General features: G+C 54.6%; 51 protein-coding genes, 1 tRNA gene and 3 rRNA genes (2 of these 55 running past the window's edge). 20 read left to right on the top strand and 35 right to left on the bottom strand.

The genetic code is table 11. The features are described from left to right. The 3 genes from iscS to trmJ form a co-directional block, all read right to left on the bottom strand. On the bottom strand, nucleotides 1-891 hold the 5' portion of the coding sequence (gene iscS / locus ACOXYR_RS04465) for a cysteine desulfurase (protein ID WP_015963424.1). 324 nt of this gene lie to the left of the window's left edge; only the first 891 of its 1,215 coding nucleotides appear in the window; its start codon is at nucleotides 889-891; its stop codon lies off the left edge, out of view. Between the two features lie 135 nt (nucleotides 892-1,026). Continuing rightward, nucleotides 1,027-1,518: a Fe-S cluster assembly transcriptional regulator IscR gene (gene iscR / locus ACOXYR_RS04460; protein ID WP_015963423.1), complete on the bottom strand. Its 492-nt coding sequence runs from the start codon at nucleotides 1,516-1,518 to the stop codon at nucleotides 1,027-1,029. 250 nt (nucleotides 1,519-1,768) lie between these two features. Beyond that, nucleotides 1,769-2,503, bottom strand: coding sequence for a tRNA (cytosine(32)/uridine(32)-2'-O)-methyltransferase TrmJ (trmJ, locus tag ACOXYR_RS04455; protein ID WP_108473386.1), 735 nt, complete (start codon nucleotides 2,501-2,503; stop codon nucleotides 1,769-1,771). A 121-nt stretch (nucleotides 2,504-2,624) separates the two neighbouring features. Here trmJ and suhB point away from each other — a divergent pair, with 121 nt between their 5' ends. Next, the gene (gene suhB / locus ACOXYR_RS04450) at nucleotides 2,625-3,428 is read left to right on the top strand and encodes an inositol-1-monophosphatase (RefSeq protein WP_421355726.1); all 804 of its coding nucleotides are present in this window, start codon (nucleotides 2,625-2,627) and stop codon (nucleotides 3,426-3,428) included. A 72-nt stretch (nucleotides 3,429-3,500) separates the two neighbouring features. On the opposite strand, the gene ACOXYR_RS04445 is transcribed toward suhB, so the two are convergent. Both ACOXYR_RS04445 and ACOXYR_RS04440 read right to left on the bottom strand, forming a co-directional pair. After that, nucleotides 3,501-4,481: a nickel/cobalt transporter gene (locus ACOXYR_RS04445; protein WP_421355725.1), complete on the bottom strand. Its 981-nt coding sequence runs from the start codon at nucleotides 4,479-4,481 to the stop codon at nucleotides 3,501-3,503. Continuing rightward, on the bottom strand, nucleotides 4,472-5,110 hold the full coding sequence (locus ACOXYR_RS04440; protein ID WP_421355724.1) for a DUF1007 family protein: 639 nt from the start codon (nucleotides 5,108-5,110) through the stop codon (nucleotides 4,472-4,474). The genes ACOXYR_RS04445 and ACOXYR_RS04440 overlap by 10 nt, the downstream gene beginning before the upstream one ends. Before the next feature lie 122 nt (nucleotides 5,111-5,232). Between ACOXYR_RS04440 and csiE the strand changes: the two genes are divergently transcribed. Continuing rightward, nucleotides 5,233-6,510: a stationary phase inducible protein CsiE gene (gene csiE, locus ACOXYR_RS04435; RefSeq protein WP_421355723.1), complete on the top strand. Its 1,278-nt coding sequence runs from the start codon at nucleotides 5,233-5,235 to the stop codon at nucleotides 6,508-6,510. Here csiE and ACOXYR_RS04430 read toward each other — a convergent pair. Together ACOXYR_RS04430 and hcaR are read right to left on the bottom strand one after the other, a co-directional pair. Then, nucleotides 6,507-7,643, bottom strand: coding sequence for a 3-phenylpropionate MFS transporter (locus tag ACOXYR_RS04430; RefSeq protein WP_421355722.1), 1,137 nt, complete (start codon nucleotides 7,641-7,643; stop codon nucleotides 6,507-6,509). The genes csiE and ACOXYR_RS04430 overlap by 4 nt on opposite strands. A gap of 128 nt (nucleotides 7,644-7,771) precedes the next feature. Continuing rightward, entirely contained in the window at nucleotides 7,772-8,656 is an 885-nt protein-coding gene (gene hcaR / locus ACOXYR_RS04425; RefSeq protein ID WP_113857842.1) for a DNA-binding transcriptional regulator HcaR, read from the bottom strand. Between the two features lie 133 nt (nucleotides 8,657-8,789). Between hcaR and hcaE the strand changes: the two genes are divergently transcribed. From hcaE to ACOXYR_RS04395, 6 genes are all read left to right on the top strand, one after another. Then, a complete protein-coding gene (gene hcaE / locus ACOXYR_RS04420) occupies nucleotides 8,790-10,151 on the top strand; it encodes a 3-phenylpropionate/cinnamic acid dioxygenase subunit alpha (protein ID WP_421355721.1) in 1,362 nt (453 codons plus the stop codon). Continuing rightward, nucleotides 10,148-10,666, top strand: coding sequence for a 3-phenylpropionate/cinnamic acid dioxygenase subunit beta (hcaF, locus tag ACOXYR_RS04415; RefSeq protein ID WP_189622671.1), 519 nt, complete (start codon nucleotides 10,148-10,150; stop codon nucleotides 10,664-10,666). Before hcaE ends, hcaF begins: the two co-directional genes overlap by 4 nt. Beyond that, complete coding sequence (hcaC, locus tag ACOXYR_RS04410) at nucleotides 10,666-10,986, top strand: 3-phenylpropionate/cinnamic acid dioxygenase ferredoxin subunit (protein ID WP_350436417.1); 321 nt, start codon at nucleotides 10,666-10,668, stop codon at nucleotides 10,984-10,986. The genes hcaF and hcaC overlap by 1 nt, the downstream gene beginning before the upstream one ends. After that, nucleotides 10,983-11,795 (top strand): 3-phenylpropionate-dihydrodiol/cinnamic acid-dihydrodiol dehydrogenase, encoded by an 813-nt coding sequence (hcaB, locus tag ACOXYR_RS04405; protein WP_113857839.1) that lies wholly within the window; start codon nucleotides 10,983-10,985, stop codon nucleotides 11,793-11,795. Before hcaC ends, hcaB begins: the two co-directional genes overlap by 4 nt. A 9-nt stretch (nucleotides 11,796-11,804) precedes the next feature. Beyond that, nucleotides 11,805-13,007 carry a phenylpropionate dioxygenase ferredoxin reductase subunit gene (gene hcaD, locus ACOXYR_RS04400; protein WP_421355720.1) on the top strand — a complete coding sequence of 401 codons (1,203 nt, stop codon included), beginning with the start codon at nucleotides 11,805-11,807 and terminating at the stop codon, nucleotides 13,005-13,007. Between the two features lie 122 nt (nucleotides 13,008-13,129). After that, on the top strand, nucleotides 13,130-13,552 hold the full coding sequence (locus ACOXYR_RS04395; protein WP_108473374.1) for a DoxX family protein: 423 nt from the start codon (nucleotides 13,130-13,132) through the stop codon (nucleotides 13,550-13,552). 60 nt (nucleotides 13,553-13,612) lie between these two features. Here the strand turns inward: ACOXYR_RS04395 and glyA are convergent, their stop codons facing one another. Continuing rightward, entirely contained in the window at nucleotides 13,613-14,866 is a 1,254-nt protein-coding gene (glyA, locus tag ACOXYR_RS04390; RefSeq protein ID WP_108473373.1) for a serine hydroxymethyltransferase, read from the bottom strand. A gap of 315 nt (nucleotides 14,867-15,181) precedes the next feature. On the opposite strand from glyA, the gene hmpA reads away from it, so the two are divergent. Next, nucleotides 15,182-16,372 (top strand): NO-inducible flavohemoprotein, encoded by a 1,191-nt coding sequence (hmpA, locus tag ACOXYR_RS04385; RefSeq protein WP_421355719.1) that lies wholly within the window; start codon nucleotides 15,182-15,184, stop codon nucleotides 16,370-16,372. Nucleotides 16,373-16,491: 119 nt separating this feature from the next. On the opposite strand, the gene glnB is transcribed toward hmpA, so the two are convergent. The 5 genes from glnB to purL form a co-directional block, all read right to left on the bottom strand. Continuing rightward, entirely contained in the window at nucleotides 16,492-16,830 is a 339-nt protein-coding gene (gene glnB / locus ACOXYR_RS04380) for a nitrogen regulatory protein P-II (RefSeq protein WP_003860685.1), read from the bottom strand. Between the two features lie 67 nt (nucleotides 16,831-16,897). Next, nucleotides 16,898-18,235 (bottom strand): two-component system response regulator GlrR, encoded by a 1,338-nt coding sequence (glrR, locus tag ACOXYR_RS04375; RefSeq protein ID WP_421355718.1) that lies wholly within the window; start codon nucleotides 18,233-18,235, stop codon nucleotides 16,898-16,900. Further along, nucleotides 18,232-18,957 carry a two-component system QseEF-associated lipoprotein QseG gene (gene qseG / locus ACOXYR_RS04370; RefSeq protein ID WP_421355717.1) on the bottom strand — a complete coding sequence of 242 codons (726 nt, stop codon included), beginning with the start codon at nucleotides 18,955-18,957 and terminating at the stop codon, nucleotides 18,232-18,234. The genes glrR and qseG overlap by 4 nt, the downstream gene beginning before the upstream one ends. Next, entirely contained in the window at nucleotides 18,954-20,345 is a 1,392-nt protein-coding gene (qseE, locus tag ACOXYR_RS04365; protein WP_421355770.1) for a two component system sensor histidine kinase QseE/GlrK, read from the bottom strand. The genes qseG and qseE overlap by 4 nt, the downstream gene beginning before the upstream one ends. A 741-nt stretch (nucleotides 20,346-21,086) precedes the next feature. Then, complete coding sequence (purL, locus tag ACOXYR_RS04360; protein WP_421355716.1) at nucleotides 21,087-24,974, bottom strand: phosphoribosylformylglycinamidine synthase; 3,888 nt, start codon at nucleotides 24,972-24,974, stop codon at nucleotides 21,087-21,089. 256 nt (nucleotides 24,975-25,230) lie between these two features. On the opposite strand from purL, the gene mltF reads away from it, so the two are divergent. Beyond that, nucleotides 25,231-26,787, top strand: a complete 1,557-nt coding sequence (mltF, locus tag ACOXYR_RS04355) for a membrane-bound lytic murein transglycosylase MltF (protein WP_421355715.1) — start codon at nucleotides 25,231-25,233, stop codon at nucleotides 26,785-26,787. On the opposite strand, the gene tadA is transcribed toward mltF, so the two are convergent. Both tadA and yfhb read right to left on the bottom strand, forming a co-directional pair. Beyond that, nucleotides 26,781-27,320, bottom strand: coding sequence for a tRNA adenosine(34) deaminase TadA (gene tadA / locus ACOXYR_RS04350; RefSeq protein WP_350436424.1), 540 nt, complete (start codon nucleotides 27,318-27,320; stop codon nucleotides 26,781-26,783). The two genes, mltF and tadA, sit on opposite strands and share 7 nt — an antisense overlap. A 27-nt stretch (nucleotides 27,321-27,347) precedes the next feature. After that, nucleotides 27,348-27,983 (bottom strand): phosphatidylglycerophosphatase C, encoded by a 636-nt coding sequence (gene yfhb / locus ACOXYR_RS04345; protein ID WP_189622660.1) that lies wholly within the window; start codon nucleotides 27,981-27,983, stop codon nucleotides 27,348-27,350. Between the two features lie 229 nt (nucleotides 27,984-28,212). Here yfhb and ACOXYR_RS04340 point away from each other — a divergent pair, with 229 nt between their 5' ends. After that, nucleotides 28,213-29,061, top strand: a complete 849-nt coding sequence (locus ACOXYR_RS04340; protein WP_015963399.1) for a MurR/RpiR family transcriptional regulator — start codon at nucleotides 28,213-28,215, stop codon at nucleotides 29,059-29,061. A gap of 85 nt (nucleotides 29,062-29,146) precedes the next feature. Then, nucleotides 29,147-29,407, top strand: coding sequence for a YfhL family 4Fe-4S dicluster ferredoxin (locus ACOXYR_RS04335; protein ID WP_015963398.1), 261 nt, complete (start codon nucleotides 29,147-29,149; stop codon nucleotides 29,405-29,407). Here ACOXYR_RS04335 and acpS read toward each other — a convergent pair. From acpS to rseD, 12 genes are all read right to left on the bottom strand, one after another. After that, the gene (gene acpS, locus ACOXYR_RS04330; RefSeq protein ID WP_113857832.1) at nucleotides 29,404-29,784 is read right to left on the bottom strand and encodes a holo-ACP synthase; all 381 of its coding nucleotides are present in this window, start codon (nucleotides 29,782-29,784) and stop codon (nucleotides 29,404-29,406) included. The genes ACOXYR_RS04335 and acpS overlap by 4 nt on opposite strands. Continuing rightward, a complete protein-coding gene (pdxJ, locus tag ACOXYR_RS04325) occupies nucleotides 29,784-30,515 on the bottom strand; it encodes a pyridoxine 5'-phosphate synthase (RefSeq protein ID WP_113857831.1) in 732 nt (243 codons plus the stop codon). The genes acpS and pdxJ overlap by 1 nt, the downstream gene beginning before the upstream one ends. 115 nt (nucleotides 30,516-30,630) lie before the next feature. Then, nucleotides 30,631-31,338 (bottom strand): DNA repair protein RecO, encoded by a 708-nt coding sequence (gene recO, locus ACOXYR_RS04320; protein ID WP_421355714.1) that lies wholly within the window; start codon nucleotides 31,336-31,338, stop codon nucleotides 30,631-30,633. A gap of 11 nt (nucleotides 31,339-31,349) precedes the next feature. Further along, nucleotides 31,350-32,255, bottom strand: coding sequence for a GTPase Era (gene era / locus ACOXYR_RS04315; RefSeq protein WP_421355713.1), 906 nt, complete (start codon nucleotides 32,253-32,255; stop codon nucleotides 31,350-31,352). Beyond that, nucleotides 32,252-32,932, bottom strand: coding sequence for a ribonuclease III (rnc, locus tag ACOXYR_RS04310; protein ID WP_015963393.1), 681 nt, complete (start codon nucleotides 32,930-32,932; stop codon nucleotides 32,252-32,254). The genes era and rnc overlap by 4 nt, the downstream gene beginning before the upstream one ends. 216 nt (nucleotides 32,933-33,148) lie before the next feature. Then, entirely contained in the window at nucleotides 33,149-34,123 is a 975-nt protein-coding gene (gene lepB, locus ACOXYR_RS04305) for a signal peptidase I (RefSeq protein ID WP_421355712.1), read from the bottom strand. Between the two features lie 16 nt (nucleotides 34,124-34,139). Next, entirely contained in the window at nucleotides 34,140-35,939 is a 1,800-nt protein-coding gene (gene lepA, locus ACOXYR_RS04300) for a translation elongation factor 4 (RefSeq protein WP_421355711.1), read from the bottom strand. A 357-nt stretch (nucleotides 35,940-36,296) separates the two neighbouring features. Then, on the bottom strand, nucleotides 36,297-36,773 hold the full coding sequence (gene rseC / locus ACOXYR_RS04295) for a SoxR-reducing system protein RseC (protein ID WP_421355710.1): 477 nt from the start codon (nucleotides 36,771-36,773) through the stop codon (nucleotides 36,297-36,299). Next, nucleotides 36,770-37,723 (bottom strand): sigma-E factor regulatory protein RseB, encoded by a 954-nt coding sequence (gene rseB / locus ACOXYR_RS04290; protein WP_113857829.1) that lies wholly within the window; start codon nucleotides 37,721-37,723, stop codon nucleotides 36,770-36,772. The genes rseC and rseB overlap by 4 nt, the downstream gene beginning before the upstream one ends. Further along, complete coding sequence (gene rseA / locus ACOXYR_RS04285) at nucleotides 37,723-38,373, bottom strand: anti-sigma-E factor RseA (RefSeq protein ID WP_113857828.1); 651 nt, start codon at nucleotides 38,371-38,373, stop codon at nucleotides 37,723-37,725. The genes rseB and rseA overlap by 1 nt, the downstream gene beginning before the upstream one ends. A gap of 31 nt (nucleotides 38,374-38,404) precedes the next feature. After that, nucleotides 38,405-38,980, bottom strand: a complete 576-nt coding sequence (rpoE, locus tag ACOXYR_RS04280; RefSeq protein WP_015963387.1) for an RNA polymerase sigma factor RpoE — start codon at nucleotides 38,978-38,980, stop codon at nucleotides 38,405-38,407. A gap of 56 nt (nucleotides 38,981-39,036) precedes the next feature. After that, complete coding sequence (gene rseD / locus ACOXYR_RS04275) at nucleotides 39,037-39,132, bottom strand: rpoE leader peptide RseD (protein WP_144052231.1); 96 nt, start codon at nucleotides 39,130-39,132, stop codon at nucleotides 39,037-39,039. Nucleotides 39,133-39,402: 270 nt separating this feature from the next. Between rseD and nadB the strand changes: the two genes are divergently transcribed. Continuing rightward, nucleotides 39,403-41,022, top strand: coding sequence for an L-aspartate oxidase (nadB, locus tag ACOXYR_RS04270; RefSeq protein WP_421355769.1), 1,620 nt, complete (start codon nucleotides 39,403-39,405; stop codon nucleotides 41,020-41,022). Here the strand turns inward: nadB and trmN are convergent. Then, entirely contained in the window at nucleotides 41,007-41,744 is a 738-nt protein-coding gene (gene trmN, locus ACOXYR_RS04265) for a tRNA(1)(Val) (adenine(37)-N(6))-methyltransferase TrmN (protein WP_108473357.1), read from the bottom strand. The two genes, nadB and trmN, sit on opposite strands and share 16 nt — an antisense overlap. A 118-nt stretch (nucleotides 41,745-41,862) precedes the next feature. Here trmN and srmB point away from each other — a divergent pair, with 118 nt between their 5' ends. Further along, nucleotides 41,863-43,185 (top strand): ATP-dependent RNA helicase SrmB, encoded by a 1,323-nt coding sequence (srmB, locus tag ACOXYR_RS04260; protein WP_113857825.1) that lies wholly within the window; start codon nucleotides 41,863-41,865, stop codon nucleotides 43,183-43,185. Between the two features lie 48 nt (nucleotides 43,186-43,233). Here srmB and grcA read toward each other — a convergent pair whose 3' ends face one another. Then, nucleotides 43,234-43,617: an autonomous glycyl radical cofactor GrcA gene (gene grcA, locus ACOXYR_RS04255; RefSeq protein WP_015963383.1), complete on the bottom strand. Its 384-nt coding sequence runs from the start codon at nucleotides 43,615-43,617 to the stop codon at nucleotides 43,234-43,236. A 318-nt stretch (nucleotides 43,618-43,935) separates the two neighbouring features. Between grcA and ung the strand changes: the two genes are divergently transcribed. Continuing rightward, complete coding sequence (ung, locus tag ACOXYR_RS04250; RefSeq protein WP_407731458.1) at nucleotides 43,936-44,625, top strand: uracil-DNA glycosylase; 690 nt, start codon at nucleotides 43,936-43,938, stop codon at nucleotides 44,623-44,625. Nucleotides 44,626-44,666: 41 nt separating this feature from the next. Here ung and ACOXYR_RS04245 read toward each other — a convergent pair whose 3' ends face one another. After that, complete coding sequence (locus ACOXYR_RS04245) at nucleotides 44,667-45,725, bottom strand: tRNA/rRNA methyltransferase (protein ID WP_113857824.1); 1,059 nt, start codon at nucleotides 45,723-45,725, stop codon at nucleotides 44,667-44,669. Between the two features lie 204 nt (nucleotides 45,726-45,929). On the opposite strand from ACOXYR_RS04245, the gene trxC reads away from it, so the two are divergent. From trxC to ACOXYR_RS04220, 5 genes are all read left to right on the top strand, one after another. Further along, the gene (gene trxC / locus ACOXYR_RS04240; protein ID WP_108477201.1) at nucleotides 45,930-46,355 is read left to right on the top strand and encodes a thioredoxin TrxC; all 426 of its coding nucleotides are present in this window, start codon (nucleotides 45,930-45,932) and stop codon (nucleotides 46,353-46,355) included. A gap of 69 nt (nucleotides 46,356-46,424) precedes the next feature. Next, on the top strand, nucleotides 46,425-47,123 hold the full coding sequence (tapT, locus tag ACOXYR_RS04235; protein WP_421355709.1) for a tRNA-uridine aminocarboxypropyltransferase: 699 nt from the start codon (nucleotides 46,425-46,427) through the stop codon (nucleotides 47,121-47,123). Between the two features lie 35 nt (nucleotides 47,124-47,158). Next, a complete protein-coding gene (locus ACOXYR_RS04230; protein WP_421355708.1) occupies nucleotides 47,159-49,810 on the top strand; it encodes a bifunctional acetate--CoA ligase family protein/GNAT family N-acetyltransferase in 2,652 nt (883 codons plus the stop codon). 108 nt (nucleotides 49,811-49,918) lie between these two features. Then, complete coding sequence (pssA, locus tag ACOXYR_RS04225) at nucleotides 49,919-51,274, top strand: CDP-diacylglycerol--serine O-phosphatidyltransferase (RefSeq protein ID WP_108477198.1); 1,356 nt, start codon at nucleotides 49,919-49,921, stop codon at nucleotides 51,272-51,274. 46 nt (nucleotides 51,275-51,320) lie between these two features. After that, nucleotides 51,321-51,647: a YfiM family lipoprotein gene (locus ACOXYR_RS04220; protein ID WP_108477197.1), complete on the top strand. Its 327-nt coding sequence runs from the start codon at nucleotides 51,321-51,323 to the stop codon at nucleotides 51,645-51,647. A 2-nt stretch (nucleotides 51,648-51,649) separates the two neighbouring features. Here the strand turns inward: ACOXYR_RS04220 and ACOXYR_RS04215 are convergent, their stop codons facing one another. The 5 genes from ACOXYR_RS04215 to ACOXYR_RS04195 all read right to left on the bottom strand — a co-directional run. Continuing rightward, entirely contained in the window at nucleotides 51,650-52,948 is a 1,299-nt protein-coding gene (locus ACOXYR_RS04215) for an MFS transporter (protein WP_108477196.1), read from the bottom strand. Between the two features lie 353 nt (nucleotides 52,949-53,301). Then, nucleotides 53,302-53,417 (bottom strand): 5S ribosomal RNA (gene rrf, locus ACOXYR_RS04210). Nucleotides 53,418-53,514: 97 nt separating this feature from the next. Continuing rightward, nucleotides 53,515-56,418 (bottom strand): 23S ribosomal RNA (locus ACOXYR_RS04205). Between the two features lie 190 nt (nucleotides 56,419-56,608). After that, nucleotides 56,609-56,684, bottom strand: a tRNA-Glu gene (locus tag ACOXYR_RS04200). A gap of 85 nt (nucleotides 56,685-56,769) precedes the next feature. Continuing rightward, nucleotides 56,770-56,907 (bottom strand): 16S ribosomal RNA (locus tag ACOXYR_RS04195) (it continues 1,404 nt past the right edge of the window). Together the 16S, 23S and 5S rRNA genes with 1 tRNA gene alongside form the textbook arrangement of a ribosomal RNA operon.

The following is a 56,907-nucleotide window of genomic DNA, read 5'->3' as shown; positions in this document are numbered from 1 at the left end:
TGCGCCCTGCTCAAGGTCACCGTTCAGGTAAACTTCTTCCATATCCTTCACGCCGTTCCACAGACGGTTACGCAGACCGCGCAGACGGGCCATTTCGGTTTCCATCTCTTCTTTCGCGATACGGTAAGCTTCGCCCATACCGACGATCTGGTGAACAGGCAGAGTACCGGAACGCATGCCGCGCTCGTGACCGCCGCCGTGCATCTGTGCTTCGATGCGGATACGCGGTTTACGACGCACATACAGCGCGCCAATGCCTTTCGGGCCATAGATTTTGTGGCCGGAGAAGGACATCAGGTCAACTTTAAGCTGGCTCAGGTCGATAGGCAGTTTGCCCACGCTCTGGGTCGCATCAACATGGTAAACAATACCGCGCGCACGGCACATTTCGCCGATGGTCGCGATGTCCTGTACCACACCGATTTCGTTGTTCACGTGCATGATAGAAACGAGGATGGTGTCATCACGCATCGCCGCTTCGAGTTCTTTCAGGTCAATGATACCGTTGCGCTGAGGGGCAAGGTAGGTGACTTCAAAACCTTCACGCTCAAGCTGACGGCAGGTGTCCAGCACAGCTTTATGCTCGGTTTTGCTGGTAATAATGTGCTTGCCTTTTTTCTGATAAAAGTTGGCTGCACCTTTAATTGCCAGGTTGTCCGATTCGGTTGCACCGGAGGTGAATACGATTTCGCGCGGATCCGCACCGACCAGATCGGCAATCTGATTACGGGCGATATCTACCGCTTCTTCAGCCTGCCAGCCAAAACGGTGAGAACGGGAGGCCGGGTTACCAAAGGTTCCGTCCAGGGTCAAAAACTGCATCATTTTCTCGGCAACACGCGGGTCCACCGGCGTGGTTGCGGAGTAATCGAGATAAATCGGTAATTTCATTGCTCTTAAACTCCGTACATCGCTTCAATGCAAGGAATCAGGCTATCGGCTGGATGTACGACCGAGGAGACGGAGCGCGGTACGCTCCGGCCTGATTCTGAAATCTCTTTATTATCCGTCGCGCGGATAGTTATTTTACGCGCGCAGTTTGACGTCGATTGCGTCTTGCGCACGGGTGCTGCGCGTGGTTTCATGGGTGTGCTGACGACCAGACACATCCAGCACTTCCTGGTTATTGACCAGTTCGCCCAGCGTGATGTTGTTCAGAAAACCGGTCAGGCGATCGCTCAGGTCGCGCCACAGTGCGTGAGTCAGGCATTTATCGCCACCCTGGCAGCCGCCTTTACCCTGACAACGGGTCGCGTCGACGGATTCGTCAACTGCGCTGATAACTTCGCCAACCGCGATGTGGTTAGCTTCTTTACCCAGCAGATAGCCGCCGCCAGGGCCGCGAACGCTGGATACCAGACCATTTTTACGCAGACGGGAGAAAAGCTGCTCCAGGTAGGAAAGTGAAATTCCCTGTCGTTCTGAAATATCGGCCAACGGCACCGGGCCCGCTTCGGAGTTGAGTGCAACGTCCAGCATCGCGGTCACGGCGTAACGCCCTTTAGATGTCAGTCTCATGTCTTACTTAACCTCAAACTCGCCCCTGCCCGGGGTTTTTAATAATTTATGTGGGGGTATTGCATAGCAGGTCCAAGTCTGACATTCCCGAGTAAAATGGTCAACTATTTACTTGAGTAATTTAGTCAGGTATTTAACATTCAGTGCGGTCTGTTGCCCTCACCCCGGCCCTCTCCCACAGGGAGAGGGGGAACACCGCGCACAATCTGTCCCCTCTCCCTCAGGGAGAGGGTTAAGGTGTGGGTGGCCCTTATGACTTCTTATTCTGCTGCTCAATCGACGCCAGAATCCCGCGCAGGATGTTCAGCTCCTGGCTTTCCGGACGCGCTCGCGTAAACAAACGACGCAGTTTGTTCATGACCTGCCCCGGATGGTTTTCGCGGATAAAACCGGTACTCAGCAGCGTTTGTTCCAGATGACCATAGAAACGTTCCAGATCATCGACCAGCGGATACGGCGTTTCGTCGTGCTCGGCTTTTGCTTCACCGCTTTCCTGCGCCGCCAGCCACGCCATGCGCACCTCATAAGAGATAACCTGCACCGCCATCGCCAGGTTCAGCGAGCTGTATTCCGGGTTAGCGGCAATCGCGACGTGATAATGGCATTTTTGCAATTCTTCGTTGGTCAGGCCAACGCGCTCACGGCCAAACACCAGCGCCACCGGCGCGTGTTCCGCTTCAGCAACGCTTTTCAGCCCACATTCGCGCGGGTCGAGCATCGGCCACGGCAGCGTGCGCGAACGCGCGCTGGTACCGACCACCAGGCTGCACCCCGCCAGCGCTTCATCGAGCGTATCGACAATATTGGCGCTACCAATGACATCGCTGGCTCCGGCGGCCAGAGCGATAGCCTGGGAGTCAGGTTTTACCAGCGGATTTACCAGCCAAAGATTGGTTAAACCCATAGTTTTCATGGCGCGGGCCACTGAGCCCATATTGCCGGTGTGAGAGGTTTCAACCAGCACAATTCGAATATTTTGCAGCATTGTCTTTCTTCGTCTAAAGATTATTCGGCCATATTATCATAAAGCGAAGACAGAGTCCGAATTCGCTGTTATGATATGCGCCGTTTTTCCCCGTTCTTTAACATCCAGTGAGAGTAACCTGATGCATCCGATGCTGAACATCGCCGTGCGCGCCGCGCGCAAGGCGGGTAACCTGATTGCCAAACATTACGAAACGCCTGATTCTGTTGAAACCAGCCAGAAAGGCAGCAACGATTTCGTGACCAACGTTGATAAAGCGGCTGAAGCCATTATCATCGAAACCATTCGCAAATCTTACCCGCAACACACCATTATCACCGAAGAAAGCGGTGAACATGTTGGCGACGATCTGGATGTTCAATGGGTTATCGATCCACTGGATGGCACCACTAACTTCGTTAAACGTCTGCCGCACTTTGCGGTCTCCATCGCCGTACGCATCAAAGGTCGTACTGAAGTTGCGGTGGTTTACGATCCCATGCGTAACGAACTCTTCACCGCGACTCGTGGTCAGGGCGCACAGTTGAACGGCTACCGTCTGCGTTGCAGCACCGCGCGTGACCTCGACGGCACGATTCTGGCGACCGGTTTCCCGTTCAAAGCCAAACAGCACGCTCCTGCATACATGAATATTCTGGTTAACCTGTTCACCGAATGTGCCGACTTCCGTCGCACCGGTTCCGCAGCGCTGGATCTGGCTTACGTTGCCGCAGGCCGCGTAGATGGTTTCTTTGAAATTGGTCTGAAGCCGTGGGATTTCGCCGCAGGTGAACTGCTGGCGCGCGAAGCGGGTGCTCTGGTGTGTGATTTCACCGGTGGTCATAACTACATGATGACCGGCAACGTGGTTGCGGGTAACGCACGCGTTGTCAAAGCGATGCTGGCGAACATGCGTGACCAGTTGAGCGAAGCGCTGAAGCGCTAAACAATTGTTGTGCCCGGTGGCGCTCACGCTTACCGGGCCGACAAAAATGTCAGTGTATCCCTCATCCGACTTTTAAAACGGCCGCATCCCCCGCCCAACCGGCACCGCACTCACCCACATCACCACCGCCGCCGTCATCAATAGCGCGCCACCGGCTAATGCCAGCGTTGTCCAGCCCACCTGTCGCCATAATACCGGCGCTCGATTTCCACTCAGCCGCACCGCCAGCTGGCGAAAACTGTGCACCAGTAGCGCAAGCGATGAGATGGTCAGAGACGTACCCGCCGCCATTGCCAGCGCCGACGCCATTCCCCAGGCAAATACGCCAATCACTTTACTGAATAACAGCACCATAATTGCGCCAGAGCACGGACGCATGCCCATCGAGAGCACCACCATCAGGCGCGCGCGCCAGTCGTCGCCGCTGCGAATTTGCTCCGGGTCGGGCAGATGTTTATGCCCGCATCCGCAGTGTTCATCATGGATGTGAACCGGTTTAAACGCGGTAAAAGTCGGTTTACGCAGCAGTCGTCGTAGCGTTTTCAACGCGCGCCAGCACAGCATCAGCCCCAGCACGCCCACCAGCGCATAGCTGGCTTTCTCCAGCCAGAAACCACTCACATGAAGCTGACGTGCGGGTAATCGCAGCAGCGTTAATACCACCACCACCAGCGCGATCGCCACCAGCCCCTGTAACAGCGACGATGCCAACGTCAGGCCAATACTTGATTTAAGCTTTGAGGGATGCGTAGCCAGCCAGGTGGCAATCACCACTTTGCCGTGCCCCGGCCCTAACGCATGCAGCACGCCGTAGATAAAGCTAAACAGCAGCAGCGAGCCGCCCGCCTGGGTTGGATTCTCCGCCACCGCCTTCAGCAATCCGCTCATCTGCTGATTCACTTCACGCTGCCAGATGATGCTTTTTATCATGATTTGCGGCCATGCCTGCCACAGCCAGAAACCCGCCAGCACGCTCAGCAGCAGAAAAACGGCCAACGGCCAGAGCGCCAGCACGCGGTGTGACGGGCGTTTAACGAGCGCATTCACTGACATGTTAGCGTCACCTTCTGGGCAAATTGTTTGCCAAGTTCCATGTCTTCATCCGGCGCGTCTTCTTTATCGAGCGACAACGCATAAGACATCATCTCTTCACTGGGCTGCGGCGTATGCACCGCCAGTTTGCAGGCCGATTGCAAACTCGCGGGCAGCGAGACATCCCCGTCCTTTTCATAGTGCATATCGACGTAATAGGTTGGATCAAACGTCGAGAAGGAATAGGTCTGCCCGGCTAACGTCTGGGGATTCGCCAGCGGCAGCGTAAACGTCAGCACCGCCTGATGCCCCTCCCGCGCCAGACCGTAGTCAGTGGGCAGATTTTCAAATTTTACCTTTTTGCCGTTGTGCCAGAACTCGGTGAAATAGTGCTGACCCAGCACGTTAGCCATCACCTCCGCCGCCAGTTTTTTCCACACTTCATCGCCCGGTTTAGCCTTTCCGGCGTCATACAACAGGTCTGCTGATGTTAATTCATCCATTACCCAGCGCATTTTCAGACCGCTCATCTGCCCATCCTGCGCCACGACCTGCGTCGTCAGGGTGATAAAGCTATGCGGGTGCGCCTGGGCGCTAAGCGATAAAACCGCGAAAAAGAGCAGACTTACGCTTTGTTTCACTCTCTTCATCCGTTCCTCAGTGAAAAATTCTGTGACCGACGCCGATATTCCTTACGTAAAGAGGCTGAGCACTCCGACGAAAGACTATCCTTTAGCTATTCTTATCAAAAACGCAAACTGGAATCTTTCAGATGATGACGCTTATGGAACCTCCATCTGTGCTTTCCAGTCCACAGCGCCGCTGCCAGGTGCTGCTGATGTTCTACCTTCCCGACCATACCATTACGCCCGAATTCATTGGCGAAGTGAATGGTGTCGATGCAACAACGGCCCGGCAAGATATAGCCGAGACGGGAGAGGAGATCCAGCGTTACCATCGTCTGGCGATTGCCAGCGGAGCGGACGGCAGCTATCGGATTGAAGGCACCACGCTCGATTTACGCCTGTGCTTACTGCACTGGCTGCGGCGCGCCTTCCGTTTATGCCCGCATTTTGTCAGCCACCATTTTACCCCGGCGCTTAAAACGCAGCTTAAACAGCAGGGCATCGCCCGCACGCTGTATGACGATACTAATTTGCAGGCGCTGGTTAACCGCTGCGGGCGTAGCTTACAACGCCAGTTCGAGTGCCGCGACACACAGTTCTTGCGCCTCTACCTGCAATACTGCCTGCTTCAGCATCATCAGGGAGAGAGCCCTACTTTTAACTCGCTGCAAAGTACCTGGACCCGTACCACTCAGGAGTTTCAGGTGGCCGCCGAGATTATCCGCCACTGGCAACGACGCATTCACCGGCAGCCTCACTGTAGCGAACAACAGTTTCTGGCGCTGCTGTTTATGCTGATGCGCTCGCCCAACCCGGTTTACGATGGTCATGCGCAGGATCGTCAGTTACATCTGGCGATTGACCAGCTTATTGACCGTTTTCAGCAACTGGCCGGGCGGCAGCTGGGTGATGAACAAAGCCTGCGCGATCAGCTCTATATTCACCTTGCACAGGCGCTGAATCGCTGTATTTTCGGCATCGGCATTGATACGCATCTCACCGAAGAGATTCACCGGCTGTATCCGCGATTAATGCGCACCACGCGCGAGGCGTTGGCTGATTTCGAGACACGCTATACCCTGCAATTCAGTCATGAAGAGGCGGCGCTGATTGCCATTATTTTTGGTGCGGGGCTCATGCAGGAGAGCGAGTTACATGAGAAAGAAGTGGTGCTCCTGACGGGTGATAACCCGGCGCTGGAGCAAGAAATTGAGCAGCAGCTTCGGGAACTCACCCTGCTGCCGCTCAATGTTAAATATCTGGCGGCGCGAACCTTCCAGAAAGAAGGCGCGCCGAAAAGTGCCAGCCTGGTGGTGTCGCCCTACGCAATCGCCCTGCCGTTGTTTTCACCGCCGCTGATCCATGCCGATCGGCCATTAAGCGATCATCAGCGGCAGCATATCTGCAAGATCCTCGACGCTTAAGCCGTTACCGCTTTCGGGCGCAGGATCAATGCCGGTAACGCAACCAGCGCCATCACCCAGAACACGCCCTGGTGCAGATGCTGGTACAGGAAACCGGCGAATATCGTCATCACCGCGATACTGCCGCCCATCGCCACCGCAGAATACACGGCCTGCAGGCGAATCACTTCACTTCCCTGACGCGCGGCGATATAACGCATGGCCGCCAGATGGCAGACGGTAAAGGTTCCGCAGTGCAGGATCTGCGCGACAATCAGCCACGGTAGTTCTGTAGTCCAGCCCATGATTCCCCAGCGAATCACGCCGCACACTGCCGACAGTAGCAGCAGGTCACGCGCGCTAAAGCGGCGGAAAACTTTTTTGCTCAGAGCAAAAATCACAACTTCAGCCACCACGCCGAGCGACCAGAGGTACCCTACCGCCGAAGCAGAATAACCCGCCCCCTGCCAGTAAATAGCGCTGAAACCATAGTAGGCCGCATGCGCGCCTTGCAATAAGCACACGCAGGCGAGGAAACGCCAGCTCTGCGCCACCAGCGTTCGCCAGGCGCGCCACCCCGCCGCCTCCTGATGACGAGATGCCCCTTGTGGCATGACAGAAGGCCGCAACAGCATGCCGAGCAGCATTGAAGCGATCCCCAGGCTTAGCAGCACCAGAATCGCATGATAATCAAACAAGCTAACCAGTTTGCCCGTCAACGCCGAGCCAATCACAAAGGCAATCGAGCCCCACAGGCGCACCCGGCCATAATCCATGGTGATTTGCTTCTGCCAGGTATTGGCAAGCGCATCGGTCAACGGCACCAGCGGCGAGAAAAAGAGGTTAAAGCCAATCATCACCACCATCAGCCAGGCAACGTGACTACCGGCCCAGAAGGCCATCGCAAACAGCAGCGTTAGCAGCGCCAGAACACGCAACACGCTGATTAATCGGGAGGGATCGCTCACACGCGGCGCAATCAGCAGGCTACCAAGAAAACGCGCCACCAGGCCCGCGCCAAGCAGAACGCCGATCGTTTCCGGCGTAAGCCCTGCGCCCTTGAGCCAGACGCTCCAGAAAGGCAGAAAAATACCGTAGCTGAAAAAATAGGTGAAGTAACTGAGCGCCAGCCAGCGCGTTGAGTGCAAGACCATGATTTCCTCCAGAATGGAGGCGACAGTCTGGCGGTAAAACGTTTGCCTGGCGCGAGTATGGATTAAAAATCGTGATCTTCGTCACTTATTTTCGATGACCGCACACCGGATTCACAGAAATATGAGAGTTACAGCAACTCACACCGCGTCTTCACAATATCAATAAAATCGCGCAGCGCCGGTTTCAGCTCGCCCTTCTTCCACGCCATTAGCAGGGCAATCGTCGGCGCATCACCCGCCAGCGGACGAAACACCACCTGCCCGGTGTTGAAACTCTGCATGTAACCGGGGATGAGCGACACACCGAGCCCCATGCCCACCAGGTTCATGGTGACCAGAATATTGGTCGCCATCTGCACAATCTTCGGCTGACACTGCTGATCGGTAAGCCACTTATCGACGATCGACGCCAGCGCGCCGGAATAAGCGGGATCGGTACTGATAAATTCGACGCCGTTTAACTGTTCCGCGCTGATTTTACGCTCACGCGCCAGCGGATGCGTGGCGGGCATCACCACCGCCAGCGGTTCATGGAACAGCTCCAGATAATCAATTTCCGGGTTGTAGATGGGATGGCGCATCAGGCCGACATCCAGCTCGCCGCTACGCAGTTTTTCTTCCTGCTGAGTGGTTATCAGGCTCACCAGTTCAATGTGCGTTTCGGGTTGACGCAAGCGCAGCAGCGGCATCACTTTCGGCAACAAATTGACTTCCGCCGAAGGTACAAAACCAATCACCAGATGATTTCCCTGCATGGCAGCACTACGTGCGCGAACCTTCGCCTGCTCTGCCTGATCAAGGATCGCGAGCGCATCGGTAAGAAAACATTCACCCGCCGTGGTCAGCGTCACTTTGCGTTTATCTCTCTCCAGCAGCGAGACGCCCACGCACTGCTCCAGGTCGCGGATCTGACTACTGAGCGACGGCTGCGAGGTATGCAGTTTTTCCGCCGCGCGCGTGAAGTTTAGCTCCTGCGCGACGGCCACAAAGTAGCGAAGGTGTCTCAGTTCCATGCCCTTCTCCCTGTCATAGATAAAACGTCTCAGCTGGTAGAAATTAAGTATTTCACATAACAACAACCAATTAGCAACATAGTAAAGACACAAAAACCAGAAGGTCAATACCTCTTACCCACGAGATAACGATATGACCACGAAAACACCTGTAGACATCTACTCTCTGATCGATACCCACAACGGTAGCGTGACCCCGCGCATTTACACCGATCCTGACATCTATCAACTGGAGCTTGAACGCATTTTTGGTCGTTGCTGGCTGTTCCTGGCGCACGAAAGCCAGATCCCAAAAGCTGGCGACTTTTTTAACACCTACATGGGCGAAGACGCGGTTGTGGTCGTGCGCCAGAAAGACGGCAGTATCAAAGCCTTTTTGAACCAGTGTCGCCACCGCGCCATGCGCGTAAGCTACGCCGATTGCGGCAATACCAAAGCGTTCACCTGCCCCTATCACGGCTGGTCTTACGGCATTAACGGCGAGCTGATCGATGTGCCGCTGGAGCCACGCGCCTATCCGCAGGGCTTGTGTAAATCCCATTGGGGATTGAACGAAGTGCCCTGCGTAGAAAGCTACAAGGGGCTGATTTTTGCCAACTGGGATACCTCCGCCCCGCCGCTGCTGAATTATCTGGGCGACATGAAGTGGTATCTCGACGGTATGCTGGATCGCCGGGAAGGCGGTACCGAAATCGTCGGCGGCGTGCAGAAATGGGTGATCAACTGCAACTGGAAATTCCCGGCAGAACAATTCGCCAGCGACCAGTATCACGCCCTCTTCAGCCATGCCTCCGCCGTGCAGGTGCTTGGCGCTAAAGATGACGGCAGTGATAAACATCTTGGCGACGGCCAGACCGCGCGTCCGGTGTGGGAAACGGCGAAAGATGCCTTACAGTTCGGCCAGGACGGGCACGGAAGCGGCTTCTTCTTCACTGAAAAACCGGACGCCAACGTTTGGGTAGACGGCGCTGTCTCCAGCTATTACCGCGAAACCTACGACGAAGCCGAACAACGGCTGGGCAAAGTGCGCGCCCTGCGTCTGGCCGGTCATAACAATATTTTTCCGACGCTCTCGTGGCTGAACGGCACCGCCACACTACGCGTCTGGCACCCCCGCGGCCCGGATCAGGTGGAAGTGTGGGCCTTCTGTATCACCGATAAAGCCGCCTCTGATGAGGTTAAGGCGGCCTTTGAAAACAGCGCCACCCGCGCCTTCGGCCCGGCGGGTTTCCTCGAGCAGGATGACTCGGAAAACTGGTGTGAAATCCAGAAGCTGCTGAAAGGCAACAAAGCCCGTAACAGCCAGCTCTGCCTGCAAATGGGGCTGGGCCAGGAGAAACGTCGCGAAGACGGCATTCCGGGCATTACTAACTACATCTTCTCGGAAACCGCCGCGCGCGGGATGTATCAGCGTTGGGCCGATCTCCTCTCCAGCGATACCTGGCAGGAAGTGGATGAGAAAACCGCCGCCTATCAGCAGGAGGTGATGAAATGAGTAATCCGGTCTCTTTAGAACTGCATCATCGCATCGCCCAGTTTCTCTATCTGGAAGCGTCACTGCTCGACGACTGGCGTTTTCGCGACTGGCTGGATCAGCTTGATGACGACATCATCTACACCATGCGCACCACGGTAAACGCACAAACCCGCGATCGTCGTAAAGGGAAACAGCCGCCGACGACCTGGATCTTTAACGACAACAAAGATCAGCTCGAGCGCCGAATCGCCCGCCTGGAAACCGGGATGGCGTGGGCCGAGGAGCCGCCGTCACGCACGCGCCATATGGTCAGTAATATCCAGGTGAGCGAAACAGCGCAGCCGGATGTGTTTGCCGTTCGCGTGAATTATTTGCTTTATCGCGCGCAAAAAGAGCGTGATGAAACCTTTTACATCGGAACGCGCTTTGACAAAGTGCGCCGCCTGGATGGCGAACAGTGGCGTCTGCTGGCACGTGAAATCGTGCTCGACCAGGCGGTGATCACCTCCCACAACCTGAGTGTATTGTTCTGATGAGCCGTGTATTTGCCTGCTCCACTGCGGAGCTGCCGGAGGGCGAAGCGCTCCGGCTGGAAACGACTCCCGTTATCGCCCTGTTCCACATAGGCGGAGAGTTTTATGCCATCAACGACCGTTGCAGTCACGGCAACGCGTCAATGTCTGAAGGGTATCTGGAAGATGATGCCACCGTTGAGTGCCCGTTACACGCCGCCAGTTTCTGCCTGAAAACCGGTAAAGCGCTGTGCCTGCCCGCGACCGATGCAATAGCGACCTACCCGGTGTATGTGGAAGGTGGCGAAGTGTTTGTTGATATTCCGGAGGAGGCGTCATGAGTGATTTAAAAGATGAAGTGGTTTTCATCACCGGTGGCGGCTCCGGCCTGGGGCTCGCGCTGGTCGAGCGCTTTATTGAAGAGGGGGCGAAGGTTGCCACGCTCGAACTGTCGGGCGCGAAGGTCGCCAGCCTGCGCCAGCGTTTTGGCGAACATGTGCTGGCGGTCGAGGGGAACGTCACCTGTTACGCCGATTATCAGCGTGCGGTTGACCAGACGCTGACGCAGTTTGGCAAGCTGGACTGTTTTATCGGTAATGCGGGCATCTGGGATCATAACGCCTCGCTGGTGAACACACCTGCCGACGCGCTGGAGAGCGGCTTCCACGAGCTGTTTAACGTCAACGTGCTCGGGTATTTACTGGGTGCGAAAGCCTGCGCCCCGGCGCTGATCGCCAGCGAAGGCAGCATCATTTTCACGCTCTCTAACGCCGCCTGGTATCCGGGGGGCGGCGGCCCGCTGTATACCGCCAGCAAACACGCGGCGACGGGTTTAATTCGCCAGCTTGCCTATGAACTGGCGCCAAAAGTGCGCGTCAACGGCGTCGGCCCTTGTGGCATGGCAAGCGATCTGCGTGGCCCGCAGGCGCTGGGGCAGAGCAATACCTCGATTATGCAATCGCTGACGCCGGAAAAAATCGCCGCCATTCTGCCGCTGCAATTCTTCCCCGACCCGGCAGACTTCACCGGGCCCTATGTGATGCTGGCGTCACGGCGCAATAATCGGGCGCTGAGTGGCGTCATGATTAACGCCGACGCGGGCCTGGGCATTCGCGGCATTCGCCACGTTGCCGCCGGACGCGATCTCTAAGGAGCCACCATGAATAATGAAATTATTGCCATTATCGGTGGTGGTCAGGCCGCAGCGATGGCGGCGGCATCACTGCGTCAGTTGGGTTTTGGCGGCGAAATACATCTTTTCTCCGATGAACAGCAACTGCCCTATGAACGCCCACCGCTGTCGAAAGCGATGCTGCTTGACGATAATCCGCAACTGCAACCAGTCCTCGCCGCCGACTGGTGGCTGGCGAATAACGTGCAGTTGCATCTGGGCGTGACCCTCCGCCATCTTGACCGCCAGGCCCAAACGGTGGTGCTGACGGACGGTCAACGCTACCGCTGGACGAAATTGCTGATAGCCACCGGGGCAGCGGCGCGTCCTCTGCCGATGCTGGATGCGCTGGGCGAACGCTGCTTTACGCTGCGTCATGCCGCTGATGCTGAACGGCTACGCCCGGTGCTGGACGCCGGAAAATCGCTGGTGATTGTCGGCGCGGGAACCATTGGCCTTGAGCTGGCAGCCAGCGCAACACAGCGTGGATGCCAGGTGACGGTTGTAGAACTTGCGCCAACCGTGATGGGCCGAAACGCTCCGCCGCCGGTGCGTGACTATTTGATTCGCCGCCACCAGCAAGCAGGCGTGCGTTTGCTGCTCAACAGCGCCATTGAACACGTTGAGGCCGGCAAAAAGGTCATGCTGACATTACAAAGCGGCGAACAGCTGCAGGCGGATGCGGTAATTTACGGCATCGGCATTGTGGCGAACGATACCCTTGCCCGCGATGCCGGGCTGGAAACGGCCAACGGTATCGTGGTGGATGCACGCGGTATGACGTCCGACCCGGCCATTTTCGCCGCCGGTGATGTGGCGATAACGCGTCAACCTGACGGCTCTCTGCATCGCATTGAAAGCTGGGAAAATGCCAATTTTCAGGCGCAAACCGCTGCAGCCGCGATGCTGAATCAGCCACTTCCCGTCGCCACGCCGGGCTGGTTCTGGAGCGATCAATTCAACGATAACCTTCAGTTCGTGGGCGAGATGCAGGGTGAAAACTGGATCTGTCGCGGAAACCCGGATGAGCGAAAAGCTATCTGGTTTCACGTGCGCGATGGAGCGCTGGTTGGGGCTGTGGCGCTTAATCAGGGCCGCGAAGTGCGCGTGCTACGCAAGCTGATTCAGTCGGGCAAACCGCTTGCGCGCGATGCACTCACCGATGAACGCGTGGCGCTTAAGTCGCTGTAAGTCAGTAAAAAGGTCGCGCTGGCGACCTTTTCAACAATCAGTAAACATAACGGCGCATCGCGTGGCAGAGTGTCACATTGTGTATTACGTTTTAAGAACACGTCTTAACACAATGGAAGACTATGAACACACTACGTTATTTCGACTTTGGCGCATCACGTTCGCTGATGCTGCTTATCGCGCGCATCGCTCTCGTTTTGCTGTTTATCCTTTTCGGTTATCCGAAAATGCTGGGCTTTGATGGCACGGTTCAGTATATGGCGTCCTCGGGCGCACCAATGCCAACCCTGTCGGCGATTATCGCCATCATCATGGAAGTACCGGTCGCCATTCTGATTGTGCTGGGCTTCTTCACGCGCCCGCTGGCGGTTATCTTTATTTTCTATACGCTGGGTACGGCGGTGATTGGCCACCATTACTGGGATATGACCGGTGATGCAGTGGTACCGAATATGATTAACTTCTGGAAAAACGTCAGTATCGCGGGCGGCTTCCTGCTGCTGGCGATGACCGGGCCGGGCACAATTTCTCTGGATCGCCGGTAAATAAATACCGGACACAAAAAAGGCCGCTTGCGCGGCCTTTTCTTATTCTGCAAAACAGAATTATGCATAAACCGGGAAGCGTGCGCAGATATCCAGAACTTTACCTTTGATGCGCTCGATAACCGCTTCATCATTGATGTTGTCCAGAACGTCACACATCCAGCCAGCCAGTTCCTTCGCTTCCGCTTCTTTGAAGCCACGGCGAGTGATTGCCGGAGAACCGATACGGATACCGGAGGTCACAAACGGGCTCTTCGGATCGTTCGGCACGCTGTTTTTGTTGACGGTAATGTTAGCGCGGCCCAGGGCTGCGTCAGCTTCTTTACCGGTCAGGTTTTTGTCGACCAGATCCAGCAGGAACAGGTGGTTTTCAGTACCGCCGGAAACCACTTTGTAGCCACGGTTCAGGAACACTTCCACCATCGCTTTGGCGTTTTTCGCAACCTGCTGCTGGTAAACTTTGAACTCAGGCTCCATCGCTTCTTTCAGTGCTACCGCTTTACCGGCAATCACGTGCATCAGCGGGCCGCCCTGTGCGCTTGGGAAGACAGCGGAGTTCAGTTTTTTATACAGCTCTTCATCACCACCTTTCGCCAGGATCAGGCCGCCACGCGGGCCCGCCAGAGTTTTGTGGGTGGTGGTGGTCACGACATGCGCGTGAGGAACCGGGTTCGGGTAAACGCCTGCGGCAATCAGACCCGCAACGTGGGCCATATCGACGAACAGATATGCGCCGATGCTGTCAGCGATTTCGCGCATTTTAGCCCAGTCAACGATGCCGGAGTAGGCAGAGAAACCACCGATAATCATCTTCGGTTTATGTTCCTGAGCCAGCTTCGCCATTTCGTCATAATCGATTTTACCGGACTCATCAATACCGTAAGGCACAATGTTGTACAGTTTACCGGAGAAGTTTACCGGGGAGCCGTGAGTCAGGTGACCGCCCTGCGCCAGGTTCATACCCAGAACGGTATCGCCCGGCTGCAGCAGCGCGGTGTAGACGGCGAAGTTAGCCTGAGAACCGGAGTGCGGCTGAACGTTAGCGTAGTCTGCGCCAAACAGCGCTTTCGCGCGGTCGATAGCCAGTTGCTCAACGATATCCACATACTCGCAACCGCCGTAGTAGCGTTTGCCCGGATAACCTTCAGCATATTTGTTGGTCAGCTGAGAACCCTGTGCCTGCATAACGCGCGGGCTGGTGTAGTTTTCGGAGGCGATCAGTTCGATGTGCTCTTCCTGACGTACTTTTTCCTGCTCCATAGCCTGCCACAGTTCGGCATCATAATCGGCAATGTTCATTTCACGCTTTAACATCCGCATCTCCTGACTCAGCTAACAGTAAATTTTTTAAGCCCTGATGGACAACGGCCAACAGTATAACTGATTAGTTCTGCGATAACAGGTCTTGACAAACGATTTTACGCAAACGTTTTCCTTCGCGTCACACAAGGGCTTGAGGAATAAAGGCTCGCCAAATTTCAACGGATAACTTTTCAGGTTTGTGATGCAAATTCTTCACGTTGTAACCAGCATGATGCATTGTTACAAAGAACCATTTACAAAGCAGGGGTATTTTTATAAGATGCATTTAATATGCAACAATAGATAATCGTAAAAAGGAAGCCTGCCATGCTTGATGCTCAAACCATTGCTACCGTCAAAGCCACTATTCCCCTGCTGGTTGAAACCGGCCCCAAACTCACCGCCCACTTTTATGACCGGATGTTTACCCACAACCCGGAACTGAAAGAGATTTTCAATATGAGCAACCAGCGCAACGGCGACCAGCGTGAAGCGCTGTTCAACGCCATTGCCGCCTACGCCAGCAATATTGAAAACCTGCCTGCCCTGCTGCCTGCGGTTGAGAAAATCGCCCAGAAACATACCAGCTTCCAGATTAAACCTGAGCAGTACAATATTGTTGGCGAACATCTGCTGGCGACGCTCGACGAAATGTTCAGCCCGGGTCAGGACGTGCTGGATGCATGGGGTAAAGCCTACGGCGTGCTGGCGGGGGTATTTATCAACCGTGAAGCAGAAATCTACGAGCAAAACGCCAATAAAACCGGCGGCTGGGAAGGCACGCGTCCGTTCCGCATTGTGGCAAAAACGCCGCGTAGCGCGCTCATCACCAGCTTTGAATTTGAACCGGTGGACGGCGGCGCGGTAGCAGATTATCAACCGGGCCAGTATCTGGCAGTCTGGCTGAAACCGGAAGGCTTCCCGCATCAGGAGATTCGTCAGTACTCCCTTACTCGTAAGGCGGATGGCAAAGGCTACCGCATTGCGGTGAAACGTGAAGACGGCGGCCAGGTATCAAGCTGGCTGCACAACTCCGCGAATGTCGGCGATGTGGTGCATCTGGCGGCACCTGCGGGCGATTTCTTTATGGCAGTAGAAAACAACACGCCGGTGACGCTGATCTCCGCCGGTGTCGGTCAGACACCGATGCTGGCGATGCTCGATACGCTGGCGAAATCTAACCATACCGCGCAGGTAAACTGGTTCCACGCGGCAGAAAATGGCGATGTGCATGCCTTTGCTGACGAAGTGAAAAATCTGGGAGCAACCTTGCCGCGCTTTACCGCGCATACCTGGTATCGTCAACCGACCGACGCAGACCGTCAGGCAGCAGCGTTTGACAGCGAAGGATTGATGGATTTAAGCGCGATGGAAGGAGCCTTTAGCGACCCGGCGATGCAGTTTTATCTCTGTGGCCCGGTCGGCTTTATGCAGTTCGCCGCAAAGCAGTTGGTTGAGCTGGGCGTGAAGCAGGAAAGTATTCATTACGAGTGCTTTGGGCCGCATAAGGTGCTGTGATTTTTGCCCTCACCCCGCCCTCTCCCACAGGGAGAGGGAGAAAACCAGCGCAAGAATTGACGCCTGCACAAACCATTCCCTCTCCCTGCGGGAGAGGGTTAGGGTGAGGGGCCGCGGTGTTAAATCGCCGCGTCGTCCTCTTCACCTGTACGAATACGGATCACGCGCGCCACGTCAAAGACAAAGATTTTGCCGTCGCCGATTTTGCCGGTCTGAGCTGTGCGAATAATGGTATCCACACAGGTATCAACGATATCGTCGCTGACCACAATTTCAATTTTGACTTTCGGCAGGAAGTCCACCATGTATTCCGCACCGCGATAGAGCTCGGTGTGGCCTTTCTGACGACCAAAGCCTTTCACTTCCGTTACCGTCATGCCGGTAATACCTACTTCCGCCAGCGCTTCACGTACATCATCCAGTTTGAAGGGTTTAATAATCGCATCAATTTTTTTCATGGTGTTCCTGTTTTTCAGTCGCGTAACCGGTTGCTCACCGTATCATAAATCACGCAAAAGTACGGTGCTACTCTTTAAAATCATTTGCGTCCAGTTCGTGGCGTGAGAGCAGCTTGTAAAACTCCGTGCGGTTACGCCCCGCCATTCTCGCCGCATGCGTCACATTCCCTTTGGTGATTTGCAGCAGCTTGCGCAGGTAGTTGAGTTCAAACTGGTTTCGCGCTTCCACAAAAGTTGGCAGTGCGGTGTTCTCGCCCTCTAAAGCCTGATCGACCAGCGCGTCGCTGATCACCGGCGACGACGTCAGCGCCACGCACTGTTCAATTACGTTCACCAGTTGACGCACGTTGCCCGGCCAGTTGGCTGCCATCAGCCGCTTCATGGCATCGGTGGAAAACGCGCGCACGAACGGTTTGTGGCGGTCGGCGGACTGGCGCAATAGATGGTTTGCCAGCAGCGGAATATCTTCCGTGCGCTCGGCAAGCGTCGGAATTTTGAGGTTGACCACATTAAGGCGATAAAAGAGATCTTCACGGAACTCGCCGCGCGCCATCGCTTTTGGCAGGTCGCGGTGAGTCGCGGAGATAATCCGCACGTTAATGTCGAGGTCGCGGTTGCTGCCCAGCGGGCGGACTTTGCGCTCCTGCAACACACGCAGCAGTTTGACCTGCAGCGGCGCAGGCATGTCGCCAATCTCATCGAGGAACAGCGTGCCGCCTTCCGCCGCCTGAAACAGCCCTTCCCGATTACTCACCGCGCCGGTAAACGCCCCGCGCGCGTGGCCGAAAAGTTCCGATTCCAGCAACTGTTCCGGTAATGCACCACAGTTAATCGCGACGAACGGTTTATTGCTACGCGGGCTGGCGTTGTGAATCGCCTGCGCCAGAATCTCTTTCCCGGTACCGCTCTGGCCGTTAATCAGCACGCTAACATCCGACTGCGCCACCATTTGTGCCTGCTCCAGCAGCCGTAACATAATCGGGCTGCGGGTGACGATGGACTCCCGCCAGCGCTCGTCCACCGCCGGCGCGGTTCGCGCAAGCGCTTCATCGATGGCTTTATACAGCGCGTCTTTGTCGACCGGTTTGGTCAGGAAACTGAATACGCCCTGCTGGGTGGCTGCCACGGCATCCGGAATCGAGCCGTGAGCGGTGAGGATAATCACCGGCATACCCGGCTGCACTTTCTGGATTTCACTGAACAGCTGCAAGCCGTCCATTTCATCCATTCGCAGATCGCTGATAACAAGGTCGATACGCTCTTTTGCCAGCACGCGCAGCCCCTGCTGCCCGCTCTCTGCGGTATCCACCTGATAACCTTCACTGGTCAAGCGCATCCCCAGCAGCTTCAGCAGCCCGGGGTCGTCATCCACCAGCAGCAGGCGAGCTGTTTTCCGTGGTGTCATTGTTTCTCCTCCGAATCAGCGGGCGTATCCGTACCGTGTGTGCTGTCCGGGTTAAAACCGGACGAGGGTTTTCGGCTGGAGAGCTGGCGCTCTATGTCGGTCAGGTTTTGCAGCTTGCGGGTCGTCAGATCAAGTTCGCCCTTCAGCGCCTGCTGCTGCTGGCGCAGTTCATCCAGCGCGGCATCGCTCGTTTCCTGAAGCTTACTGTAGCGCGTGCGCTGGTCAGACAGCTTCAGTTGCAGCATCTGATTATCGCGCCACACCTGGTAAAGTGGACGGATGCGCGTTGGAATTTGTGCACTTTTGGCATCAAGGCGTGAAACGATCAGCTGGCGTTCGGACGGCGTGATTTTGGCATTGGCCAGCAGCACACCACGCTTGAAAGCATCTGACCAGCTTTCATCGCCTAATTGGTTAGCCTGCGCCCGCGCCTGCGTGGGCGTGAGACGTTCGGCGCAATCCATGCCGCGTAGCCAGTACAGCGGATTGTTTTCCGCGACGGTTCCATCAAGCGTCCAGAGCTCGTCACAGGTGGTCGACAGGTAATCCGCCACCTGTTCATGAGGAACTTTCTCTGCGCTGACGCCGCCAATATGCGGCGTCAGGCCAGAGCTACAGCCGACGAGCGCCAGACAGGATAAGCCCGACAACCAGAAGCGGCGGACACCCTGTACAACGCTCGTACTTAAAAAGTGGGACATATGCACCCGATATGTAGTCATGAGTTTGTTTTATCCGGCCCGGGGACAGGGAGTTCAATGCGAAAACAGATATCGCCCGCACTATCGTCAATCAGATGAAGCTCGCCGTGCATCTTACGCACGCAATCTCGGGCAATACTCAACCCCAGGCCACTGCCCTTCACGGCCCCTTTCCGCTGGCGACTGCCCTGGAAAAAGGGCTCAAAAATCATTGTCTTTTCGGCATCCGGGATCGGCGTCCCGGTATTGGCCACATCAATAGCGATTCGCCCGCTGGAGACGTGGCTACGGATATAAATGTTACCGGATTCAGTACCATAGTGCATCGCATTGGAGTAGAGATTGTCCAGTGCACTCATCAATAGCGTCGATTCTGCCAGGCATGCCGGGGCTTCCAGCGCGACCTGGGTATGCATCATTTTAGCTCGCGCCGGCAAACTGTGCGCAGAAACAACGGCTTCCACCAGCGGGGTCAGTTCCACGCGGCTCATGGGCACCGCGCCATCGCTCAGTTTGCGGTTGTAATCGAGCAGTTGTTCAATCAGCTTTTGCAGATTACGGCTGCTATCGTCAAGGATATCCACCACCTCTTTTTGCTCCGGCGTGAGCGGGCCGACAACCTGATCTGCCAGTAATTCGGTTCCTTCACGCATGCTGGCGAGCGGCGTTTTAAGTTCGTGAGAGAGATGGCGTAAAAACTGGTGGCGCTGTGACTCCAGCCAGGAGAGCCGATCGCTTAACCAGACGATACGCTGGCCGACCGACCGCAGTTCGCGCGGGCCTCGGAAGGACACGCCCTCTTTGAGGGTCTCCCCCTCGCCGAGACGATTAATCATACTCTCAATGCCTTTGACCGGGCCGATGATCATGCGGGTAAACAGTAACACCATCGCGAGGCTCACCAGGAACAGCACCAGTGCTTGCCATCCGAAGAACTGACCCCGCTCGGCTATTTCCTGCTGCAACTGCTGGCCGCGCGAGAAGACCACCGTACGCGTCGCCTGCACCATTTCGGTATTAGCATTGGCAAACGCTTCCAGTTTGCTGGCCGCCTGCTTTTCCGGGCCGCTATTGTGGCATTGAAGCTGAGCCAGATCGTTCAGATCCTGTCTTAACGCCTGATACAGTTTTTCATCGGGCAGCACGCCCGCATGCGCGTCGAGCATATCGCTGTAGCGCTTACGCTGACTCTGGTAAACCCGCGCCAGCGTCGGGTCATCGAGCACACAGTACTGGCGATAACTGCGCTCCATTTCCAGCGCAATATTGGTCATTGCTTCGCTGCGACGTGCGTCAATCAGGGTGGTACGGTTGGTTTTTTCCGCCTGCGCGCTGAGCGCATTCAGGCTCTGCCATGCCTGCCAGGCCAGCACCAACAATGGCAGCAGGATCAACAGAAACGCCAGCATAACCAGCTGTCGCAGCGAACGGGGAGAAAGAGAGACGCGTTTCACAAGGAGTTCCCAAAAAATCAACCTGTAAGGATGCTAACTGAGGAAGTGACGCGGGGAAAGGCAGAAATAACAAAGCCGGGTCGAAACCCGGCTTTGTTATGGAATAAGGCGGTGCCTAACTCAACGTTTCGCCCGATGGTTGATATGCAAAGATATCAGAAGCTGGACGGCAGGCACCTTGTTGTGCGTCATTCGAAGTTTATGTAGCACGTCCCGAAGGGGCTGACATAAGAGGGTGAATGAGCCACTGAGCAAATAAATGCAGGATGCGTGCCAACATGGAAAATAAAATGTTAACTTTATGATAATTAAAGATAATGTTAATTATATCACTTATTGTAGAAATGATTACTTTTTGCGCTTTGCGTCGCTAATTAGCAACACTTTATGCACCATTAATTAAAATAGATTTAAATCAATAAGTTAAATGTCGCCTTTTAGAGACACCCTTAATAAGGATTGTCTGTCATTCACGACACCTGAAAACGCCATCCAACAAAAAAGCCGCTTTCGCGGCCCCAGATTGCTGACAAAGTGCGCTTTATTCTTGCCGGATGCGGAGTAAACGCCTTATCCGGCCTACAAAATCGTGCTAATTCAATATATTGCAGAATCCTTGTAGGCCTGATAAGCGTAGCGCATCAGGCAATTTTGCGTTTGTCATCAGTCTCAGGCCGCTTTCGCGGCCCTTTTCACTTAACCTAACTGCTTGCGCGCATTGCGGAAGATGCGCATCCACGGCCCGTCCTCGCCCCAGTTTTCCGGGTGCCAGGAGTTCGCCACGGTACGGAACACACGCTCCGGGTGCGGCATCATGATGGTGACGCGACCGCTTTCGTTGGTCACTGCGGTGATCCCGTTCGGAGAACCATTCGGGTTCGCCGGATAGGTTTCCGTCACCTTGCCGAAGTTATCAACGTAGCGCAGCGCCACCAGCCCTTTGCTTTCCAGCGCGGCCAGATGCGCCGCATCACGAACTTCCACGCGCCCTTCACCGTGAGAAACAGCAATCGGCATCTGCGAACCGACCATTCCCTGCAACAGCAGCGACGGGCTTTGCGTCACTTCGACCAGGCTGAAACGCGCTTCAAAACGGTCAGAGTTGTTACGCACAAAGCGCGGCCACAGGTCGCTGCCTGGGATCAGTTCGCGCAGATTAGACATCATCTGGCAACCGTTGCACACGCCCAGCGCCAGCGTTTGCGGACGATGGAAGAAGGTTTCGAACTCATCACGCACTCGGTCGTTGAACAGGATGGACTTCGCCCAGCCTTCGCCCGCGCCCAGCACATCACCGTACGAGAAGCCGCCGCAGGCGACCAGCGCATCAAAACGCGCCAGCCCGGTGCGCCCGGCCAGCAGGTCACTCATGTGCACGTCGATGGCATCAAAGCCCGCACGCTGGAACGCTGCGGCCATTTCAACGTGGGAGTTGACGCCCTGCTCACGCAATACCGCCACCTGAGGACGCGCGCCCTTCGCAATATACGGCGCAGCGATATCCTCGCTGATATCAAAGGTCAGTTTAACGTTCAGGCCTGGATCGTTATCGTTGGCTTTCGCGTTATGCTCCTGATCGGCGCTTTCCGGGTTATCACGCAGACGCTGCATCTGCCAGGTGGTTTCCGCCCACCACATACGCAAGGTGGTGCGGCTTTCGCTAAAGACCGGCTGACCGTTAGCGGTCAGCACAAAGCGGTCACCCGCGACGGCGTTACCCAGATAGTGCACACAATCACCGAGGCCGTGTTTTGCCAGCAGCGCTTCAACCGCCTCTCGGTCAGCCGCGCGAACCTGAATAACCGCCCCCAGTTCTTCTGTGAACAGCGCAGCCAGACGGTCGTCGCCCAGCGCGGCGATATCCGCCTCAACGCCACAGTGACCGGCAAAGGCCATCTCTGCCAGCGTCACCAGCAGGCCGCCGTCGGAACGGTCGTGGTATGCCAGCAGTTTACGTTCTGCCACCAGAGCCTGCATCGCGTCGTAGAAGCCTTTCAGCTGCGCGACGTCACGCACATCAGCCGGTTTATCGCCCAGTTGACGATAAACCTGCGCCAGTGCGGTGGCACCCAGTGCGTTATGGCCCTTGCCGAGGTCAATCAGCAGCAGGGCGTTATCTTCCGTGGAAAGCTGCGGGGTGATGGTATGACGCACATCTTCTACACGGGCAAACGCAGAAATCACCAGCGACAGCGGCGAGGTCATCTCACGCTGTTCGTTACCTTCCTGCCAGCGGGTTTTCATCGACATAGAGTCTTTACCCACCGGAATGGTCAGGCCCAGCGCCGGGCAAAGTTCTTCGCCTACCGCTTTCACCGCTTCGTACAGACCCGCGTCTTCGCCAGGGTGACCGGCGGCAGACATCCAGTTCGCCGACAGTTTGATGTGTTTGATATTGCCAATTTGCGTCGCCGCAATGTTAGTCAGCGCTTCCCCTACCGCCAGACGAGCGGAGGCCGCGAAGTCGAGCAACGCAACCGGGGAACGTTCACCAATCGCCATCGCTTCACCGTAGTAGCTGTCGAGGCTGGCGGTAGTGACCGCGCAGTTCGCCACCGGGATCTGCCACGGGCCAACCATCTGATCGCGTGCCACCATGCCGGTAACGGTACGGTCACCGATGGTCACGAGGAAGGTTTTTTCAGCAACAGATGGCAGGTGCAGAACACGGTTAACCGCATCGGCAATGGTAATGCCTTCACGAACCAGCGCGTCGCCTTTGGCTTTCAGCGTGGTGACATCGCGGGTCATCTTCGGCGTTTTGCCCAGCAGCACGTCCAGCGGCAGGTCGATAGGCTGATTGTCGAAGTGTTTGTCATTCAGAGTGAGGTGCTGTGCTTCGGTCGCTTCGCCAATCACCGCGTACGGCGCGCGTTCACGCTTACAGAGTTCATCAAACAACGGCATCTGGTCAGGCGCAACCGCCAGCACGTAGCGCTCCTGCGATTCGTTACACCAGATTTCCAGCGGGCTCATCCCTGGTTCGTCGCTCAGAATGTCTCGCAGTTCGAATTTACCGCCGCGTCCACCGTCGCTCACCAGCTCCGGCATCGCGTTTGAAAGGCCGCCCGCGCCAACGTCGTGGATAAACAGAATCGGGTTCGCGTCGCCGAGCTGCCAGCAGCGATCGATCACTTCCTGACAACGGCGCTCCATTTCTGGGTTGTCGCGCTGGACGGATGCAAAATCGAGATCCGCATCAGATTGACCGGAGGCCATAGAGGAGGCTGCACCGCCGCCAAGCCCAATATTCATCGCCGGGCCGCCGAGAACCACCAGTTTTGCCCCCACGGTGATCTCGCCTTTCTGCACGTGATCGGCACGGATGTTGCCGATCCCGCCTGCCAGCATGATCGGTTTGTGATAGCCGCGCAGCTCTTCGCCGTTGTGACTGTTCACTCTCTCTTCGTAAGTACGGAAGTAGCCGTTCAGTGCCGGGCGACCAAATTCGTTGTTAAACGCCGCGCCGCCCAGCGGCCCCTCGGTCATGATGTCCAGGGCGGTAACAATGCGTTCCGGCTTGCCGAAATCTTCTTCCCACGGCTGTTCAAAGCCTGGAATGCGCAGGTTGGAAACAGAGAAACCGACCAGACCGGCCTTCGGTTTTGCACCACGCCCGGTAGCACCTTCATCACGAATTTCACCGCCGGAACCGGTTGCCGCGCCCGGCCACGGAGAAATCGCCGTCGGGTGGTTATGGGTCTCGACCTTCATCAGGATGTGCGCAGGTTCCTGGTGGAAATCGTAGCGACCCGTTTCGTGGTCGGCAAAATAGCGCCCCACTTCAGACCCTTCCATGACGGCTGCGTTATCTTTATAGGCAGACAGGACGTGATCCGGCGTGGTCTCAAAGGTATTTTTGATCATCTTGAACAGCGATTTAGGCTGCTGTTGACCGTCGATAATCCAGTCGGCGTTGAAAATTTTGTGTCGGCAGTGCTCAGAGTTAGCCTGCGCAAACATATAAAGTTCGATATCGTTCGGGTTACGCCCAAGCTTAGTAAAGGCATCCTGCAGATAGTCAATTTCATCATCTGCCAGCGCCAGCCCCAGACGCAGGTTAGCGTCAATGAGCGCCTGACGCCCTTCTCCCAGCAAATCCACGCTGGATACGGGTGCAGGTTGATGATGAGCAAACAGTTTTTCCGCATCCTGCAAGGAGTCGAAGACGCTTTCCATCATGCGATCGTGCAGCGCTGCCGCCACTTCGCGCCACTGCTCCGCCGTCAGCGTTGACGCTTCCACATACCACGCGACACCACGCTCCAGGCGCAGAACCTGATTCAGGCCGCAGTTGTGGGCGATGTCGGTTGCTTTTGAAGACCAGGGGGAGATGGTGCCAGGGCGGGGAGTCACGAGCAGTAATTTACCGGATGGCGTATGACTGCTAAGGCTGGGGCCATACTTTAACAGACGTTCAAGCCTGACTCGGTCTTCGTCGTGAAGCGGAGCATCCAGGTCGGCAAAATGGACATACTCAGCGTAAATATTGCTTACCGGGAGGTTGGCTGCCTGAAAACGTGCCAGCAGTTTATTAATACGAAATGCAGACAGTGCAGGCGAACCACGCAGAATTTCCATCATAAGTCTCTCGTCTTCTAAGCTTTCAGTGTGCGCAAGGGGGGAAAACGGGCGCTATTATAGATAATCCTGCGCCCTGACGAAACCGTTTGCGTAGAAATAAAATCACTTCCTGCTTTTACCAATAGATGTGACGTATCTCTCGAATTAGTTGCCAACTGGCGCAATCTTAAGCAAAATGCCGCTCATTCTGTTCCAAACCATAGTCTTCTTATGGTCACTGCACACAGTGATTTTGTTAGCGCAGAGAATTAACTATTTGAAAAAATTAAAGATTAATTATCTGCTGATCGGCATCGTTGCACTGCTGTTAGCAGCAGCCCTTTGGCCCTCCATCACCTGGATCAACCAACCGGCCAATCGCATTGCTGCCATTCAGGCGCGGGGAGAACTTCGCGTCAGTACCATCGTGTCACCCTTAACCTACTCCCGCGTTGACGATAAAGCGTACGGGCTCGACTACGCCCTGGCTGAACAGTTTGCTAATTACCTTGGCGTGAAGCTGAAAGTCACCGTGCGGCAAAACATCAGCGAACTGTTTGATGACCTTGATAATGACAAAGCAGACCTGCTGGCAGCGGGCCTGGTCTATAACAGCGAGCGCGTCAAAAACTACCATGCGGGGCCGGCCTACTATTCCGTTTCTCAGCAGGTGGTGTATCGCGTTGGCAGCTATCGCCCGCGATCGCTGGGCGAACTGAATGCTGATAATCTCTCCATCGCGCCGGGGCATGCGGTCATCAACGACCTTCAGGCACTGAAAGAGACGAAATATCCCGATATCAGCTGGCAGGTGGATGAAAAGCGCAGCAGCGAAACCTTAATGGAAGAGGTGCTGGCGGGCCGTTTGAATTACACCATCGCAGACTCGGTGGCGATCAGTCTTTTCCAGCGCGTGCATCCAGAACTGGCCGTGGCGCTCGATATCACCGACGAACAGCCGGTGACCTGGTTTAGCGTCAATGATGAAGACGATACGCTTTCTGCGGCGATGCTCGACTATTTCAACAGCATAAATGAAGACGGTACCCTCGCCCGACTGGAAGAGAAATACCTGGGGCATGGTGGCGATTTTGATTATGTCGATACGCGATCGTTCCTGCGTGCCGTCGATAGCGTGTTGCCAGATCTTCAGCCGCTGTTTGAGAAATACGCGAAAGAGATCGACTGGCGACTGCTGGCGGCTATCTCGTATCAGGAGTCGCACTGGGACGCTCAGGCAACCTCCCCCACCGGCGTGCGCGGCCTGATGATGCTCACCAAAAATACGGCCCAAAGCCTCGGCCTGACCGACCGTACCGATGCGGAACAAAGCATCGGCGGCGGCATGCGTTATCTGCTGGATATGATGGATAAAGTGCCGGATACGGTGCCGCAGGATGAGAAAATCTGGTTTGCTCTCGCGGCCTATAATATGGGCTACGCGCACATGCTTGACGCTCGCGCCTTAACGGTTAAACAGAAAGGAAACCCGGACAGCTGGACGGATGTGAAACAGCGTCTGCCGCTGTTGAGCCAAAAACCTTATTACAGCAAGCTCACCTATGGTTATGCGCGTGGACATGAAGCTTACGCCTATGTTGAAAACATCCGTAAGTATCAAATTAGCCTGGTGGGGTATCTGGCAGAAAAAGAGAAGAAAGTGGCCCAGGAGATGGCGATTGCCGCCGATTATCCGGCGGTAACGATGGACGAACTGAACCGTAACAATGCTGACTTCTTACCGTTTTTTTCCCTGTCGCCGCGTGATTACCTGCACAGCGTTCAAGGGTCGACGTCGAGCGAACTGGTCGACGCTGCGCATCCCCATCATTGATTCCCGGCTTTCTGCGCTTTGCGTAAGGCTTTAATCTGCTCGCGGCGTTCGCGGAAAAAATCACTCAACATACTGGCGCATTGATCGCGTAGTACGCCTTCAGTGACCTCGACCCGGTGATTCATCCCCGGATGATGCAGAACATCCATTAACGACCCTGCAGCGCCGGTTTTAGCGTCGCGCGCGCCAAACACCACGCGTCCAATGCGGCTATGCACCATTGCGCCTGCACACATCACACAGGGTTCCAGCGTAACGTACAGCGTGGCGTTAATCAGGCGGTAGTTTTGCAGCACCATGCCGCCCTGACGCAGCGCCATAATTTCAGCGTGAGCCGTTGGATCGTGGCGACCTATCGGGCGATTCCAGCCTTCGCCAATCACCTGATTATCGAGCACCAGTACCGCGCCAACCGGCACTTCCCCTTCATCCCAGGCGCGCTGCGCAAGCGTAAGCGCATGGCGCATCCAGTATTCATGGTTGAATTCATTGTCGGACAAAGCGGGCACTCCAGATGATAAATCGGGGCGCATTATACATAGAGAGAATGAGATTACCCACTATTCCAGCCGCTGTAGTTCACCGCGCGGCGTTACCCGCCAGCGGTGCTGGCAGAAATAGAGCAGCGGGTTATCCTGTTTACTGTCGCTGTACCCGCTAAACAGGCGCAGCGGCGTACCGATTTTGCGCTCCAGTTGCACCACTTTTTCATGGCCCAGACAGCGCAGCGAGAGCACCCAACCGCCATGAGCCCGTGTTATCTGACTGGCGATAAGATTTACGCGCGGTAGCCAGGGCGTATCAAAATAGACTTTCTCCACCAGCGACTGTGGTGAACCAGTGATCAGCCACACGTCGGCATCGGTACTGATGAGGTATTCGGTCAGGCGCTTATGAACCACCGGGAAAGTCACCACATTAGCGCGAAACCACGTGGCGAAATCGGCTTCCAGCGCGCGCAGTTTGGCTTCGCTGTGCCCAAAGGTACATCCCCACAGCAGCAAACTCATTGGCCAGCGCGCAGCGCGCCCTTTTACCAGCAGCGCGATGCCGATTATCGGCAGCAGCGGCAGCACCAGCAATGCATTAAGCGGCTGTCGCCGCAGCAGATAGCGCAGAAACGTGCCGAACATATCCTGCTGATGCAGCGTGCCATCCAGGTCGAAAAAAATAACTCGACGGGGGTCGTTTGCCAAACCAGACTCCTTTAAGCGATGAATTTCCGTTAACTCCTTACAAGCGTAACAGATAGCGCGGGTGATTTCTGGAAACATCACCTCAACGGCAAGATGCAAAAAGTGTTCAATATTTTGCGCCAGGTGGAATATTTAATTCAGGTTATTCCGTTATAATCGAATAATAATTCTTTCAGGCGAGCAGAATTGTTGTCGGGAGAGGTAGCGTAATTTTGCCCTTGAGGAGCGTATGAATTGTTTAATCCGTATTCGCCAGCGATATCCACATCTGGCGCAAAGTGATAAAAAACTGGCCGATTTTATCCTGGCGCAGCCTGACCTGGCGCGTCATCTCAGCTCACAGCAGCTGGCGAGCCAGTCGGGTGTCAGCCAGTCCAGCGTGGTAAAGTTCGCGCAAAAGCTGGGCTTTAAAGGTTTTCCGGCCCTGAAACTGGCGCTAAGCGAAGCGCTGGCCAGCAATCCGAATCCGCACTCTATTCCGGTACACAACCAGATCCGTGGTGACGATCCGCTGCGTCTGGTGGGTGAAAAGCTCATCAAAGATAATGTTGCCGCGATGCATGCCTCACTCGACGTCAACGACGAAGAGAAGCTGCTGGAGGCGGTGAACATGCTCCGCGGTGCAAGGCGCATCGTGCTGACCGGGATTGGCGCTTCGGGCCTGGTAGCGCGCAACTTTAGCTGGAAACTGATGAAGATTGGCCTTAACGCCGTCGCCGAGCTGGATATGCACGCCCTTCTCGCCAGCGTTCAGGCGCTGAGCGAAGGCGACCTGCTGTTAGCGATCTCCTACTCCGGCGAGCGCCGCGAGATAAACCTGGCGGCAGATGAAACCCTGCGCGCGGGCGGCAAAATTCTCGCCATCACCGGATTTTCGCCCAACGCGCTCCAGCAGCGTGCCACGCACTGCCTTTATACCATCGCGGAAGAGCAGGCGACGCGCAGCGCGGCCATTTCCTCTACCAGCGCGCAGATGATGCTGGCGGATGTGCTGTTTATGGGGCTGGTGCAACAGGATCTGGAAAACGCGCCGGATCGCATTCGCCATAGTGAAGCGCTGGTGAAGAAGCTGGTATAGCGGATTACCCCGGAAAAAGTATGGTCTGCGCAGAAAATGCGCGTATAATGCGCGGCCCGAATAGGTTGTTTCTGAGAGTTTCCTGATGGCGTTGTTAATCACCAAAAAATGCATCAACTGCGATATGTGCGAACCGGAGTGTCCGAACGAAGCCATTTCGATGGGTGATAGCATCTATGAGATCAATAGCGATCGCTGCACCGAGTGCATCGGCCATTATGAGACGCCTACCTGTCAGAAAGTGTGCCCGATCCCCAATACGATTTTAAAGGATCCGGCACACGTTGAGAGCGAAGAACAGCTGTGGGATAAATTCGTGGCGATGCATCACGCCGACAAAATCTAGCTTTCCAGAATGACCGTCGCACAGGCGTAGCGGCGTTCATCCGCCAGGGTGACGTGCATGTGCGCCACGCCCAGTTTTTCCGCCAGCTTCTGCGCTTCGCCCCACAGGCGCAGCTTCGGTTTACCCATTTCGTCGTTGTACACTTCAAACTGGTTAAACGCCAGGCCGTTGCGGATGCCGGTACCAAAGGCTTTTGCTGCCGCTTCCTTCACCGCGAAACGCTTGGCCAGAAAACGCACCGGTTGCTGATGCGTTTCCCAGATAGCCCACTCATTGTCGGTTAATACGCGCCGGGCGAGGCGATCGCCGCTGCGGGCAATCACCTCTTCGATACGCGCGATCTCGACAATGTCTGTTCCGAGCCCAAGAATCGCCATTATTTGCGCGCTTCCAGCATCAGGCGTTTCATTTCGGCAACAGCCTCTTTCAGGCCGGTCATCACCGCACGGCCAATGATGGCGTGGCCGATATTCAGTTCGTGCATTTCTGGCAGCGCAGCGATAGCTTTCACGTTGTGATAAGTCAGGCCATGCCCGGCGTTCACTTTCAGCCCCAGGCTCGCGGCATAGGTTGCGGCGTGAGCGATACGCTCCAGCTCTTTGGCCTGTTCTGTGTCAGTTTCAGCATCGGCATAGCAACCCGTGTGAATTTCGATATAAGGCGCACCGACTTCTGCCGCGGCTTTAATCTGCTCTTTATCGGCATCGATAAAAAGAGAGACCAGAATTCCTGCGTCGGCGAGGCGTTTGCAGGCATCGCGCATTTTGTCACGCTGACCAGCAACGTCGAGACCGCCTTCGGTGGTCACTTCCTGACGTTTTTCCGGCACCAGGCAGCAGAAATGCGGTTTAGTATCGACGGCAATGTTCAGCATCTCTTCGGTGACCGCCATCTCCAGATTCATGCGCGTGTCGAGCGTCTGACGCAAAATACGCACGTCGCGGTCGGTGATGTGGCGACGGTCTTCGCGCAGGTGAACGGTGATGCCGTCCGCCCCCGCCTGTTCAGCGATAAATGCCGCCTGCACCGGATCCGGATACGCCGTGCCGCGCGCGTTACGCAGGGTGGCAATGTGGTCAATATTGACGCCTAACAGTAATTCAGCCATGACAATCCTCGGTTTTTAGTTCGGTGTTCGTTTTCCCCTCACCCTAACCCTCTCCCAAAGGGAGAGGGGACCGGTTGTGCACAATGCCCAGTACGGTGCCGGTTCTAAGGGGATTTTATTTTTTTGGCAAAAACTGCCTGAATAATTCCCGGCTTTTTAGCGGTTTGCCACCAAGATACGGCTTCAGCGCCATACGGGTAAAGCGTTTTGCGGCACGCAGTGAATCCACATCCGGAAACTCACGGCTGGCCAGCGCTTTCAACTGATGGCCGGTAAAGGTGTAGTTGTCTATTACCACGCTGGCGATAAAGCCTTTCTCTTCGCGATAGCGATAGGTCATGGTGTCATCCACTTCCTCGCCGCTTCCCGCGCAGTGCAGGAAATCGACGCCATATCCCAGATGCCCCAGTAGCGCCAGCTCAAAGCGACGCAAAGCCGGTTCGGGCGAACCAGCGGTGCCCGCCAGCGCCTGAATGCAGTGCAGGTAATCGAAGAAGAGTTCAGAGAAACGGGTTTCATGCTCCAGTACGCGGGAAATAAGTTCGTTAACGTAAAGGCCGCTATAGAGTGTGATACCGCTTAGAGGGAGCGCCAGCGAAACGGCTTCCGCGCTGCGCAGGGTTTTGACTTCACCACGCCCGCCAAAGCGAACTAACAGGGGAGTAAAAGGCTGAAGCGCGCCTTTCAGATTGGAACGTTTGGAACGTGCGCCTTTGGCAACAAGGCGCACGCGGCCCGACTCTTCCGTGAAGACGTCCAGCATCAGGCTGGTTTCGCTCCAGGGGCGACTATGCAGGACGAATGCGCGCTGCCAGCCTTCCACTGAGTGTGCTCTTAAAGATCGTCGCCATAGCCAAGACTACGCAGTGCGCGCTCGTCATCAGCCCAGCCGGATTTTACTTTCACCCACAGTTCCAGGTGAACCGGGGCTTCGAACATTTCCTGCATATCTTTACGGGCTTCAATACCGATGGTCTTGATTTTGGAACCTTTGTTACCAATTACCATCTTCTTCTGCCCATCACGCTCAACGAGGATCAAACCGTTGATGTCGTAACCGCCGCGCTCATTAGACACGAAACGCTCGATTTCCACGGTAACGGAATATGGCAGCTCTTCGCCCAGGAAACGCATCAGCTTTTCACGGATGATTTCAGACGCCATAAAGCGCTGAGAACGATCGGTGATGTAATCTTCCGGGAAGTGATGAATCGCTTCCGGCAAATGCTTACGTACGATCCCGGCGATGGTATCGACGTTCAACCCGGTTTCTGCAGACATCGGTACGATATCGAGGAAGTTCATCTGGCTGCCGAGGAACTGCAGATGCGGTAGAAGATCTGCTTTTTCCTGCACGTTATCAACTTTGTTTACAGCTAGAATCACCGGCGCTTTGCCTTCGCGCAGTTTGTTCAGCACCATTTCGTCGTCCGGCGTCCAGCGAGTGCCTTCCACGACAAAAATCACCAGCTCAACATCACCGATAGAGCTGCTCGCCGCTTTATTCATCAGGCGGTTGATGGCGCGTTTTTCTTCCATGTGCAGACCCGGGGTATCGACATAGATTGCCTGATACTCACCTTCCGTATGAATACCGACAATGCGGTGACGCGTGGTCTGCGCTTTACGCGAGGTAATAGAAATTTTCTGCCCCAGCAGATTGTTCAGCAGGGTAGATTTGCCCACGTTCGGACGTCCGACGATGGCGATAAATCCGCAGTAAGTTTTGTCGTTGCTCATTCCAGCTCCAGTTTTTTCAACGCCTGTTCGGCGGCAGCCTGCTCCGCCTTGCGACGGCTGGAACCTGTGCCAACCACCGGTTCACTCAGGCCGCTAACCTGGCAGTGGATAGTAAATTCCTGATCGTGTGCTTCCCCACGCACCTGCACCACCAGATAAGATGGCAGCGGCAGATGGCGGCCTTGCAGATACTCCTGCAAGCGCGTTTTTGGATCTTTCTGTTTGTCGCCCGGGCTGATTTCGTCCAGACGCGTTTGATACCATGAGAGAATTAACTTCTCGACATTCTGAATATCGCTGTCGAGGAATACCCCGCCAATCAGCGCTTCAACCGTATCCGCAAGGATAGATTCGCGACGGAAGCCGCCGCTTTTCAGTTCACCCGGCCCTAAACGCAGACATTCGCCCAGTTCAAACTCACGGGCGATTTCCGCCAACGTATTCCCGCGAACCAGCGTCGCGCGCATACGACTCATATCGCCTTCATCCACACGCGGGAAGCGGTGATAAAGGGCGTTAGCGATGACGTAGCTTAAAATTGAATCGCCCAGAAATTCTAAGCGCTCGTTATGTTTGCTGCTGGCACTGCGATGGGTTAATGCCTGTTGCAACAACTCCTGATGAACAAAAGTGTAGCCCAGCTTCCGTTGAAGCCGATTAATTACGATGGGGTTCATGCGATACCAATAAATGAATGCGTCAAAAATTCAGCACACGAAACAGATCTGAAAGCACCAATACGGTTTCGTGTGCCGTGTCTATTAAGAAAGACATGTGTAACTTCGGGGGGATATTCTATACGCAACGACAAGGGATGTCGTTAGTTTGGAGAGATTTAACTGCTAAATAATTTATGCGGAGGCACTAATGCCCCCGCATAGGTCTGACAAGAATTAGTGGATACCGCCAATACGGCTTAAACGTACGCCGGTCGGCCATTCACCTTCCTGTTTTTCGAAGCTCATCCAAATGGCCGTCGCCTTGCCGACCAGGTTTGCTTCCGGCACGAAGCCCCAGTAACGGCTATCAGCGCTGTTGTCGCGGTTATCACCCATCATGAAGTAATGACCCGGCGGTACAATCCACGTAGCCGACTGTAAACCCGACTGGCGATAGTACATGCCGACCTGATCCTGCGCGATTGGCACAGTCAGAATGCGGTGATTAACATCGCCCAGCGTCTCCTGACGTTCAGTCAGGCGAATACCGTTTTCTTTGGTTTCACCTTTCGGTAATTCAAAGAAACCGCTGGTTGCTTCGCCACCGTTACGACGGGCAAAGGTCTGCACGAAATCGCTCGGCTCAACATTCGAGTAGGTCACCGGCAGCGCGTTACCGCATGCCTGACCAGAACTGCAATTCGGTTGAATCGTGACTTCTTTGCTGATCGGATCGTAGGTCACTTTATCACCCGGCAGGCCAACCGCGCGTTTGATGTAATCAAGACGCGGATCTTCCGGATATTTAAACACCACGATATCGCCACGCTTCGGGTGACCTGTTTCAATAATCGTTTTCTGGTAAATAGGATCTTTGATGCCGTAGGCGAATTTTTCCACGAGGATAAAATCACCAATTAACAGCGTCGGCATCATTGAACCGGATGGGATCTGGAACGGCTCATAAATAAAAGAACGCACGATGAGCACAATCGCCAGCACTGGAAATACGGACGCGCCGGTTTCCAGCCAGCCCGGTTTCGGGCCCACTTTTTTCAGCGTTTTTTTGTCCAGTGCATCTCCGGTTGCGACCTGCGCCGCAGCCTGACGTTCCCGACGTTTGGGGGCGAAGATAAATTTATCAACGCACCACAAAAGGCCCGTGACCAGTGTGGCAATCACCAGAATCAGGGCAAACATATTCGCCATGCCAACTCCTTAAGGATTATTTACCGTCTTTTCCGACGTGCAGAATGGCGAGGAAAGCTTCCTGCGGCAGTTCGACGTTACCGACCTGCTTCATGCGCTTTTTACCCTCTTTCTGTTTTTGCAGCAGTTTTTTCTTACGGCTGACGTCACCGCCGTAGCATTTCGCCAGGACGTTTTTACGCAACTGTTTTACCGTTGAACGCGCAATAATGTGGTTGCCGATGGCCGCCTGAATCGCGATATCAAACTGTTGACGAGGGATCAGATCTTTCATCTTCTCAACCAGTTCACGACCACGGTACGGCGCATTGTCGTTGTGGGTGATCAGCGCCAGCGCATCCACACGCTCGCTGTTGATAAGAACGTCAACACGCACCATGTTAGACGCCTGGAAGCGTTTGAAGTTGTAATCCAGCGACGCATAGCCGCGTGATGTTGACTTCAGACGGTCGAAGAAGTCGAGTACCACTTCTGCCATCGGAATTTCATAGGTCAGCGCAACCTGTTTACCGTGGTAAACCATGTTGGTCTGTACGCCACGTTTTTCCACGCAAAGGGTAATTACGTTGCCCAGATACTCCTGCGGCAGCAGCATATGACACTCGGCGATCGGCTCACGCAGCTCCGAGATGTTATTCAGCGGCGGCAGCTTGGACGGGCTGTCGACGTAGATGACCTCTTTGTTCGTGGTCTCTACTTCGTAGACTACGGTCGGCGCGGTGGTGATCAGATCCAGATCGTATTCACGTTCCAGACGCTCCTGAATGATCTCCATGTGCAGCAGACCGAGGAAGCCACAGCGGAAGCCGAAGCCCAGCGCGGTAGAGCTTTCCGGCTCGTAGAACAGAGAAGCATCGTTCAGGCTCAGTTTGCCCAGCGCATCGCGGAAGTTTTCGTAATCGTCAGAGCTTACCGGGAACAGGCCCGCATAAACCTGCGGTTTAACTTTTTTAAAGCCAGGCAGCGCTTTGTCAGCCGGATTACGCGCCTGAGTCAGCGTATCGCCAACCGGTGCACCCAGAATGTCTTTAATGGCACACACCAGCCAACCCACCTCGCCGCATTTCAGCTCGGTACGGTCAACCTGTTTCGGCGTGAAAATGCCCAGACGGTCGGCGTTATACACCTGACCGGTGCTCATCACTTTGATTTTGTCGCCTTTACGCATAGTGCCGTTTTTAATACGCACCAGCGAGACCACGCCCAGGTAGTTATCAAACCAGGAGTCGATGATCAGCGCCTGCAGTGGGCCTTCCGGGTCACCTTCCGGCGGCGGAATATCGCGCACCAGACGTTCCAGAACCTCGGTGACACCTACGCCGGTTTTCGCCGAGCAGCGCACGGCATCTGCCGCGTCGATACCGACGATATCTTCAATTTCTTCCGCCACGCGCTCAGGATCGGCAGCCGGGAGGTCGATTTTGTTCAGTACCGGAACCACTTCCAGATCCATTTCCATGGCGGTGTAGCAGTTTGCCAGGGTTTGCGCCTCTACGCCCTGCCCGGCGTCAACCACCAGCAGTGCGCCTTCACAGGCCGCCAGAGAACGGGAAACTTCGTAGGAGAAGTCGACGTGACCAGGGGTGTCGATAAAGTTCAGTTGATAGGTTTCGCCATCAGCTGATTTAAAGTCCAGGGTGACGCTCTGCGCTTTAATGGTAATGCCGCGTTCGCGTTCCAGATCCATCGAATCGAGAACCTGGGCTTCCATTTCACGATCAGAAAGGCCACCGCAAATCTGGATGATACGGTCAGACAGCGTCGACTTACCGTGGTCGATATGTGCAATGATCGAAAAGTTACGTATATTCTTCATATATTAAGATAATTATGCCTTACGAATACTTTGAGGCCGCTGTTCTGTGCCTGACGTTTTTGTCGTTCGAAAACGCCGCATTCTACACTACAACTGCGCAACCAGGAAATGCTCTTCCAGCAAGCATAGCGGTTCCGTTCGCGGCTTTCTCATACCAGATGTAAATAAAAATAATGCCAGTACGATCGCTGGCTGAGAGTGATGGCAAACGCAACACTGCATGATGCGCTACGCTTATCAGGCCTACCAGGTTTCTGCAGTATATTAGATGTGCACTATTTTGTAGGCCGGATAAGGCGTTTACGCCGCATCCGGCTAGAACAGCACGCACTTTGTCAGCAAACTGAGCCAGTGCGATCACTGACTCAATTCAGAAGAAGTGGTGGTTCGCAGGAGGTCAGGTGGCAGGCCAACGCTAATGATGACCGGTTGCCACGTTTCGCGTTTCGCAAGCGTGGGCGAAAAACCCCGCGCCAGTAAAAAGCCCCCCACACCGCCTAACAACGCTCCACACATGGCGGCGATGTCAGTGCCGAACAGCACCTGGAACAATGAGGCCATCATAAACAGCCCTACCAGCGGGGAAAGGTAAACCAGCATGGCGGAACCCAGCAGACTGCTTTCGCTAATTCCCAGCTCCACTTTTTGCCCGGCCACCAGCGGTTCGGCGCTGGGAACGGTAATGGTGTGGCTGGTTTGCGGCCCAAGTTTATTGAGCACGCGGCTGCCGCAGCCCGCGCGTGACGCGCAGCTGCTACATGATGCTTTCACGTCGCAGTAAACTTTTGCAACGCCGTTCTCCCAGGAGACAACGGTCGCCCACTCTTTAATCATTGTACGCCCTTGAAGCTAATACCGTCGGCAATGCGTTTCGCCGTTGGCGGCGGCAGTTCACCGACGATAGTGATTTCAGCCTGATTGCGCACGGTGGTGCTTACCGTGCGGCGACCGGTGCGCAGCATCTGTTCGCTGCTGTTGGCCGTGGCCCGACTGATGTTGATGGAGAAACTGAACAGTCCGTCCGAGAAGAGACGAGATTCCACTGCGGTATCAATGGTAGGTAACGTGCGACGGCTGCTGGAGACTTCGCTGAAGCCCTGAGGTACCCAGGTCGGCGACCAGTTGAAGTTCACCTTACTGCCCGCCGGAACGGAGAGCAGCGGCGGCAGGCTGGCTTTCGCCAGTTTATCCATGCTGCTACCCACTTGATCGCCTACGTTAAACGCAATGACGCGGAACTGCTCCAGCGTTTCGCCGTCGCGATCGAGCAGGTCAACCCGCATCGGCAGTTTGCTTTCAGAGTCCATCCAGACGATGTAGCTATAACGGGTACCATCGCGCGCGACGACGCGGATCACTTCACATAAGCGATCGGCAATACGGGTTCGGCCGACAGAGATGAAATCGTAATACGGCGCCAGGCGTTTAAAATCGGTATAGACCAGCGACGGCAGGGAATCGACGATGTAATCGCCATTGAGCGTAAACGGATCGAGGCCCGGCTCAAAATAGCTGATTTCATTGCCGCGCTGCACCACTTCACGACGTGGACCATCAAGCTGCAAAAGCTGCGCCAGCGCCTGATTGTTCAAACGCGCGTGACGATAGCGTAGCGATTCGACACCGGCTTTATTGATGCTGACGAAAGACAGCTCATAGTTGAGGGACTGACTGGCCAGATTCATCTGCTGCAACAACGCCCCGGACGAAACATCAGCCGAGGCGTTGACAGAGAAGAACAGGCTGCCAGCCACAAGAGACATGGCACACCAAAGTTGCTTCATTACTGCGATTGCGTTCCTAAAGTTTGATAGCCCGGCACCTGAACAGCAGCCTGCTGGGTTTGTGCCTGTTCAAACTGAAGTTGCTCAGAATGCAGGCGGCGCTGCAATTCATAATCCTGCAACATTGCATTGATGCGACGGCGTTGTTCCTGAACCTGCTGTTGCTGGCCAGTACCCGCAGTGGCATCAGACGGCACGCCCAGGCTAACCGGACTGGCTTTACCCATCATCGGCAAGGTATTAAATACCGGTGTTTCGGGCTGCTGAGTAGAATCTGATTGCCCATTATAGTGCTGGACACCGACAATAACTGCAAGCGATACGCAAGCCGCAACGCCCATTTGGGTAAGTGAACTCGCCCACGGACGGACTTTTTTCCAGAATGGCATATTCTGCCATTGATGAGGCGCTGGCTGGGCTTCAGGAATGAGCGGTGTCGTTTGACGAACGGGCTCATTTTCGATGGCAGCCATGACGCGAGAAGAGATATCAAAATGAAGCACATCCGCGGTATCGCCGCGCAGCGAATCACGGATGAGATGATAGCTCTCCCAGGTTTTTTGCATTTCCGGCGAACGAGTTAATTCGGTGAGCAACTCGTTATCCAGCGTTTCACCATCCATTAAGGCGGAAAGTTTTTCTTTCTGCATGCCTAATACCTTTTCCAGTATCCCGCTACCGTCAACGCCTGATAAGCGGTTGAACTTTATTATCAATAGCTTCTCGCGCACGGAAGATACGGGAACGAACCGTACCTACCGGGCAATCCATAATTGCAGCTATCTCTTCATAGCTTAGGCCATCCAGCTCTCGCAGGGTAATTGCCATGCGTAAATCTTCTGGAAGACTTTCAATGGTGCGAAAAACTATCTGTCTCAGCTCTTCTGACAACATTAAGTTCTCAGGGTTCGAAATTTCTTTCAGCGCGCCGCCACTTTCGAAGTTTTCTGCTTCCATTGCGTCCACATCGCTGGACGGTGGGCGTCGCCCCTGAGCAACCAGGTAATTTTTTGCCGTATTGACTGCAATACGGTACAGCCACGTGTAGAAAGCGCTATCCCCCCGGAATGAATCCAGCGCACGATAGGCCTTTATAAAAGACTCTTGCACCACATCAGGAACGTCACCTGACGGCACATATCGGGAAACCAGGCTCGCCACCTTATGCTGGTAGCGCACCACCAGTAGGTTAAAAGCTTTCTGGTCTCCTTTTTGGACCCGTTCAACCAGGACCTGGTCCGTTAACTGCTCGCTCATCCGAGGTAATGTCTCCCCAAACCCTATTCCAATGCGTAATCAAAACGCCACTCCGTTCACTGCACTATGAGCAAGCACAAGGTTAGAGTGTCTGATGATTGTAAAGTTCCGTTACGCCTTTGTTTTTTGTTTGTCAGTTGTAGACCGTTCATTGTCTCTCATTATAAGTCTACGCATGCACTACGTTGCCTAAGTTGCGAAAGAAAAACGCAATTCTCGCAAGAGTAACGTAACCCGCCTTTTATTTCACCATAAATACTGGATTCCGGAGTCAGAGATTCGATTATTTTCCTTCGTTTACAAAGTCCGTTCAGACGCTGTTATGTTTAGCCGTTACAACTTCCACTAAAAAAATATGTGCGCCAGCGCCTTTTATGATGCTATGCTGACCAAACTGTGTTTAGTAAATTAAACAAACCATGATGAACACTCTTCCCGATCTCTCTTGTGATGTCCTGATCATCGGTAGCGGTGCTGCCGGGTTATCTCTCGCGCTGCGCGTTGCCGGGCAGCACTCTGTCATTGTGCTCAGCAAAGGCCCAATCAGCGAAGGTTCAACCTTCTACGCGCAGGGCGGCATTGCAGCCGTTTTTGATGAAACCGACAGTATCGAATCCCACATCGAAGACACGCTCATCGCCGGTGCCGGGATTTGCGATCGAGAGGCGGTGTCGTTCGTGGCAAGCAACGCCAAAAACTGCGTCCAGTGGTTGATCGACCAGGGCGTGCTGTTTGATACGCAAGTGCAAAGTAACGGCGAAGCGAGTTATCACCTGACACGTGAAGGCGGCCACAGCCATCGCCGCATTCTGCATGCGGCAGATGCCACTGGCAAAGAAGTGGAAAACACGCTGGTTAGCAAGGCGCTGAATCATCCCAATATTCGGGTGATTGAGCGCTGCAATGCCGTAGATCTGATCATGTCCGATAAGATTGGCCTGCCCGGCACGCGCCGCGTGGTGGGTGCGTGGATCTGGAACCGTAATAAAGAAAGCGTGGAAACCTGCGCGGCAAAATCGGTGGTACTGGCAACGGGTGGCGCGTCCAAGGTATATCAGTACACCACCAACCCGGATATCTCCTCGGGCGACGGCATCGCCATGGCCTGGCGTGCGGGCTGCCGCGTGGCGAATCTGGAGTTTAATCAGTTCCATCCCACCGCCCTGTTCCACCCGCAGGCGCGTAACTTCCTGCTCACCGAAGCGCTACGCGGTGAAGGCGCGATACTGAAGCGCCCGGACGGCAGCCGTTTTATGCCCGATTTCGACGAAAGGGGCGAACTTGCGCCGCGCGATGTAGTGGCACGTGCAATCGATCATGAAATGAAACGGCTCGGCGCGGATTGTATGTATCTGGACATCAGCCATAAACCCGAAGAATTTGTCCGTCATCATTTCCCGATGATTTACGAGAAACTGCTTGGACTGGGAATCGACCTGACCAAAGAGCCTGTGCCGGTTGTTCCGGCGGCGCACTATACCTGCGGCGGCGTGATGGTGGATGATAACGGACGCAGCGACGTCGACGGTCTGTATGCCATCGGTGAAGTGAGTTATACCGGCCTGCACGGCGCCAACCGTATGGCCTCTAACTCTCTTCTGGAGTGTCTGGTGTATGGCTGGTCAGCGGCGGAAGATATCAACAAACGGATTGCCAGTACGCGTCAGGTGGCAACCCTGCCCGCGTGGGATGAAAGCCGGGTGGATGATTCCGACGAGCGGGTGGTGATTCAGCATAACTGGCACGAATTACGTTTGCTGATGTGGGATTACGTCGGCATCGTGCGTACCACGAAACGGCTGGAGCGCGCCCTGCGTCGCATCACCATGCTTCAGCAGGAGCTCGACGAGTATTACTCACGCTTTCGCGTGTCTAACAATTTGCTGGAACTGCGCAATCTGGTACAGGTAGCGGAGCTGATTGTCCGCTGTGCGATGATGCGTAAAGAGAGCCGGGGCCTGCATTACACGCTGGACTACCCGGAACTCATGCAGAACTCCGGCCCGTCCGTGCTCTCGCCACTGACTCACATAAAGAGATAAAACGCCTGGGTCAGCGCAGTATAGGCTTCTGAATATTGCTGCTCTGGCCCACGAATTGCTAATCTGTCACTGAATCCCTCACCGTTTTGCGGCGAGAACGCCAGCAGGACGCGATGCGGTGGGCGCGTATCATATTCAGCAATATCCGTGCGCAGACGTAAATGCCAGCCCATCGACAGGGCCAGTTCGGTAAAACTTTGGCCGATATTTTCCGGCAATACCACGCAAAAAAATCCCTCTTCCGTAATGGCATCCGCCGCGCAGGTGAGCAACGTTTGATGATCGAGCGACGTGGTGTAGCGCGCCTGCTCGCGCTGCGGCGTGGCGCATTCAACGCCTTGCTGATAGTAAGGCGGATTGCTGACGATCAGGTCATAGCGACGATGAACGTTCGCGACCCAGGACTGAATATCCGTCGTGTGTACGGCAATTTTTTGCGGCCACGGAGATTGCGCGACGTTCTCCCGCGCCTGGTCTGCGGCATGCTCATCGATCTCAACCGCGTCAATCTGTGTACTCTCCCCGGTACGCTGCGCCAGCATCAATGCCAGCAAACCGCTTCCGGTGCCAATATCCAGCACGCGCGTGACGTGCGCGATCGGTGCCCATGCGCCCAGCAGAATGCCGTCCGTCCCCACTTTCATGGCACAACGGTCATGCGCGACAAAAAATTTTTTGAAGGTAAATCCATTACGACGCAGCGTGGGTTTCGAGTCAGACATAGTTTTTTTTGCGTATCCGGTTTTGGCTCAGCACAATACCTGAGAACAGATAGCCATACAAACAGATGAAGATTAGAGCCGTAACGTCTATAATCAGCGCCTCACACTGAGGTAGACAATGACTGTAACGACTTTTTCCGAACTTGAACTTGATGAAAGCCTGCTGGACGCCCTCCAGAGCAAAGGCTTTACACGCCCGACTGCCATCCAGGCTGCCGCCATTCCGCCTGCGCTCGATGGACGTGATGTTTTGGGTTCTGCGCCCACCGGCACCGGTAAAACAGCGGCGTATCTGCTGCCTGCGTTGCAGCATCTGCTCGACTTCCCGCGCAAAAAATCCGGCCCGCCGCGCATCTTGATCCTGACGCCAACGCGTGAACTGGCGATGCAGGTGGCAGACCACGCGCGCGAGCTGGCCAAAAATACCCATCTCGATATCGCCACCATTACCGGCGGTGTCGCGTACATGAACCACGCTGAAGTCTTCAGCGAAAACCAGGATATCGTGGTTGCCACCACCGGTCGCCTGTTGCAGTACATTAAAGAAGAAAACTTTGACTGCCGCGCCGTCGAGACCTTAATTCTTGACGAAGCTGACCGGATGCTGGATCTCGGCTTTGCGCAGGATATCGAACACATTGCCGGTGAAACCCGCTGGCGTAAACAGACGCTGCTCTTCTCCGCCACGCTTGAAGGCGATGCGATTAAGGATTTTGCCGAGCGTCTGCTGGAAGATCCGGTTGAGGTTTCTGCGAACCCGTCCACTCGTGAACGTAAGAAAATTCACCAGTGGTACTACCGTGCAGATAACCTGGAGCACAAGGTCGAGCTTCTCAAGCATCTTCTGAAACAAGAAGAGATGACACGCGCTATTGTTTTTGTACGGAAACGTGAGCGTGTGCATGAGCTTGCCGAGATGCTGCGTGCCGCCGGGATCAACAACTGTTATCTCGAAGGCGAAATGGCACAGATCAAGCGTACCGAAGGGATCAAGCGTCTGACGGAAGGCCGCGTAAATGTACTGGTTGCGACCGATGTTGCCGCACGCGGTATCGATATTCCTGATGTCAGCCACGTGATCAACTTCGATATGCCGCGCACCGGCGATACTTACCTGCACCGTATTGGCCGTACCGGCCGCGCGGGCCGTAAAGGTACGGCGGTTTCTCTGGTTGAAGCGCATGACCACCTGCTGCTGCAGAAAATTGGTCGCTACATCGAGGAGCCGCTGAAAGCGCGCGTCATCGATGGGCTGCGCCCAACGACGCGTGCGCCTAGTGCAAAAATGACCGGTAAACCGTCGAAGAAAGTGCTGGCAAAACGTGCTGAGAAGAAAAAAGAGAAAGACAAGCCGCGCGTGAAAGTACGCCATCGCGATGCGAAGAATGTCGGTAAGCGTCGTAAGCCAAGCGGAGCTGAACCGCAGTCGACAGAAGAGTAAAAAAAACGCCGGGTCTCCCCGGCGTTTTTATTTCCTGCCTCTGAAAACTTACAGGCTTTCAGTGAAAGTACGTGCGATAACGTCGCGCTGCTGTTCCGGCGTCAGGGAGTTAAAGCGTACCGCGTAGCCTGAAACACGAATGGTCAGCTGCGGATATTTTTCCGGATGTTCAACCGCGTCCAGCAGGGTTTCGCGACGCAGAACGTTAACGTTAAGGTGCTGACCACCTTCGACGCGAACTTCTGGTTTCGCTTCAACCGGGATTTCACGATATTCGATATCGCCAAGCGCTTTCACAGCAACCACTTCATCTTCTGCATAACCACCTTTGGCAACCAGGCAGCGTGCTTCCCCTTTTTCGCTATCCAGCAGCCAGAAAGAATTCAGCAGGTCGTCGTTAGCGGCTTTAGTAATCTGAATACCAGTAATCATTTGATGCCTCCCTTAGGCTATTCGTATTCGTTTAACCGGCCAGTTCCCGGCCAATTGGTAAAACCATTGTTGCTTGAGTGTATATATACCCCTCAAACACCCCGCATTCTTTGATTTAAATCAATAAAAACCACACCACAAAAGTGGTCATACACTAATTTACTTGTTTTATATCAAGTTACGCCGAGCGATAACGCCAAATTTTCTCTGTAAATTTTCAACTTTTTTTACGCTGAGCGTGGTTTTTATCCTGCGCGGTTTTGTGTTGGAGAAAGAAGCAGTTAAGCTACTGTGCATGACAATTTCCAGGAGAGCGAGATGAGCGCCCTTTTAACCTGGCACGATGTGCTGGCCGACGAGAAGCAACAACCCTATTTTTTGAACACGCTGGCAACGGTGGCGAAAGAGCGCCAGGCAGGCACAACAATTTACCCGCCGCAGAAAGATGTGTTTAACGCCTTTCGTTTCACCGAACTGAGTGATGTGAAAGTAGTGATTTTAGGTCAGGATCCCTACCACGGGCCGGGTCAGGCGCACGGTCTGGCTTTCTCTGTTCGTCCAGGTATCGCCACGCCGCCATCTTTGCTGAACATGTATAAAGAGCTGGAAGGATCAATCCCAGGTTTTACCCGCCCTGCGCATGGCTATCTTGAAAGCTGGGCGCGTCAGGGTGTACTGCTGCTTAACACCGTGCTGACGGTGCGTGCCGGTCAGGCGCATTCTCACGCCAGCCTCGGCTGGGAAACCTTTACTGATAAAGTGATCAGCCTGATTAATGAACACCGGGAAGGGGTGGTATTTTTATTGTGGGGATCGCATGCCCAGAAAAAAGGCGCGATTATCGATGCGCAGCGTCATCGCGTGCTGAAAGCCCCACATCCGTCACCGCTTTCGGCTCATCGCGGCTTTTTTGGCTGCAACCACTTTGTGCAGGCTAACGAATGGCTGGCGCAGCGCGGTGAAGCGCCCATCGACTGGATGCCGATGCTGCCGGCAGAAAGCGAGTAAAAGAATGCCAGCGTAATGCTGGCATTCTTTTGTGCTTACGCTCAGGCTTTATTCTGACGCCACCATTCGCTCAGCAGTACGCCGGTTGCCACGGAGACGTTCAGACTTTCCACCGCACCGGTACCCTCGATGGATACACTCAGATCAGCGCTTGAGAGTGCTGCATCAGACAAACCATCACGTTCCTGACCTAACACCAGCACCATCTTCTTCGGCAGCTCAGCTTTAAACAGCGGCGTACCCGCGTGGCTGGAGGTGGTCACGATGGCGTAACCCGCTTTGCGGAAATCATCCAGCGCACCAATAAAGCTATCGCCGGTGATCGGTTGAACGTGCTCAGCGCCACCTTCTGCGGTACGAATTGCCGCACCGGACTCCAGCACGCCAGCGTCCTGCAGCAGCAGGCCTTTAATACCGAAATGCGCGCAGCTACGCATCATCGCACCCAGGTTGTGTGGGTTGCCGACATCTTCCAGCGCCAGCACACAATCGGTGTCACCACTTTTAGCGACCCAATCCTGTACGGACGTGCCGCTGCGTTTTTTGATCAGGAAGCATACGCCGCCGTGGTGTTCGGTTCCGGACGCTTTCGCCAGTTCCTCTTCATCAACCACGTGGTAGGCTTTGCGGTTTGCTGCCATCCAGCGCAGCGCTTCTTTAAAGCGCGGCGTTACGCTCTGGATAAACCAGGCGCGTACAATGGCGTCCGGTCGGCTCTGGAACAGCGCCTGGCAGGCGTTTTCACCGTAAACGCGCGTCTCTTCCGCACGCTGGCGACGCAGGACTTCCGGGTCAATAAAACTTTTACCGCTGATGCCACCGTGATCGGCTTTTACCGGGGTCTCATCACCCGGTGCGCGGGAAACCGTGCGCCACGGTGAGCTATCGCGTTCACCACGCTCGTCACGATCGCGGCTGCGTTCACGGTTCGGGCCTTTTCTGTCGTCACGGGCAGGACGGCGACCACCTTCGGCACGTGTACCAGGACGGCCACCGCCTTTTCCTGTACGCGGATTATGGGTGCGTTTATCCGAGTCATCGTCACTGCGGACATACATCACTTTGACTTTGCCGGTTTTGTTCTTCAGTTCGTCGCTCATATTTTTCTCCACCTGCGCTGCGCGAAGCGCGCAGATTACCTGATGTAGTAGCGCATAGCCATTACTTCATATCAAAGACGGTGACTATTGTACTCATTGAGTAAACCGCATTGTCGAATAAAACAGTCTCATCGATAATATGTAACATTACAGAAACATCCGGCGACCTCGCCGATCAGCAACCCTACTACCCAGAGGTTAGTTATGAATACCGTTTGTGCCCACTGTCAGGCTGTTAACCGCATACCTGAAGATCGTGTAAACGATGCGGCGAAATGTGGACGCTGTGGTCATGATCTGTTTGATGGCGATGTGATCAACGCCACCGACGCCACGCTGGACAAGCTGCTGAAAGACGATCTGCCTGTCGTTATTGATTTCTGGGCGCCATGGTGTGGCCCGTGCCGCAATTTTGCGCCGATTTTTGAAGATGTGGCGGAAGAACGCAGCGGCAAAATGCGCTTTGTGAAGGTAAATACCGAGGCCGAGCGCGAGCTCAGCGCCCGTTTCCGCATTCGCAGCATCCCGACCATTATGATCTTCAAAAATGGTGAAATGATCGACATGCTCAATGGCGCGGTACCGAAAGCGCCGTTCGAGAGCTGGCTTAACGAAGCTCTGGAAGCATAACATCCACGGGGCGCATCTTGTGCCCCGTTTTCACCTCTGCGACAATAGCCTTTTTTCTACGCTATTGCCATGAATCCAAACGCTGTACTGCAACTCCGGGCTGAACGCCTGGCCCGCGCCACGCGCCCTTTTCTCGCCCGCGGCAATCGTGTTCGCCGCTGCCAACGTTGCCTGTTGCCGCTTAAACAGTGTTTATGCGAAACCCTGCAACCCAGTTCTGCCACCAGCCGTTTTTGTCTGGTGATGTTCGATACTGAACCGATGAAACCCAGTAACACGGGACGCCTGATTGCCGATATCCTTCCCGATACCGCCGCGTTTCAGTGGTCTCGCACCGAGCCGCCTGCCGCGCTGCTGGAGTTAGTTCGCAATCCAGCGTATCAGCCGGTAGTGGTTTTCCCGGCATCGTATGCCGGAACGGAGCGGGAAGTGATCGCCGCGCCAAAACTGGGCAAACCACCGCTGTTTATTATGCTCGACGGCACCTGGACCGAAGCACGCAAAATGTTCCGTAAAAGCCCCTGGCTCGATAACTTCCCGGTGATTTCGGTCGATTTGTCGCGCGTTTCCTCCTATGGCCTGCGGGAAGCCCACGCGGACGGCCAGTACTGTACCGCCGAAGTGGCGATGGCGCTGCTTGATCTGGCGGGCGATACGGACGCTGCTCACGCGTTAGGCGAACACTTTACGCGTTTTCGTACCCGTTATCTGGCAGGAAAAACCCAGCATAAGGGAAGCATCACAGCACAACGCGAGGAAAGCGTTTAGACTCATACGGATGCTTATATCTGAGGGAAGCCGGAATGAGTCAACGTGGGCTGGAAGCACTTCTTCGACCAAAATCGATTGCCGTGATTGGCGCATCCATGAAGCCGCAGCGCGCCGGTTTTTTGATGATGCGCAATCTGTTAGCGGGTGGGTTTAATGGCCCCGTGATGCCCGTCACGCCCACCTGGAAAGCAGTGCTCGGCGTTCTGGCCTGGCCGACTATCGCCAGCCTGCCGTTTTCACCTGACCTCGCGGTACTCTGCACACATGCCAAACGCAATCTGGAACTGCTGGAGTCGTTAGGCGAAAAAGGATGCAAAACCTGCATCATTCTCTCTTCACCGCCCGATCAATTTGCCGAATTAGCGGCCTGCGCCGCGCGTTATCAGATGCGCCTTTTAGGGCCAAACAGTCTGGGGCTTTTAGCGCCCTGGCAGGGCCTGAACGCCAGTTTTTCACCGGTGCCGATCCGTAAAGGTAAACTGGCGTTTATTTCACAGTCCGCCGCCGTTTCCAATACCATCCTTGACTGGGCGCAGCAGCGCGAGATGGGCTTCTCCTACTTTATTGCGCTCGGCGATAGCCTGGATATCGATGTAGACGATCTGCTTGATTTCCTCGCGCGTGACAGTAAAACCAGCGCCATTCTGCTCTACCTGGAAAATTTAAGTGACGCCCGACGTTTTGTATCCGCCGCCCGTAGCGCCTCACGTAATAAACCCATCCTGGTGATTAAGAGCGGACGCAGTCCGGCAGCGCAGCGGCTGCTGCACGCCAATGCGGGTCTGGATCCCGCCTGGGACGCCGCGATTCAGCGTGCCGGCCTTCTGCGCGTGCGCGATACTCACGAACTTTTCTCCGCCGTTGAAACCTTAAGCCACATGCGCCCTTTGCGCGGCGAGCGTTTAATGATTATCAGCAACGGTGCCGCCCCGGCAGCGCTGGCGCTCGATCAACTGTGGACGCGCAACGGTAAGCTGGCGACGCTGAGCGATGAAACGCGGGCCAAATTGACTGAACGGTTGCCAGATTCAGTACAGGCCGGAAATCCGCTGGATCTGCGTGATGATGCCAGCATCGAGAGCTATATCGCTGCAGTCAATACGTTACTCGACAGCCCGGATCTGGATGCGCTGCTGGTGATTCACTCCCCCAGCGCCACTGCAACCGGCACTGAAAGCGCCGTGGCGTTAATTGAGGCGATTAAACGTCATCCACGCGGGCACTACATCAGCGTACTGACCAACTGGTGTGGTGAGTACTCTTCTATCGAGGCACGCCGCCTCTTCAGCGACGCGGGCATTCCCACCTATCGTACGCCGGAAGGCACAATTACCGCATTTATGCATATGGTGGAGTATCGCCGGAACCAGAAACAGCTGCGGGAAACGCCCGCACTGCCGCAGAATTTAACGGCCAACACGGCGCAGGTTCACGAACTGCTCGCGCAGGCTATCGATAGCGGTATCCGTGCGTTGGATACACATGAAGTTCGTCCTGTATTACAGGCTTACGGCATGCACACACTGCCCACATGGATCGCGGCTGACAGCGCGGAAGCGGTACATATCGCAGAACAAATTGGTTATCCGGTAGCGCTGAAACTGCGCTCGCCGGATATCCCACATAAATCGGAAGTTCAGGGGGTGATGCTGTATCTGCGAACCCCTGCCGAAGTGCAACAGGCGGCGGATGCGATTCTCGATCGCGTTAAAATGACCTGGCCACAGGCCCGCATCGACGGCCTGCTGGTGCAAAGTATGGCGAATCGCGCAGGCGCACAGGAACTGCGCGTGGTGGTTGAGCATGACCCGGTCTTCGGCCCGCTGATTATGTTGGGTGAAGGCGGTGTGGAGTGGCGGCCTGAAGAACAGGCCGTGGTCGCTCTGCCGCCGCTGAACATGACGCTGGCGCGCTATCTGGTGATTCAGGCGATTAAGAGCAAAAAGATTCGAGGACGCAGCGCACTGCGGCCGCTGGATATTCCCGGCCTGAGCCGTTTGCTGGTTCAGGTCTCAAACCTGATTGTTGACTGCCCGGAAATTCAGCGGCTGGATATTCATCCATTACTGGCCACCGGCAATGAATTTACCGCGCTGGACGTGACGCTGGATATCGCGCCATTTGAAGGCGACAGCGAAAGCCGCCTGGCGGTAAGGCCATATCCACAGCAGCTTGAAGAGTGGGTCACCATGAAAAATGGCGAACGTTGTCTGTTTCGCCCCATTCTCCCTGAAGATGAGCCGCTGTTGCAGCAGTTTATCGCCCGGGTGACGAAAGAAGATCTTTATTACCGCTACTTTAGCGAGATCAACGAATTTACCCACGATGATTTAGCGAATATGACCCAGATCGACTACGATCGTGAAATGGCTTTCGTGGCGGTACACACCACGGCTGAACAGACGGAGATCCTCGGCGTCACGCGCGCTATTTCCGATCCGGACAACATCGATGCTGAATTCGCGGTGCTGGTGCGCTCCGATCTGAAAGGATTAGGACTGGGTGGACGATTGCTGGAAAAGTTAATCAACTATACGCGCGATCACGGTCTGCAACGCTTAAACGGCATTACTATGCCCAACAACCGTGGGATGATCGCGCTGGCTCGCAAGCTGGGCTTTGATGTCGATATCCAGCTTGAAGACGGTATAGTCAGCCTGTCTCTGAAGCTAAGTCATGACTAAGTTGCTGGAAATACTACCCTTGACCGACAGAGATGGTATTATTGACCGCTTACGTCGTCTGCCTGGTACAGAGGACCCTTCACTAAAACAGAGAAGAAACGCACTGTGATGTTGTCAAAATTTAAGCGTAATAAACATCAACAACACCTTGCCCAGCTACCTAAGCTTTCTCAGTCAGTTGATGATATTGAGTTTTTCTATGCGCCTGCCGAATTTCGGGAAGCGCTGCTGGCAAAAATAGCCGGCGCTACGCGACGCATCTGCATTGTCGCGCTGTATCTGGAACAGGACGATGCCGGGAAGGCGATTTTACAGGCGCTGTATGACGCAAAACGTCAACGCCCTGAGCTGGAAGTGAAAGTACTGGTTGACTGGCATCGCGCGCAGCGTGGCCGTATCGGCGCAGCGGCGTCGAATACCAACGCCGACTGGTACTGTCGCATGGCGCATGAAAATCCGGGCGTGGATGTGCCGGTGTATGGCGTGCCAATCAACACCCGCGAAGCGCTGGGCGTTCTCCATTTCAAAGGCTTTATTATTGATGACAGCGTGTTGTACAGCGGCGCGAGCATCAATGATGTCTATCTCCATCAGCATGATAAATATCGTTACGACCGCTATCAGTGCATTCGTAACCCGCAAATGGCGGACATCATGTATGACTGGGTAGGACAAAATTTAGTCGATGGCCGCGGCGTTAATCGGCTTGATGATAGCTGCCGCCCAAAAAGCCCGGAAATCAAAAACGATATTCGCCTCTATCGCCAGGAACTGCGCGATACGGGATATCATTATCTGGGCAACGCCGACGACGAGCAACTTTCCGTTACGCCGCTGGTTGGCCTGGGTAAAACCAGCCTGCTGAATAAAACCATTTTCCATCTGATGCCGTGTGCTGAGCATAAGCTGACGATTTGCACCCCCTATTTCAATCTGCCTGCATTACTCGTGCGCAACATCATTCGTCTGCTGCGTGAAGGCAAAAAGGTCGAAATTATTGTTGGCGATAAAACCGCGAACGATTTCTTCATCCCGGAAAATGAACCGTTCAAGATTATCGGCGCGTTGCCGTATCTGTATGAAATTAACCTGCGTCGATTCCTTAGCCGTTTACAGTATTACGTCAACACAGATCAGCTTGTTGTGCGTCTGTGGAAAGATGGCGATAACAGCTATCACCTGAAAGGGATGTGGGTGGATGACGAGTGGATGCTGCTGACCGGCAACAACCTTAACCCGCGCGCCTGGCGTCTGGATCTCGAAAACGCCGTGCTTATTCATGATCCGCAACATAAACTGCGGGAAAAACGTGAGAAAGAGCTTAAGCTGATTCGCGCCCATACCACTGTGGTTAATCACTATCGCGACCTGCAAAGCATCGCCGATTATCCGGTAAAAGTGCGCAAACTGATCCGCCGTCTGCGACGCATCCGTATCGACCGCCTTATCAGCCGTATCCTTTAAATATCAGCCCCGCTCATGTACGGGGCTTTTTTTCAGGTGTTGATCCATGAGACCTCTGATTGCACTTTTTATGCTTTTCACTCTGAGCGGTTGCAGCCATATGGCAAACGACAGCTGGACGGGGCAGGATAAAGCACAGCACTTTATTGGCTCGGCGATGCTCTCTGCTGCCGGAAACGAATACTTCCAGCATCAGGGGATGAGCCGCGATCGCAGCGCCGCATTGGGGGTGATGTTTTCATTGAGCCTGGGCGCATCAAAAGAGCTGTGGGATAGCCGCCCGGCAGGGAGCGGCTGGAGCTGGAAAGATTTTGCGTGGGATGTAGCCGGCGCCACGACCGGCTATGCGGTGTGGCAGCTGGCTCAACACTAATCCTACAGGCGTAATCCTTTTCCTTTACGATGGAGCATCAGCGACACCAGGAAAGCCAGCGCCGTCATCGCCGTGACGTACCAGAAGAAGGCCGATTCCACGCCAAATGATTTCAGTGACAGTGCGACATACTCCGCAGAACCACCGAATAAAGCATTCGCCACCGCATAAGACAGTCCCACCCCTAACGCACGAACCTGCGCCGGAAACATCTCGGCTTTCAGGATCCCGCTGATCGAGGTATAGAAGCTGGTGATCAACAGAGCGCACATCACCAATGCAAAAGCAGCAAATGGAGAAGTGACGTTCTGCAGGGCTGAAAGAATCGGTACGGTAAATAGTGTCGCCAGTGAACCAAAACAGAGCATTGAAGCACGGCGGCCAATCTTGTCAGAGAGCAAGCCGAACAACGGCTGGGCCAGCATGTAGACGAACAGTGCGGCAGTCATGATGATGCTGGCGACCTTCGGATCCATCCCGGCGGTATTGACCAGATACTTCTGCATGTAAGTGGTGAAGGTGTAGAAAATCAGCGAACCTCCGGCGGTAAAACCGAGCACCATGACGAAGGCTTTACGGTTACGCCACAACCCTTTGAAGGAGCCCGCTTCTTTCAGGGTACGCGTTTCTTTATGCGACGTTTCATCCAGCTGACGACGCAGCCACAGCGCTACAACCGCTAACACCGCGCCCATTGCAAACGGAATACGCCAGCCCCAGCTGTGTAGATCTTCGCTGCTAAGGATGTTTTGCAAAACCACGACGACCAGAAGTGCCAGCAATTGACCACCAATCAGCGTGACATACTGGAATGAGGCATAAAACCCTTTACGGCCTTCTACTGCGACTTCACTCATATAGGTTGCACTGGTGCCGTACTCACCTCCGACGGAGAGGCCCTGGAATAAACGCGCCAGCAGTAGCAAAGCTGGCGCCCAGGTTCCGATTGTGTCGTATCCCGGCAGACAGGCAATCACCAGTGAACCAAAGCACATCATGCAGACAGAGATCAGCATCGACTTTTTACGCCCATGACGATCCGCAATACGACCGAACATCCACCCACCAATGGGGCGCATTAAAAAGCCAGCGGCAAAAACCCCTGCCGTTTGTAACAACTGGGTTGTGGTATTGCCGGTTGGGAAAAAAATGTGGGCAAAATAGAGAGAACAGAATGAATAGACGTAAAAATCAAACCATTCTACAAGGTTCCCTGATGAAGCACCGACGATGGCCATGACCCGGCGGCGGGTATCATGATCGGTGAGCGACTGCTCGGCGGCTACGCTGGTTTCGGTCATTATAATTATGCTCCTGCTGCAGGTTTTTTATCTGTCTACCGGGCGTAACTCGTCACGCAGATAAATTTTCAGTGAACGAAATGTTATATAATTGTTATTAATTATTTTGCGATATCTATCACGTTTTTTGTTAGCAAGGTAACAAATTAGGATTAGCTGTAGCGGAGTATTTTGGGGTGGGGTTGTGCGCGCGGTATTGCCCGGTGGCGCGGATCTTACCGGGCCTGCGGATTCGTGCCATTCGGCGGGGATTGTTCTTTTGCAGGCCGGATAAGGCGCAGCCGCCATCCGGCACTTTTTTCGCACTAACGCAAAAAGGCCATCCCTGCGGATGGCCTTCTGCTTTATTTGATGCCTGGCAGTTCCCTACTCTCGCATGGGGAGACCCCACACTACCATCGGCGCTACGGCGTTTCACTTCTGAGTTCGGCATGGGGTCAGGTGGGACCACCGCGCTACTGCCGCCAGGCAAATTCTGTTGTATTAACCCGCTTATTGCCGGTTAATCTAATCTGTTATCAGGCTTACTTCTCGATGTCTCTTCGCCAAAACACCTTCGGCGTTGTAAGGTTAAGCCTCACGGTTCATTAGTACTGGTTAGCTCAATGCATCGCTGCACTTACACACCCAGCCTATCAACGTCGTCGTCTTCAACGTTCCTTCAGGAGACTTAAAGTCTCAGGAGAACTCATCTCGGGGCAAGTTTCGTGCTTAGATGCTTTCAGCACTTATCTCTTCCGCATGTAGCTACCGGGCAATGCCATTGGCATGACAACCCGAACACCAGTGATGCGTCCACTCCGGTCCTCTCGTACTAGGAGCAGCCCCCCTCAATTCTCCAGCGCCCACGGCAGATAGGGACCGAACTGTCTCACGACGTTCTAAACCCAGCTCGCGTACCACTTTAAATGGCGAACAGCCATACCCTTGGGACCTACTTCAGCCCCAGGATGTGATGAGCCGACATCGAGGTGCCAAACACCGCCGTCGATATGAACTCTTGGGCGGTATCAGCCTGTTATCCCCGGAGTACCTTTTATCCGTTGAGCGATGGCCCTTCCATTCAGAACCACCGGATCACTATGACCTGCTTTCGCACCTGCTCGCGCCGTCACGCTCGCAGTCAAGCTAGCTTATGCCATTGCACTAACCTCCTGATGTCCGACCAGGATTAGCTAACCTTCGTGCTCCTCCGTTACTCTTTGGGAGGAGACCGCCCCAGTCAAACTACCCACCAGACACTGTCCGCAACCCGGATCACGGGTCTACGTTAGAACATCAAACATTAAAGGGTGGTATTTCAAGGTTGGCTCCATGCAGACTGGCGTCCACACTTCAAAGCCTCCCACCTATCCTACACATCAAGGCTCAATGTTCAGTGTCAAGCTATAGTAAAGGTTCACGGGGTCTTTCCGTCTTGCCGCGGGTACACTGCATCTTCACAGCGAGTTCAATTTCACTGAGTCTCGGGTGGAGACAGCCTGGCCATCATTACGCCATTCGTGCAGGTCGGAACTTACCCGACAAGGAATTTCGCTACCTTAGGACCGTTATAGTTACGGCCGCCGTTTACCGGGGCTTCGATCAAGAGCTTCGCCTTACAGCTAACCCCATCAATTAACCTTCCGGCACCGGGCAGGCGTCACACCGTATACGTCCACTTTCGTGTTTGCACAGTGCTGTGTTTTTAATAAACAGTTGCAGCCAGCTGGTATCTTCGACTGATTTCAGCTCCACGGGTAAACCGCTTCACCTACATATCAGCGTGCCTTCTCCCGAAGTTACGGCACCATTTTGCCTAGTTCCTTCACCCGAGTTCTCTCAAGCGCCTTGGTATTCTCTACCTGACCACCTGTGTCGGTTTGGGGTACGATTCGATGTTACCTGATGCTTAGAGGCTTTTCCTGGAAGCAGGGCATTTGTCACTTCAGCACCGTAGTGCCTCGTCATCACGTCTCAGTCTTGAAGCAAACCGGATTTACCTGGTCTGCAAACCTACACGCTTAAACCGGGACAACCGTCGCCCGGCCAACATAGCCTTCTCCGTCCCCCCTTCGCAGTAACACCAAGTACAGGAATATTAACCTGTTTCCCATCGACTACGCCTTTCGGCCTCGCCTTAGGGGTCGACTCACCCTGCCCCGATTAACGTTGGACAGGAACCCTTGGTCTTCCGGCGTGCGGGTTTTTCACCCGCATTATCGTTACTTATGTCAGCATTCGCACTTCTGATACCTCCAGCATGCCTCACGACACACCTTCAACGGCTTACAGAACGCTCCCCTACCCAACAACACTTAGTGTCGCTGCCGCAGCTTCGGTGCACAGTTTAGCCCCGTTACATCTTCCGCGCAGGCCGACTCGACCAGTGAGCTATTACGCTTTCTTTAAATGATGGCTGCTTCTAAGCCAACATCCTGGCTGTCTGAGCCTTCCCACATCGTTTCCCACTTAACTGTGACTTTGGGACCTTAGCTGGCGGTCTGGGTTGTTTCCCTCTTCACGACGGACGTTAGCACCCGCCGTGTGTCTCCCGTGATAACATTCTTCGGTATTCGCAGTTTGCATCGGGTTGGTAAGTCGGGATGACCCCCTAGCCGAAACAGTGCTCTACCCCCGAAGATGAATTCACGAGGCGCTACCTAAATAGCTTTCGGGGAGAACCAGCTATCTCCCGGTTTGATTGGCCTTTCACCCCCAGCCACAAGTCATCCGCTAATTTTTCAACATTAGTCGGTTCGGTCCTCCAGTTAGTGTTACCCAACCTTCAACCTGCCCATGGCTAGATCACCGGGTTTCGGGTCTATACCCTGCAACTTAACGCCCAGTTAAGACTCGGTTTCCCTTCGGCTCCCCTATTCGGTTAACCTTGCTACAGAATATAAGTCGCTGACCCATTATACAAAAGGTACGCAGTCACACCCGAAGGTGCTCCCACTGCTTGTACGTACACGGTTTCAGGTTCTTTTTCACTCCCCTCGCCGGGGTTCTTTTCGCCTTTCCCTCACGGTACTGGTTCACTATCGGTCAGTCAGGAGTATTTAGCCTTGGAGGATGGTCCCCCCATATTCAGACAGGATACCACGTGTCCCGCCCTACTCTTCGAGTTCACAGCATATGCATTTTGGTGTACGGGACTATCACCCTGTACCGTCGGACTTTCCAGACCGTTCCACTAACACACATGCTGATTCAGACTCTGGGCTGCTCCCCGTTCGCTCGCCGCTACTGGGGGAATCTCGGTTGATTTCTTTTCCTCGGGGTACTTAGATGTTTCAGTTCCCCCGGTTCGCTTCATTACGCTATGTATTCACGTAATGATAGTGTGTCGAAACACACTGGGTTTCCCCATTCGGAAATCGCCGGTTATAACGGTTCATATCACCTTACCGACGCTTATCGCAGATTAGCACGTCCTTCATCGCCTCTGACTGCCAGGGCATCCACCGTGTACGCTTAGTCGCTTAACCTCACAACCCGAAGATGTTTCGTAAAACACCACCGTGTTGCGAAAATTTGAGAGACTCGAACACACTTAACGTGTGTCGTTTCAATTTTCAGCTTGATCCAGATTTTTAAAGAGCAAATATCTCAAACAAGACTTTACAGTCTGTTTTGAGATATTACGGTCGGCGACTTTCACTCACACATACCAGCAAGTGGCGTCCCCTAGGGGATTCGAACCCCTGTTACCGCCGTGAAAGGGCGGTGTCCTGGGCCTCTAGACGAAGGGGACACTGAAGTCTCAATCGCAAGACGCCTTGCTATTTACTTTTCATCAGACAATCTGTGTGAGCACTTCAAGGAACGGTTCTTTAAGGTAAGGAGGTGATCCAACCGCAGGTTCCCCTACGGTTACCTTGTTACGACTTCACCCCAGTCATGAATCACAAAGTGGTAAGCGCCCTCCCGAAGGTTAAGCTACCTACTTCTTTTGCAACCCACTCCCATGGTGTGAC

The sequence above is a fragment of the Pseudocitrobacter faecalis genome (assembly GCF_965231525.1).
Lineage (GTDB): Bacteria > Pseudomonadota > Gammaproteobacteria > Enterobacterales > Enterobacteriaceae > Pseudocitrobacter > Pseudocitrobacter faecalis.
Note: the sequence above shows the minus strand (reverse complement) of the source record. Positions and strands in the feature narration are given on the sequence as shown.

What these genes read in the sequence shown, in the direction of transcription:
- ung (WP_407731458.1), top strand. Translation starts at nt 43,936, where the DNA reads ATGAGCGCCCTTTTAACCTGGCACGATGTGCTGGCCGACGAGAAGCAA.
- trmN (WP_108473357.1), bottom strand. Translation starts at nt 41,744, where the DNA reads ATGTCTGACTCGAAACCCACGCTGCGTCGTAATGGATTTACCTTCAAA.
- suhB (WP_421355726.1), top strand. Translation starts at nt 2,625, where the DNA reads ATGCATCCGATGCTGAACATCGCCGTGCGCGCCGCGCGCAAGGCGGGT.
- pdxJ (WP_113857831.1), bottom strand. Translation starts at nt 30,515, where the DNA reads ATGGCTGAATTACTGTTAGGCGTCAATATTGACCACATTGCCACCCTG.
- rseA (WP_113857828.1), bottom strand. Translation starts at nt 38,373, where the DNA reads ATGCAGAAAGAAAAACTTTCCGCCTTAATGGATGGTGAAACGCTGGAT.
- ACOXYR_RS04440 (WP_421355724.1), bottom strand. Translation starts at nt 5,110, where the DNA reads ATGAAGAGAGTGAAACAAAGCGTAAGTCTGCTCTTTTTCGCGGTTTTA.
- rnc (WP_015963393.1), bottom strand. Translation starts at nt 32,932, where the DNA reads ATGAACCCCATCGTAATTAATCGGCTTCAACGGAAGCTGGGCTACACT.
- pssA (WP_108477198.1), top strand. Translation starts at nt 49,919, where the DNA reads ATGTTGTCAAAATTTAAGCGTAATAAACATCAACAACACCTTGCCCAG.
- acpS (WP_113857832.1), bottom strand. Translation starts at nt 29,784, where the DNA reads ATGGCGATTCTTGGGCTCGGAACAGACATTGTCGAGATCGCGCGTATC.
- rpoE (WP_015963387.1), bottom strand. Translation starts at nt 38,980, where the DNA reads ATGAGCGAGCAGTTAACGGACCAGGTCCTGGTTGAACGGGTCCAAAAA.
- glrR (WP_421355718.1), bottom strand. Translation starts at nt 18,235, where the DNA reads ATGACACCACGGAAAACAGCTCGCCTGCTGCTGGTGGATGACGACCCC.
- lepB (WP_421355712.1), bottom strand. Translation starts at nt 34,123, where the DNA reads ATGGCGAATATGTTTGCCCTGATTCTGGTGATTGCCACACTGGTCACG.
- hcaE (WP_421355721.1), top strand. Translation starts at nt 8,790, where the DNA reads ATGACCACGAAAACACCTGTAGACATCTACTCTCTGATCGATACCCAC.
- qseE (WP_421355770.1), bottom strand. Translation starts at nt 20,345, where the DNA reads ATGCTGGCGTTTCTGTTGATCCTGCTGCCATTGTTGGTGCTGGCCTGG.
- qseG (WP_421355717.1), bottom strand. Translation starts at nt 18,957, where the DNA reads ATGACTACATATCGGGTGCATATGTCCCACTTTTTAAGTACGAGCGTT.
- glnB (WP_003860685.1), bottom strand. Translation starts at nt 16,830, where the DNA reads ATGAAAAAAATTGATGCGATTATTAAACCCTTCAAACTGGATGATGTA.
- purL (WP_421355716.1), bottom strand. Translation starts at nt 24,974, where the DNA reads ATGATGGAAATTCTGCGTGGTTCGCCTGCACTGTCTGCATTTCGTATT.
- hcaD (WP_421355720.1), top strand. Translation starts at nt 11,805, where the DNA reads ATGAATAATGAAATTATTGCCATTATCGGTGGTGGTCAGGCCGCAGCG.
- ACOXYR_RS04395 (WP_108473374.1), top strand. Translation starts at nt 13,130, where the DNA reads ATGAACACACTACGTTATTTCGACTTTGGCGCATCACGTTCGCTGATG.
- hcaC (WP_350436417.1), top strand. Translation starts at nt 10,666, where the DNA reads ATGAGCCGTGTATTTGCCTGCTCCACTGCGGAGCTGCCGGAGGGCGAA.
- ACOXYR_RS04230 (WP_421355708.1), top strand. Translation starts at nt 47,159, where the DNA reads ATGAGTCAACGTGGGCTGGAAGCACTTCTTCGACCAAAATCGATTGCC.
- ACOXYR_RS04245 (WP_113857824.1), bottom strand. Translation starts at nt 45,725, where the DNA reads ATGAGCGACGAACTGAAGAACAAAACCGGCAAAGTCAAAGTGATGTAT.
- hcaB (WP_113857839.1), top strand. Translation starts at nt 10,983, where the DNA reads ATGAGTGATTTAAAAGATGAAGTGGTTTTCATCACCGGTGGCGGCTCC.
- lepA (WP_421355711.1), bottom strand. Translation starts at nt 35,939, where the DNA reads ATGAAGAATATACGTAACTTTTCGATCATTGCACATATCGACCACGGT.
- csiE (WP_421355723.1), top strand. Translation starts at nt 5,233, where the DNA reads ATGATGACGCTTATGGAACCTCCATCTGTGCTTTCCAGTCCACAGCGC.
- hmpA (WP_421355719.1), top strand. Translation starts at nt 15,182, where the DNA reads ATGCTTGATGCTCAAACCATTGCTACCGTCAAAGCCACTATTCCCCTG.
- rseD (WP_144052231.1), bottom strand. Translation starts at nt 39,132, where the DNA reads ATGAACGGTCTACAACTGACAAACAAAAAACAAAGGCGTAACGGAACT.
- rseC (WP_421355710.1), bottom strand. Translation starts at nt 36,773, where the DNA reads ATGATTAAAGAGTGGGCGACCGTTGTCTCCTGGGAGAACGGCGTTGCA.
- ACOXYR_RS04430 (WP_421355722.1), bottom strand. Translation starts at nt 7,643, where the DNA reads ATGGTCTTGCACTCAACGCGCTGGCTGGCGCTCAGTTACTTCACCTAT.
- hcaR (WP_113857842.1), bottom strand. Translation starts at nt 8,656, where the DNA reads ATGGAACTGAGACACCTTCGCTACTTTGTGGCCGTCGCGCAGGAGCTA.
- srmB (WP_113857825.1), top strand. Translation starts at nt 41,863, where the DNA reads ATGACTGTAACGACTTTTTCCGAACTTGAACTTGATGAAAGCCTGCTG.
- trmJ (WP_108473386.1), bottom strand. Translation starts at nt 2,503, where the DNA reads ATGCTGCAAAATATTCGAATTGTGCTGGTTGAAACCTCTCACACCGGC.
- trxC (WP_108477201.1), top strand. Translation starts at nt 45,930, where the DNA reads ATGAATACCGTTTGTGCCCACTGTCAGGCTGTTAACCGCATACCTGAA.
- ACOXYR_RS04340 (WP_015963399.1), top strand. Translation starts at nt 28,213, where the DNA reads ATGAATTGTTTAATCCGTATTCGCCAGCGATATCCACATCTGGCGCAA.
- iscR (WP_015963423.1), bottom strand. Translation starts at nt 1,518, where the DNA reads ATGAGACTGACATCTAAAGGGCGTTACGCCGTGACCGCGATGCTGGAC.
- hcaF (WP_189622671.1), top strand. Translation starts at nt 10,148, where the DNA reads ATGAGTAATCCGGTCTCTTTAGAACTGCATCATCGCATCGCCCAGTTT.
- grcA (WP_015963383.1), bottom strand. Translation starts at nt 43,617, where the DNA reads ATGATTACTGGTATTCAGATTACTAAAGCCGCTAACGACGACCTGCTG.
- nadB (WP_421355769.1), top strand. Translation starts at nt 39,403, where the DNA reads ATGAACACTCTTCCCGATCTCTCTTGTGATGTCCTGATCATCGGTAGC.
- rseB (WP_113857829.1), bottom strand. Translation starts at nt 37,723, where the DNA reads ATGAAGCAACTTTGGTGTGCCATGTCTCTTGTGGCTGGCAGCCTGTTC.
- ACOXYR_RS04220 (WP_108477197.1), top strand. Translation starts at nt 51,321, where the DNA reads ATGAGACCTCTGATTGCACTTTTTATGCTTTTCACTCTGAGCGGTTGC.
- ACOXYR_RS04445 (WP_421355725.1), bottom strand. Translation starts at nt 4,481, where the DNA reads ATGTCAGTGAATGCGCTCGTTAAACGCCCGTCACACCGCGTGCTGGCG.
- tadA (WP_350436424.1), bottom strand. Translation starts at nt 27,320, where the DNA reads ATGCGCCCCGATTTATCATCTGGAGTGCCCGCTTTGTCCGACAATGAA.
- glyA (WP_108473373.1), bottom strand. Translation starts at nt 14,866, where the DNA reads ATGTTAAAGCGTGAAATGAACATTGCCGATTATGATGCCGAACTGTGG.
- ACOXYR_RS04215 (WP_108477196.1), bottom strand. Translation starts at nt 52,948, where the DNA reads ATGACCGAAACCAGCGTAGCCGCCGAGCAGTCGCTCACCGATCATGAT.
- era (WP_421355713.1), bottom strand. Translation starts at nt 32,255, where the DNA reads ATGAGCAACGACAAAACTTACTGCGGATTTATCGCCATCGTCGGACGT.
- tapT (WP_421355709.1), top strand. Translation starts at nt 46,425, where the DNA reads ATGAATCCAAACGCTGTACTGCAACTCCGGGCTGAACGCCTGGCCCGC.
- ACOXYR_RS04335 (WP_015963398.1), top strand. Translation starts at nt 29,147, where the DNA reads ATGGCGTTGTTAATCACCAAAAAATGCATCAACTGCGATATGTGCGAA.